We start from the raw sequence: 57460 nt of genomic DNA, 5'->3' as shown, positions 1-57460 counted from the left end.
GAGACGATTCCTACCCTCGCGGGTGGGGTTTCCTGCTTCACCACGGATCGCCCGGACCGAGAGGAGGACTCCCGTTGAGGTCTTGCATCCGCTCCACAGGCAGCAGCCGCCAGCCCGGCGGCCAGAAGATTCACTGCTGCGTTTCCATCCCGGTCATGGGTCGTCCCGCAACTCTCACACGTCCACTCACGGACGTCCAGGGGCATCGTGTCGGCGATGGACCCGCAGGTCGAGCACAGCTTCGAGCTGGGGAACCACCGGTCGACGGTGATCAGCTCGCGTCCGTACCAGCCCGCCTTGTACTCCAGCATCTCGCGCAGCTCGCGCCAGCCCGCATCGGAGATGGCGCGGGCCAGGCTGGGGTTCCCCAACATGTTGCGGACAGCCAGGTCTTCGATCACGAGCGTTTGGTTTTCACGCACGAGTCGAGTCGTCAGCTTGTGCAGATGATCCCGCCGTCGGTCGGCGATCCGAGCATGGATCCGGGCCACCCGGACCCGGGCCTTGGCCCGATTGCTGCCGCCCTTCTCCTTCCGCGACAAAGCCCGCTGCGCACGGGCGAGCCGCTCCCGGTCTCTGCGTTCGTGCTTCGGGTTGTCGATCTTCTCGCCGGTGGAGAGGGTGACCAGGGTCGTCAGCCCGACATCAATGCCGACTGCGTTTGTGGTAGTCGGCATGGGGGCGGGGGTGTCCTCACACAGCAGGGAGGCGAACCAGCGGCCGGCGCTATCACGGGACACGGTGACCGTCGACGGCTCCACACCATCCGGGATGGGGCGCGACCACACGATGTCAAGCGGTTCGGCCATCTTCGCGAGGGTGAGTCGCCCGGCGGTGTAGCGAAACGCGCTGCGTGTGTACTCGGCGCTGGCGCGGGATTTCCTCTTCGACTTGAAGCGAGGGTGCTGCACCCGTTTCCCCAAGAATCCGACAAAAGCTGTCTGCAGATGCCGCAGCGCCTGCTGGAGCGGAACCGAGGATACCTCGGCCAGATAGGCCAGCTCCTCGGTCTTCTTCCACGCAGTGAGCATCGCCGAGGTCTGCGGGTAGGTCACCCGCTCCCCGCGAACCGTCCACGCGTCGGTGCGGGCGGCAAGGGCGAGGTTGTAGACCTTCCGCACGCATCCGAAAGTCCGCGACAGCTCTACCGCCTGAGTGTCGGTCGGATAGAAGCGTTACTTGAATGCCCGCTTCGCGGAGGAAGTCCACATGCCTGGACGGTAGAGGTGGTCAGGATCCGAACACAAGCCCAGGTCACAGCGTCACACAACGGCACTCCAAGGCTGTGCTGCTCCGGGCCGAAGTTGCCTTCCCCGGTCAACACCGGGGGTTTCCACGCAAGGAGAGTGGGATGAGCGCGATCGATTCACGAACGATCCTCACCAAGTACTACGAATACGCCAACGCCGGTGACTGGGACAGCTGGTGCGACCTGTTCGCCGACGACCAGGTCATGGACGAGCAGCTCGCCGGCCACATCGAGGGCCTTGAGGTCCTGCGGTCGATGATGAAGGGCATGGGCACCATGTACCGGGTCTTCCGGAACGAGCCCGTGCACTTCATCGTCGACGCGGACGGGGAGAAGGCCGCCGCCGTCTCGCACCTGACCGCGGTCAGCGCCTCGGGCGAGGCCATCGAGGCCCGCGTCATGAACTTCTTCCGGATCGTGGACGGAAAGATCGCCTACATGGCGAACCACCACGACACCGTCCCCTTCCAGGTGCTGAGCCAGGGCTGAGGGGGACCGATGAGCGTGGAAGAGTACGACTACATCGTGGTGGGATCCGGTACCGCGGGCAGCGTCCTGGCCAACCGGCTCTCGGAGGACCCGGACGTCTCCGTCCTCGTCCTGGAGGCGGGCGGCTCCCGGATCCCGCCCGAGGTGGACGACCCGTCCTCCTGGTACAAGCTGCTCGGCGGGCCCGTGGACTGGGGCTACACCAGCACCCCGCAGCCCGGCCTGGACGGCCGCCGCACCTACGAACCGCGCGGCAAGGCCCCCGGCGGCAGCAGCAACCTCTACATCATGATGCACATCCGGGGCCACGCCTCGGACTTCGACAACTGGGCCTACCAGGGCGCCGCCGGCTGGGCGTACGAGGACGTGCTCCCGTACTTCGCCCTGCTGGAGGGCCAGGAGGACGCCACCGCCGCCACCACCGGCACCCGCGGTCCGCAGCGGATCACCAACGCCGGACGGCACGGCCCCAACCCGGTCTCGCGCGCCTTCATCGACGCCGCGGTCGAGCTGGGCCACGAGGAGATCGCCGACTTCAACACCGACGGTCCCCGGCGCGGCCTCTTCGGCACCGGCTGGCACCACATCGACGTGGCCGACGGCCGCCGCCAGGGGGTGCTCGCCGCCTACCTCGAGCCCGCCCTGGACCGCGCCAACCTGACGCTGCGCACCAACGCGCAGTCCACCCGGCTGCTCTTCGACGGAGACACCTGCACGGGCGTCGAGTACGCCCAGCTCCAGGCCCCCGCCACGCTTTCGGGCAGCGACGTCCCGGGCCGGACGGTGCGCGACGGGCACAGCTCCGCCGCGGCCCCCGGGACGCACACCGTACGGGCCCGCCGGGAGGTGATCGTGGCGGCCGGGGCCATCGAGTCCCCGAAGCTGCTGCTGCTCTCCGGCATCGGCAACCCCGAGCAGCTGCGCGAGCACGGCATCGGGGTCACCGCGGCCCTGCCCGGGGTCGGCGAGAACTTCCACAACCACGTGCTCACCGGGCTGATGGCCGAGGTGACCCAGGAGCTCCCGCCGCCGGCGCAGAACCTGTCGGAGAGCGCTCTGTTCCTGTCCTCGCAGCCCGGACTGCCCGCGCCGGACCTCCAGATCGCCTTCGTCCACGTGCCCTTCGACGTGATCGTCGGCCAGGACCACCCCAACACGGTGTCCATCCTGCCCGGCGTGGTGCGCCCGGCCTCGCGCGGCTGGATCAGGCTCGCGAGCGCCGACCCGCTGGCCCACCCGCTGATCAACCCGAACTACCTGGGCGACCGGTGGGACCTCGAGCGCATGGTCCAGGGCATCAAGATCGCCCGGGAGATCTTCGCGACCTCGGCCTTCTCGCCCTGGTACAAGCAGGAGCTCCAGCCCGGACCCGGCTACGTCTCCGACGAGGACCTGCGGACCTTCGCGAAGCAGAAGTCGGAGAGCTACCACCACCAGGCCGGCTCCTGCCGCATGGGCATCGACGACCTCTCCGTAGTCGACCCCGAACTGCGCGTGCACGGCGTACGGAACCTGCGCGTCGTCGACGCCAGCGTGATGCCCGCCGTCCCGTCGGGCAACTGCCACACCGCCATCGCGATGATCGCCGAGCGCGCGGCGGACTTCCTGAAGGGGGCCTCCCGTGCCTGACGCCGTGCTGCGCGAGGGCGCGCTGAGCGGGACCCGGATCGCGGTGCTCGTCGAGAGCGACTTCTACGAGCCCGAGATCTTCTACTACCAGCACCGGTTCGCGGAGGAGGGCGCCGGGGTCGACTTCCTGACCCGGCTGTGGGGCAACGACTCCATCACCTTCTCCGGCCACGAGTACCGGGCGCCCTTCACCGCCACCCGGTCCTTGGAGGGGCTGAGCGACGAGGACCTGCGCCGGTACGCGGCGATCATCGTGCCCTCCGGCATGGTGGCCGACCGGCTGCGCTACACCGAGGACGTGGACGTCCTCGCCCCGGCGACCGAGCTGCTGCGCCGGGCCTTCGAGGAGCCGACGGTCCTCAAGGGGATCATCTGCCACGGCATGTGGCTGGCCTCCTCGATCCCCGGAAAGATCCGCGGCCGCAAGGTCGTCTGCCACAACAACCTCATCGGCGACGTCCGCAACATGGGCGGGGAGTACGTCGACGAGGACGTGGTGGTCGACGGGGACCTGGTCACCGGCCGCACCGGCGCCCACCACCACCTCTTCGCCCGCCGCATCATCGAGCTGGTCGCGGCCGGACGGGGCCGGGGGGCCGACGCCCGGCCGCCGCTGGGAGGTGCCCCCTGATGCCGGGCCCGATGGTCTGGTCGCACGTGGGCCTGAACTGCGCGGACCAGAAGACCACCGAGGACTTCTACACCCGGTACTTCGGCTTCACCCGGGCCCGGGTGGTCGACCTGGGCGAGGCCCGGATCGTGTTCCTGCGCAAGGGGGACGCGTACCTGGAGCTCTTCGCGGCCGGCGACGCCGAACCGGCCCGCCCGGCGAACGACGACGGGCCGCAGGCCCCGGGGCGGATGCGCCACCTGGCCTTCCAGACCGACAGCGTGGACGCGTTCCTGGCATCGCTGGGCGACGCGGCCGAAGTGACCCTGGGGCCGCTGGACTTCGACGACTTCATCTGCGGATGGCGGACCGTGTGGGTCCGCGATCCCGACGGGGTGATCGTCGAGGTCAGCCAGGGATTCGAGGACGACCGCACTCACGAGGGCTCTCACGACAAGGACGGTGCTTGACATGGCGGACGCCGTGAGCTTCTCCTTCTCCGACACGATCGCCGGCTACGTCGAACGCTTCGACTCCGCGTCGCGCCTGCTGCGCCTGAAGACCTCCGACGGCCGGGGCTTCGACGTCTCGCTCGCCGGCGGCCCCAGCGCCGAGCTGGTCCGCAACCTGGACGAGCCGTACATCGACGCCTCCGGGCACATCGACGAGATGCTGTCGCCGGGCCGGTTCCTCTTCGTCTACGGCGTCCACTACCCGGAGCAGGGCGGGCGCTACGACGCCAAGCGCCTGGTGTTCCTGGGCCGCGGCGCCGAGGACTACCGCTTCGAGGAGCCCAGCTGGTGGATCAAGCAGATCGAGTCGCTGGCCGACTTCTACAAGCGGGCGCAGTTCGGCGACGGGCCGGTGGACTTCACCGAGTACCGCACCGAGATCCGGCTCGGCGGTGACAAGACCGCGAGCCACGTCCAGGAGACCGACACGATCTCCCGCCTGGTCTACGGCATGGCCTCGGCCTACCTGCTGACCGGCAAGGACGAGTACCTGGAGGTCGCCGAGCGCGGCACCGAGTACCTGCGCAAGCACATGCGGGTCGTGGACAGCGAGGAGGACGTGGTCTTCTGGTACCACGGCATCAGCGTCGACGGGGACAGCGAGCGCAAGCTGTTCACCTCGGAGTTCTCCGACGACTACGACGCGATCCCGATGTACGAGCAGATCTACGCGCTGGCCGGCCCCATCCAGACGTACCGGGTCACCGGTGACGTCCGGATCAAGAACGACGCGGACGCCACCATCCGGCTGTTCGACAAGTTCTTCTTCGACCCGGAGCAGGGCGGCTACTACTCGCACATCGACCCGATCCTCTTCAGCGCCGACCACGAGTCCCTCGGGGAGAACGCCGAGCGCAAGAACTGGAACTCGGTCGGCGACCACGCGCCCGCGTACCTGATCAACTTGTACCTGGCGACCGGCGACCAGAAGTACGCCGACTTCCTCGAGTACACCTTCGACACCATCGCGGACAAGTTCCCGGACTACAAGAACAGCCCCTTCGTCCAGGAGCGCTTCATGCGCGACTGGTCCCACGACAAGGCGCACAGCTGGCAGCAGGACCGCGCCGTGGTCGGCCACAACCTCAAGATCGCCTGGAACCTGATGCGGATGAACTCGCTGAAGGCCAAGCCGGCGTACGAGGAGCTCGCCAAGAAGATCGGCGAGATCATGCCCCCGGTCGGCAGCGACGTGCAGCGCGGCGGCTGGTACGACGTCGTCGAGCGGACCAAGTCCGGCGACGAGGAGACGTATCGTTTCGCCTGGCACGACCGCAAGGCCTGGTGGCAGCAGGAGCAGGCGATCCTCGCCTACCTCATCCTGGGCGGCACCGTCGGCGGCGAGGCCAACGTGCGCGAGGCCCGGCAGGCGGAGGCCTTCTACAACACCTTCTTCCTCGACCACGACGAGGGAGCCGTCTACTTCAACGTGCTCGCCAGCGGCACCCCGTACCTCCTCGGCACCGAGCGGCTCAAGGGCAGCCACTCGATGTCCATGTACCACTCGGCGGAGCTGTGCTACCTCGCCGCCGTCTACAACAACCTGCTCATCAACGGCCGGGAGATGGACTTCCACTTCCAGCCCGACCCGACCGACCTGCCCGACCGCGTCCTGCGCGTCTCGCCCGACCTGCTCCCGGCGGGCTCGGTGCGGATCGCCTCCGTCGACATCGACGAGAAGCCGTACACGGACTTCGACGCGGACGCCCTGACCGTGCGGCTGCCCGACGTCCAGGGGCGGGTGAAGGTCAAGGTCCGGCTGCGTCCAGTGGCCAAGAAGTAGCGCTCAACGGGGGGCGCCCCAACCAGAGGGGAAAGCAATGACTCTCAACGTCAAGGAACGCCGGAACAAGACGGGCACCGTACTCGTCGCCACCGGTGAGATCAACAGCGAGACATCCGGAGCGCTGCTCCAGGCCCTGCTGCCGCTGGTCCGCGAGGGCAAGCCGCTCAAGATCGACCTCACGGCGGTCACCTATGTCTCCAGCGCGGGCCTGCGCACCCTGCTCGTCGTCTACCGCGAAGCGCAGCACGCCGGCGTCGCCGTCACCCTCTACGGGGTGAGCGAGGAAGTCCGGTTCGTCATGTCGGCGACCGGCTTCCTCGACTTCTTCGAGACCGGCGAGGCGGCCGCCGCGGCCGCCAAGACCAAGGCCAGGGCCGCGCGATGAGCGAGGCCCAGGCCGAGCAGGTCCTGCGGGTGGACGCGTACCCGACCCACGAGGTGGGCGGGTACCGCGTCCGCGCCGGCAAACCGTTCCCCTTCGGGGCCAATGTGGTCCCCGGCGGGGTCAGCTTCTCAGTCTTCTCCGACCAGGCCACCTCCATGACCCTGGTCATCTTCAAACGCGGAGAGCCCGAGCCGATGGCCGAGCTGGAGTTCCCCGAGGAATTCCGCACCGGCAGCGTCTTCGCCATGACGGTCTTCGGCCTCGACCACGAGAACATCGAGTACGGCTACCGCGCCGACGGCCCCTACGACCCGGCCAGCGGCCACCGCTTCGACGCCCGGCAGGTCCTGTCCGACCCGTACGCCCGGCTGATCGCCGGCCGCGACGTGTGGGGCGTGGAACCGGACTACAGCCGCGGCTACCAGTACCGCTCCCGCGTCTGCCTCCAGGACTTCGACTGGGGCGACGACACCCCGCTGGGCATCCCCGCCGAGGACCTCGTCGTCTACGAGACCCACGTGCGCGGCTTCACCCGGCACCCCTCCTCGCAGGTCACCGCCCCCGGCACCTTCGCGGGGCTGCGGGAGAAGATCCCGTACCTGAAGGAACTCGGGGTGAACTGCATCGAGCTGCTCCCCGTGTTCGAGTTCGACGAGAGCGACAACCCGCGCTCGAACCCGGAGACCGGCGAGAAGCTCTACGACTACTGGGGCTACAACACCGTCTCGTTCTTCGCCCCGAAGGCCGGCTACGCGGCCACCGGCCGGTACGGGATGCAGGGCGACGAGTTCCGCACCCTGATCAGGGACCTGCACGCGGCGGGCATCGAGGTCATCCTCGACGTCGTCTTCAACCACACCGCGGAGGGCAACGAGCAGGGGCCGACGATCTCCTTCAAGGGGCTCGACAACTCCACGTACTACATGCTCACGCCCGAGGGGTACTACTTCAACTTCAGCGGCACGGGCAACACCGTCAACTGCAACCACCCCGTCGTGCGCAACTACGTGCTCGACTGCCTGCGCCACTGGGTCGCCGACTACCACATCGACGGCTTCCGCTTCGACCTCGCGGCCATCCTCGGCCGGGCCCTGGACGGCACCCCGCTGCCCAACCCGCCGCTGCTGGAACTGCTCGCCTACGACCCCGTCCTGCGGCACACCAAGCTCATCGCCGAGGCCTGGGACGCGGGCGGCCTCTACGAGGTCGGCAACTTCCCGGCGTACGGCCGCTGGGCGGAGTGGAACGGCAAGTACCGCGACACCGTGCGCCGCTGGCTCAAGGGCGACTCCGGGGTCACCGGCGAGCTCGCCACGCGCATCGCCGGCTCGCCCGACCTCTACTCCAGCCGCGGCACCGCGGCCTCGGTCAACTTCCTGACCGCGCACGACGGCTTCAGCCTCGCCGACCTGGTCTCCTACAACGACAAGCACAACGAGGCCAACGGCGAGAACAACAACGACGGTGCCAACGACAACAACAGCTGGAACTGCGGAGCCGAGGGGCCTACCGACGATCCCGAGGTCAACCGGCTGCGGACCCGGCAGATGAAGAACGCCCTCGCCATCCTCTTCACCAGCCAGGGCATCCCGATGCTGCTGGCCGGGGACGAGGTCGCGCGGACGCAGGCGGGCAACAACAACACGTACTGCCAGGACAACGAGCTGTCCTGGTTCGACTGGGACCAGGTCGACCAGAACACCGAACTGCTCCGGTTCACGCGGGAGATGATCGAGTTCCGCAAGCACCACCGCGAGCTGCGCTCCACCGCCCACCCCACCGGACAGGTCCGCGAGAACCTCGGCCTGCCGGACATCAGCTGGCACGGCGAGCGGGCCTGGCAGCCCGACTGGTCCGACGAGAGCCGGCTGCTGGCGGTGGCCCGCTGCGGCACCGGGGACGACGACGTGGTGTACGTGGCCATGAACTCGCACTGGGAGTCGCACGACCTGGAACTCCCCGCCCTGCCCGGCGGCCGCAGCTGGCACCTGTTCGCCGACACGAGCGCCGAGGCACCGCACGACATCCGCACCCCGGGCACCGAGCAGGAGCTGGACAACGCCGGGAAGTACCTGATCGGCCCGCGTTCGGTCGTGATCCTGGTGGGCCGGACCAACGACCCCGAGCGTTTCGACACGCCCTGACCGAAGGAGACCTGACATGCCGCTTTCCGTGTCCCTGAGCATCGAGGGCGACACCACCGTCATCGAGCTGACGGGCGAACTGGACGCCAAGACCGCGCCGGAGTTCCACCAGACCATCGAGAAGGCCGCCGGCCACGGCACCACCACCGTCGAGATCAGGATGGCGGGCGTCGGCTACATGGCTAGCGCCGGACTGCGCTCCCTGGTCTTCGCCCAGCAGAAGGTCGCGAACAACGTCACCATCAAGGTGGTCGGTGCCATCGAGCCCGTCTCCCGGACCATCCGGACGGCCGGACTCGACCGCAGCATCGTCCTCTCCGATGAGTGAACACCGTGACTGACATGGTCGAACTGGCGAGGACGTCCTCCGTACTGGAGGTGCCCGCGACGGTCGGGGCACTGGGCGACATCGCCTCGTTCGTCCTGCGGCTGGCCGGACGGGCGGGCCTGGACAAGGGCTCCGCCTACCGGCTCCGGCTGGCCGTGGACGAACTGGCCACGAACATCGTGATGCACGGGTACCGGGGCGGCGACGGACGGATCACCGTCCGCGGCCGTTCCGGCCCGGGCGGGGTCCGGATCACGATCGAGGACACCGCACCCGCCTTCGACCCCGTCGAAGGCCGCCTTCCGCCGGTCCCCGGGGTTCCGCCCGAGGACCGGCGGATCGGCGGCCTCGGCATCCACCTGGCGCTGACCAGCGTGGACGAGTTCAGCTACGTGCACAGGGACGGCCGCAACATCAGCGCACTGACTGTGAAGGCTGAGGGGACGGACCCATGCCCTCCACGACCGTGATCATCCTCGACGAGTACCCGCCCCCGCCGCCCGAGCTGCTGGCGGCGCTGCGGAGCATGGACGCGGCACTCGTCACCAGAACGCTGGCGGAACTCCGGGACGGCCCGCAGGACCTGCTGCCCGTCGCGGACGTACTGCTCGCCCCCGCCGAAACCGACGGGGAGGCCGTACGGATGGCCGTGCGCCGGCTGCGCCGCTGGGCCGGTGCGCCCATCGTCGTCGTCTGGACGGTGGCCGAGTTCGCCGCCCTGGAGGAACACGTCCGGATCGGGCACGACTACCTCGTACCGCCCTTCCTGCCCGCCCTCGTCGGGGCCCGGCTGCACAGCTGCTCGGAGCGCGCCGGACTCGGCCGCACCCTGCGCGAAGCCGACGCCCGCGCCGAACTCATGGGGTACGAGAAGGAACTGGAGATCGGCCGCGAGATCCAGGCGGGCTTCCTGCCCGAATCGCTGCCCGTCCCCGAAGGCTGGGAGATCGACGTCCGGTTCCGGCCGGCCCGGCAGGTCGCCGGGGACTTCTACGACGTCTTCGAGATCTCCCGCGGCCGCCGGCTCGCCCTCGTCGTCGCCGACGTCTGCGACAAGGGCGTGGGCGCGGCGCTCTTCATGGCCCTCATCCGCTCGCTGCTGCGGCACACCGCCGAGAACAGCGGCCTCCAGCACCTGGTCGCCGCCGGGCGCACCGGCGGCAGCAGACGCATCCCGGTGGTCGGCGCCACCCCGCTGCTCAACGCGGTCACCGCCACCAACGGCTACCTCACCCGCAACCACCTGCGACAGGGCTACTTCGCCACCCTCTTCTTCGGGGTGCTGGACCCGGTCACCGGCAGCCTCGTCTACATCAACGGCGGCCACAACCCGCCCCTCCTGCTGCCCGCCGACGGCAGCCCGCCCGTCGCCCTCGAGGTCACCGGGCCCGCCGTCGGGGTGCTGCCCGACTGCGTCTACACCCTCGGCTACGCCCAGCTGAACCCCGGGGACACACTGTTCGTGTTCACCGACGGGGTCCCCGAGGCCCGCTGTCCGAACGGCAGCTTCCTCGGTGACGAACGGATGCTGGAACTGCTCGCCGGCACCCAGGTGAGCGGCAAGTCCGTGGTCGACCGGATGGACCTGGCGGTGCGCGAGCACACCGGCACCGCCGAACAGCACGACGACGTCACCATGCTGGCCCTGCACCGGCCACGCGCGGCGCGGGGGCCGCACGCGGACGGCGCCGGTCACCGGGTGGTGGCCTAGATGACCCGCACCATCGTGGTGCACTCGCACCGCGGCGGCACCGGGAAGTCCTCCGTACTGGCGAACCTCGCGCTGCTCCTGGCGGCCGAGGGGCGCCGGGTGGGGCTGGTGGACACCGACATCCAGTCACCCACCCTGGACCTGCTGTTCCGGCTCCGGCCGGGCCTCTCGCTGGCCGACTACCTGCTCGGCCGCTGCGAGATCGAGACCGCCGCCCAGCAGGTGGGCGACCGCTCCGCTCCGGCAGGCCGGCTGTACGTGGTACCGGCCCGGACCGGGACCGCCGCCCTGCGGGAGATCATGGCCGGCGGGTACGACGTGGGGCTGCTTCCGGAGGGCTTCGACCGGCTGTCGGGGCACTACGCCCTCGACGTCCTGCTGCTCGACACCCACGCCGGGCTCAACAACGAGTCGGTGACCGCCATGGCGAGCGCCGACGTACTGATGATCATGGCCCGGGCCGACCGGATCGACCTCTCCGGGGTCGAGGAGACCATCGCCCTCGCCGGGCGGCTGGCCTGCCGGCGGACCCTCGTACTGAGCATGGCCCCCGAAGGGATCGACCGGGAGAAGGCCCGGCGGCGCGCCGAGGAGGTCTATGGCACCCCCCTGGCCGGAATCCTTCCCTACTCGCCGGAAATGGCGGCGCTGTACGGAGAGCACATATTCGCAGAAGCCCATCCCGACCACCCCCTGGTCGGTGAATTCCGCACCATCATCTCGGCGTTGGACGCACGTGACGAAGTATCACGTGCCTGACGCCGCCCCCTTACGCCCCCCAGTAGGGGCCGTGTTGAATCGGCAGCGAATCCAGAACAAGGAGAGAATCATGAAGATTCTCGTCGTCATGACGGCCAAGGCCACGCTCCATCTGCTGGACGGCGAACAGCACCCCTCGGGATTCTGGGCCGAGGAATTCGTCGTTCCTTATCAGCTCTTCAAGGCAGCCGGCCACACCGTGGACGTCGCGACGATCGGGGGCCGGGCGCCGACCGTCGACCAGACGAGCATCGACCCCCAGTTCCTCCAGTGGGTCCGCCCGCAGGGCTCCCCGGACGAGGACGCGGCCAACGCGTCCGAGTACGTCCGGGTCATCGAGAACACCCCGCAGCTCGCCACCCCCCTCGCGCTGGAGTCCCTGACCGAGAAGGACATCGCCGACTACGACGGCGTGTACGTCAGCGGCGGCCACGGCGCGATCGGCGACCTGCCCAAGTCGGACGAGCTCGCGCAGATCCTGCGCTGGGTCATCGCCCAGGACAAGCCGCTCGCCACCGTGTGCCACGGCCACACCTCGCTCCTCGCGCTGCGCGACGGCGAAGGCCGCTGGCCCTTCGAGGGCTACCGGATGACGGCCTTCTCGCACGCCGAGGAGCTCGTCACGAACATGGCCGGCCGGCTCCCGCTGATCCTCGAGTCCGAGCTCACCCGGCTCGGCGCCCGCTACGAGAAGGCCGAAGCGATCTGGGACTCGCACGTGGTCGTCGACCGCAAGCTGACCACCGGCCAGAACCCGTACTCCTCCAAGGCCCTCGCGGACACGTTCTTAACCCAGCTCGCGAAGGGCTAGCACAGCCCCCGCATCCGACACCGGAAGGCAGCCATGACCAAGCGCGCGCTCAGCGACCAGCCCTTGGCCAACCCCGGGAAACTGTTCATCGGCGGCAAATGGGTCCCCGCCCAGGACGGCCGTACCGAACCGGACATCAGCCCCGTCGACGGCCAGGAGATCGTGCCGGTGGCCCAGGCCACCGCCGCCGACGCGGACGCGGCCGTCGCCGCGGCCCGCACGGCGTACGAAGAAGGTCCGTGGAGCAGACTCTCCGCGCAGGAACGTGCGCTGCGGCTGAACCGGGTCGGTGAGCTCATCGAGCGCGACCTGGAGGAGATCGCCCTGCTGGAGACCGTGGACATGGGCAAGCCGTTCGCCTTCTCCAGCACGGTCGACGCCCCCATGGCCGCCCAGCTCATGCACTACTACGCCGGTGCGGTGACCCGTGTCGACGGCTCCTCGCGGGCCCCGGCCGGCGGCCAGCTGGCCTACACCCTGCGCGAACCGCTGGGCGTGGTCTGCGCCATCACCCCGTTCAACTTCCCGCTGCTGCTGTCGATGACGAAGATCGCACCGGCGCTCGCGGCGGGCAACACGGTGGTCCACAAGCCCTCCCCGGCCACCCCGCTCACCGCCCTGAAGATCGCCGAGCTCTTCCAGGAGGCGGAGATCCCCGACGGCGTGCTGAACGTCGTCACCGGTCCCGGCGTGGAACTGGGGGAGACCCTCACCGACCACCCGGACATCGACAAGATCGCCTTCACCGGCTCCACCGCCGTCGGCCAGTCCATCATCCGCAAGGCGGCCGGCACCCTGAAGAAGGTGACGATGGAGCTCGGCGGCAAGTCCGCCAACATCATCTTCGCCGACGCCGACCTCGACGCCGCCGAGGAGCTCGCCTTCTTCGGCATCTACTACAACAAGGGCGAGATCTGCACCGCAGGCTCCCGCCTCCTCCTGCACCGGCCCATCCACGACGAGATGGTCGAACGCCTCGTGCGCCGGGCCGCCGCCCTCAAGCCCGGCGACCCGCGCGACCCGGCCACCCTCTTCGGGCCGCTGGCCCACCGCGGCCAGTTCGACAAGGTCAGCTCCTACATCGAGGTGGGCGAGAAGGAAGGCGCCGTCCTGCGCACCGGCGGCACCGGCTGGACGCCCGAGGGCGCCTCCAGCGAAGGCCTGTACTTCCTCCCGACCATCTTCACCGGCGTCGACAACGGGATGCGCATCGCCCAGGAGGAGATCTTCGGACCCGTCCTGTCGATCATCCCCTTCGACACGGAGGAGGACGCCGTGCGCATCGCCAACGACAGCGCGTACGGCCTCGCCGCCGGAGTCCACACCAAGGACCTGCGCCGCGCCCACCGGGTCGCCTCGCAGATCAAGGCCGGCACGGTCTGGGTCAACTGCTACAACCAGTACGACCCCTCGGTGCCCTACGGCGGCTACAAGGCCTCCGGGTTCGGGCGCGAGTGCGGGCCCGAATCCCTCGAGAGCTACACCCAGACCAAGTCGGTCTGGATCGGCATGGACTGACCCCTGCTCGGACCCGAGACCGGAAACTGAGGAGCGTCAATGCGGACAGGCATCATCGGCACCGGGCGGATCGGCACGGTCCTCGCACGGATCCTCGTGGCGGCAGGCCACGAGGTCGTGCTCGCGGGCGCCCGGGGCCCGCAGACCCTCGGCCCGCTCGTGGCCGAACTGGGACCGGCGGCCTCCGCGGCGCACCCCGCCAAGGCCGCCGGGCAGGCCGAACTCCTGGTGCTGATGGTGCCGTTCGACAGCGTGCGCGGGCTCCTCTCCCCGCACGTGGTGCAGGACAAGGTGCTGGTGGACGCCACCAACGCGTTCACCGGCCCCGGTGACCCCGCAGACCTCGGCGGGCGCGGCTCCAGCGACCTGGTCGCCGAGTGGTATCCCGGCGCCCAGGTCGTGAAATCCCTGAACACCATGCACTTCGAGACCCTCGCCGTCGCTGGGGGCACCTCCCGGACGAAGTCCAGGGGGAGCACAGCGTCCGGTGAGCGCCTGGCGCATTACACGGCGGGCGACGACGGGAAAGCGAAGGAAATCGTCGCGGGAATCATCACGGATCTGGGATTCGCGCCCGTAGACACCGGCCCGCTGCACTCCGGGGGAATTCTCCAGCAGCCCGGCGGGCCCCTCTTCAACCGGCCGCTCACGGAAGCGCAGGCGCTGGCATGGATATCACACTGAACGTGAACGGAAGACCCGAGCAGTTCTCGGCGCAGCCGAACGAACTGCTCGTGGAACGGCTCCGCGACGGCCTCGGACTCACCGGCACCAAGGTCGGCTGCGACACCGGCCAGTGCGGCTCCTGCGTCGTCCGGCTCGACGGCCGGTCCGTCAAGAGCTGCCTGATCCTCACGGCCTCCGCCGCCGGATCCGAGGTCGCCACCATCGAGGGCGTCACCACCCCCGGCGGGGAGCTGACCGGCCTCCAGGAGGCGCTGCGCCAGGAGCACGGCACCCAGTGCGGCTTCTGCACCCCGGGCATGGTCATGGCCCTCGGGGAGCTCGTCGACAACACCGCCGGCGGCGACGCCCCCACCGAACCCGAGATCCGCGAGTGGCTCACCGGCAACCTCTGCCGCTGCACCGGCTACCACAGCGTCGTACGCGGCGTGCAGCGCGCCTGCGCCGCCGCCCGCGCCGAGGCGCCCGCCGGCTCCTCCGCATCCACCGCTGCCGGACAGGAGGCGTGAGGGACATGACCACAATGACGGGGGAGGCCTCCCTCCCCGCCAACGGCATCCTCGGCCGGCCGCTCGACAGCCGGGAGGACCCGCAGCTGCTGCGCGGCGAGGCCACGTACGTCGCGGACATCGACCTGCCCGGCACCGCCCACATGGCGATCCTCGGCAGCCCGGTGGCCCACGCGAAGATCCTCTCCATCGAGACCAAGGCCGCCGAGCAGCTGCCCGGCGTCCTCAAGGTGGCCACCGCGGCCGACTTCACCGACGTCATGCCGCTGCCCTGCATCTGGATACCCGGCGGGGTCGAGAGCCACTTCCCGCCCCACCCCTACGGACTTCCCGGCGCCCGCCCGGTCCTCACCGGCGACACCGTCCGCCACGTCGGCGACCCCATCGCCGTGGTCGTCGCCGAGACCCCCCGCCAGGCCGCCGCCGCGCTGGCCGCCATCTCCGTCGAGTACGAGCCGCTGCCCGTGGTCACCCGGGCCGACGCGGCGCTCGCCGACGGCGCGCCCCAGCTGCACGAGGCCGTCCCGGGCAACCTGAACGCGTACTGGACCTGCGGCGACAAGGACCGCACCGACGCGGCCATCGCCGAGGCCGAGGTCACCGTCGAGCTCGACCTCGTCAACCAGCGCACCATCAACAGCCCCATCGAGCCCCGCGGCGCGGTCGGCGACTACAACGCCGCCACCGGCGAGTACACGCTCTACGCCTCCACCCAGGGCCCGCACAACCACCGCTTCCTGCTCTCCGCGCTGGTCCTCGGCATCCCCTTCAACAAGCTCCGGGTGATCGCCCCGACCGTCGGCGGCAGCTTCGGCACCAAGGGGTACCTGTACCCCGACATGGCGCTGGTCCTGCTGCTGTCCAAGGCCCTCGGCCGGCCCGTGAAGTGGGTGGACACCCGCACCGGGCTGATGAACTCCACCGTCCAGGGCCGCGACCACCGCCAGCACGTCACCCTCGCCGGGACCCGCGACGGCCGCATCACCGCCGTGCGCTGCACCAGCTACGCCAACCTCGGCGCCTACCCGTCGACGATCGGCCCCGGTGTGGCCACCGCCCTCATGGGCCGCTCCATCAGCGGGATGTACGACATCGACGCCGCGTTCTGCGAGGTCTACGCCGCCTTCACCAACACCGTCTCGCTCGGCGCCCAGCGCGGCAGCGGGCGCGCCGAGGCCGCGTTCCTGATGGAGCGCCTCGTCGACCGCTACGCCTCCGAGATCGGCATGGACCCGGCGGCCGTACGGCGCAAGAACCTGGTGCCGAAGGAGAAGTTCCCGTACGACAACGGCCTCGGCTGGACCTACGACTCCGGCAACTACCAGCTGAACTTCGACCGGGCGATCGAACGGTCGGGCTACGCCGACATGCCCGCCCGCAAGGCCGAGGCCCGCACCCGCGGCAAGCGGCTCGGCGTCGGACTCGCCACCTACGTGGCGATCTGCGGAGTCGGCCCCTCCACCCGGATGTCCAAGGAGGGCATGCTGGGCGGCACCTGGGAGAGCGCGAACATCCGCGTCCACCCGACCGGCGAGGTCACCGTCACCGTCGGCTCCGCCTCCACCGGCCAGAGCCACGGCACCGTCTTCGCCCAGGTCGCCGCCGAGGAGCTCGGCATCGACCCGGCCCAGGTCCAGGTCTACGAGGGGGACACGCTCAAGGCCCCGTACGGCCAGGGCACCTACGGCTCCCGCTCCTACAGCATGGCCGCGCCCGCCGTGGCGCTCACCGCCCGGAAGATCAAGAGCAAGCTGGTCAAGGCCGGCGCCGTCTTCCTGGACATCCCCGAGGACAAGGTCGTCTACGCCGGCGGCAAGGTCTACGAGGAGGGCAACGAGGCCAACACCAAGACCTTCGCCGAGCTGGCGATGGCCATGTGGTACGGCTGGGGCCTGCCCCCGGAGATCGAGCCCGCCCTCGACGAGACCACCCACTTCGACCCGCCGGACTTCAACTACCCCTTCGGGACGCACGTCGCCGTCGTCGAGATCGACGAACTGACCGGCGAGACCGAGGTGGTGGCCTACACCGCCGTCGACGACGCAGGCAACATCGGCAACCCGAAGGTGGTCCTCGGCCAGATCGAGGGCAGCATCGTGCACGGCCTCGGCCAGGCCCTCATGGAGGCCGCCGAATACGACGAGAACGGGCTGCTCATCAGCTCCGACCTCAACCACTACGCCCTGCCGCGCGCCGCCGACGTGCCGTTCTTCGACCTCGACAAGACCGTCACGCCCAGCCCGCACAACCCGCTCGGCGCCAAGGGCGCCGGCGAGATCGCCACCGTCCCGCCCGCCGCGGCCGTGGTCAACGCCGTCGTCGACGCCCTCTCCGACCTGGGCGTCCGGCACATCGACATGCCGCTCACCCCCGAGAAGGTCTGGCGCCGCCTGAGAGGGGAAGCCCAGTGATCCTCACCGAGTTCGACTACGTCCGGCCCGTGGGCCTCGAAGAGGCGCTGACCCTGCTGGCCGGAACGCCCGGCGCCCGGGTGCTGGCCGGGGGGCAGAGCCTGCTGCCCGACCTGCGCACGGGGGCCGGCCGGGCCCGGCTGCTGGTCGACATCCGCCGGCTCGAGGAGCTGCGGGGCATCGGCGCCGGCCCCGAAGGCCTGCGGATCGGAGCCCTCACCACCCTGGCCGAGCTCTCCGCGGACCCGCTGGTCCGCGCCGGGGCACCGGAGCTGGTCGCCGCGGCCCGCGCCAACGGCGACCCCCAGGTCCGCAACCTCGGCACCGTCGGCGGCAACCTGGCCGCCGACGGCCGGGCCACCGACCTGCCGGTGGCGGCCATCGCGGCCGGCGCCCTGGTCGAACTGGCCGGCCCCGGCGGGCTGTCGACCGTACCGGCCGAGGAGTTCGCGGCCTCGGCCCCCTCCGCGGGCACGGTCGTCACCGCCCTGCTGGTGCCCGAGACGGGCCGGGCCGGCGCCTTCGAGAAGACCGCCGACCGGGCCACCCGCTACCCGGTGTGCGCCACCGCCGTACGGGTCACACCCGGCGGGCCGCGCATCGCCGTCACCGGAGCCACCGCACGCCCGCTGCGCCTGCGCGGGGTCGAAGACCGGCTGCGCGCAGGCCCGTACACCACGGACGCCGTCCTCGCCGCCTTCCGCGCCGAGCCCCGGGAGCTGTTCGTCCCCGGGCGCGGCACCTCGGCCGAGTACCTCGGCCACCTCGCGGGGGTCCTCACGGCCCGCGCACTGGCCAGGGCGCAGGCCCTCGCCTGACCGCACACCGCGGGCCCTCCCGGGGGCCCATCACGGGGGAGTTGAACGAGCAGTGGCCGACACATCGAACACGACCGCGGGGGTCAGCGTGCACCCAGCCGCACCGGCAGCGGCCGGCGCACCCAGAGGCTCCGGCTTCTGGCTGGTGGGCGCGGTCCTCGTCCTGCTCATGCTCTCCTCCTCCGTGCCCTCCGCCCTCTACGTCCTCTACCAGGAGCAGTGGGCGCTGTCCTCCGGCACCATCACGGTGGTCTTCGCCCTGTACGCGGTCACCGTGCTCGCCGGACTCCTGCTGTTCGGGTCGCTGTCCGACACCCTCGGCCGGCGCCCCGTCCTGGCCGCCGGGCTGGTCCTGGCGATCGTCTCGATGGCACTGTTCGCCGGGGCCCAGGGGCTGGGGCTGCTGCTCGCCGCCCGCGCGGTACAGGGGCTCGCCGTGGGCCTGGCCACCGGGGCGATGGGCGCGGCCCTGCTGGAGCTCAGCCCCGCGTCCCGGCCCGCGCTCGGCGCCCAGGTCAACAGTGCCGGGCCGACCGTGGGGATCGGGCTCGGCGGGATCGGGGCCGGACTCCTCGTCCAGTTCGCGCCCGCGCCGACCGCCCTGAGCTACCTGCTGCTGATCGGCGCCTTCACCGTGACCCTGGTGGGCGTGGCGCGCATGCGCGAGAGCGCTCCCGGCGCGGGCGGCCGCTTCCGGGTGGTCCCGCACCGGATCCACGTGCCCGCCGGCTCCCGCCGCACCTTCGCCGTCCTGATCCTGACCATCGTCGCGGTCTGGTCGGTGGGCGGCTTCTACCTCTCGCTCGGCCCGCACCTGGCGCTCTCGCTCCTGGAGTCCACCAACTACCTGGTCGGCGGCGCAACGGTCGCACTGCTCGCGGGCGCGGCCACCGCGGCCCAGCTGACGCTGGGCCGCACCGAGGCCCTGCGCACCGCCGTGCTCGGGCTGTGCGGGCTGCTCGCCGGACTCGGGCTGGTGCTGCTCTCGCTGGGCCTGGGCTCGGCCGCCGTGTTCCTGGTGGCCACCGCCGTGCTGGGCAGCGGCTGGGGCGCCGCCTTCCTCGGCTCCTTCCGGGCGCTGAGCGGGCTGGCCGACCCGGCGCACCGGGGCGAACTGACCGCGGCCGTCTACGTGTTCGCGTACCTCGCGATGAGCGTGCCGGCGGTCCTCGCCGGGATGCTCACCAACATCCACGGACTGCACCGCACCTCGGTCGGCTTCATGGCCGCCGTCGCCGCGGTGTGCGCGCTGGCCCTGGTGGTCACCTTGCGGCTGTCCGCCCGTACCCGGACCGGGGGGAGGGCCGCGTGAGCGCCGCCGGTACGGACCGGGGGGAGCTGCGGTCCGCCCTGCGCGGGCTGGAGATCTTCGCCGGGATCACCGAGGAGCAGCTGGACTGGCTGGTGTCGGTCTCCGAGCCGCGGGTCCTCGCCGACGGGGAGGTCCTCTTCCGCGACGGCGAGGAGGTGACCGGCTTCCACGTCCTGCTCTCGGGCGGGCTGGTCGTCACGAAGGTCGTCGACGGACGGGAGGAGGTGCTCACCCGGCACTCCACCGAGGAGGAGAGCGCCGCGGCCGAGGACCACGACGGCAAACCGTCGGCCGCCCACCGGTTCACCGGTGAACTGCCCCTGCTCACCGAGGGCGCCTACGTGGCCACCGCGGCCGCGAGCGGGCCCGCGACCACCGTCGTGGCCTACCCGAAGCCGGTCTTCTTCGAGATGCTGACCCGCTGCCACGGGGTGGCCGCCGTACTGATCCCCGTGCTGGCCTGGCGGATCAAGTCCTCCGAGGTGCAGGCCCGCAAACGGGCCACCGTGGAGGCGCTCGGCACCCTGGCCGCCGGCCTCGCCCACGAGCTGAACAACCCGGCCGCGGCGGTGGCCAGGGCCGCGCAGGAACTGGCCCCCGCCCTGGACCGGCTCACCCGCACCGCCCAGGCCTGGGGCGCGGCCGCCACCGGGGCGGAGCGCTCCGTCCTCGACCGGCTGGCGGAGGAACTGGACAAGCTCCCGCCACCGGTGACCACCGACCCGCTCGCCCAGGCCGACGCCGAGGAGGAGATCGCCGACTGGGCGGAGGAGGCGGGCACCGAGCGGCCCGGTCTGCTCGGCTCGGGGGTCTCGGACCTCGGGCTGGAGCTCGGCTGGCTGCTGGAGCGGCTGGAGGGCGTCGGCGAGCCGTCCCTGCCGGCCGCCCTCGACCACCTGGCGGCCCTCCTGGAGATCCGCTCGCTGGCCGCGGAGCTCCGGGCGGCCGGTCCGCGGATCTCCCAACTCGTCTCGGCGACCCGGGATTACGCCAATCTCGACCGCGCACCCGAGCAGCGCTTCCGGGTCACCGACGGACTGGAGAACACGCTGGTCGTACTGCGTTCCAAGCTCTCCGGGATCAGTATCGTGCGGGAGTACGAACCGGGCCTGCCCGAACTGACGGGCTATCCGAGCGAGTTGAACCAGGTGTGGACCAACCTGGTCGACAACGCGGCCGAGGCCATGGAGGGCTCCGGCGTGCTCACCCTGCGCGCCCGCGCCGAGGGCGTCTGCATGGTCGTGGAGATCACCGACACCGGCCGCGGCATCCCCGCGCCATCGCTGCCGCGGATCTTCGAACCCTTCTACACCACCAAGGACGTGGGCAAGGGCACGGGCCTGGGGCTGCACCTCAGCTACCGCATCGTGACCCAGCGCCACCACGGGTCCATCACGGCCCGCTCGCGTCCCGGCGAGACCCGGATGGTGGTCCGGCTGCCCTTCGCCGGCAGCACCGAGTCCTGCGCCCCACCAGCCGCAACACCCGAAGTACCCACCTCCACCAGTTGAACGAACGGAGTCGACATGGCCAAGTACGACATCTCCAAGCTGCACCCGGTGTTCGTGCGCCAGATGGACGCGCTGGCCGCCCTGGACATCGAGGCGGTCATGAAGAACTACACCGACGACGCGGTGCTGTTGCGCTTCGAGGGCGTCTCGGTCGGCATCGAGGCCGTCCGCGAGACCTTCACCGGCTACCTCACGGTGAAGCCCACCCTGGTGGAACTCCAGGAGTACATCGAGACGGACGACACCATCTTCTACCGGGCGATCATGAACCTGAACGGCGAACCGGAGCACGCGTTCGGGACACTTGTGGTCCGCGATGGCCGAATCTGGCGGCAGACGGCCGGTTTCGGAGGCTGAGCGCGGAAATCTGGGTAGCGTGTGCGGGGAGGGCGTTACCGGTACGCCCTCCCCGTATGTGTGGCACGCCGTAGATATATGCAAGTAGATATATGCAAGCAGTGGCGAAGGGGAGGCCATGGAGCGCGAAACTGGACGGATCGAGGCATTCAGTGACGGCGTATTCGCCATCATCATTACGATCCTCGTCTTGGAATTGAAAGTTCCGGAAGAAACGGGATCCGAGTTCTGGCACGGCGTTCGGGAACAGTGGCCGCATTACGCCGCCTATGTGGTGAGCTTCCTCATCATCGGCGTGATGTGGGTGAATCACCACACCATCTTCAGTCACCTCAGGAGGGTCGACCGACCGCTGTTGTTCCTGAATCTCCTGGTGCTCATGGTGGTCTCGGTGATTCCCTACACCACCAACGTCCTCGCCGAGCACCTCATGGCGGACGGCTCCGCCAGCCCCGCCGCCGTGCTCTACAGCCTCGTCACCGTGGCCTACGCCTTGGCGTTCCTGGCGTTCTGGTGGTACGTCACCCGCGTCGGGCACCTCTTCCACGAGCACGTCGACAGGGAAGGCGCCCGGGCGACCCGGGTGCGCTTCGGGCTCGGAGCCATCGCCTACCCGCTGACGGTCCTCCTGGCGTTCTTCTCCGCACCGCTCACGCTTGTCGCGCACTTTCTCATCGCGATCTACTATGCGGCGAACCAGATCCCCATCCCCCTCGTCGTAGAGGAAGAGCGGCTCGATTCTGCCAGCGACCTCAGGAAGTAGCCGCGGGGGCCTACGGCCGTTCTCCGCGGTCAAGTAGGGTATTGGATCTAGCTGGTCGCGGGGGAGGCCCAGATGGCTCGCGTAGTCCTGCCGGAGGAATCCACGAAGGAAATCTCCGAACTGATCGACGTCCTGATCTCTCTTCTCTTCGAATCCTTACCCCGGCGGGACCAGCGAAACTGGGCCCGCGTTTATCTGAACGGCCTCGTGCGGACCAAAGGGAAGAAAACAATCCGCAACATCGCCGGAACCGGAGCCAGTTCCGTAGAGCAGAGCCTTCAGCAGTTCATCAGCAAGTCCCCCTGGGACTGGACCCCGGTCCGCCGCTCCCTCGCGCAGCACCTCGAGCGCACCGCACAGCGCCCGCTGGCCTGGGTGCTCCAGCCCATGGTCATAGAGAAGGCCGGCGACCGCTCGGTCGGCGTCGGCCGGCAGTTCGTCCCGCAGCTCGGCCGCACCGCCAACTGCCAGCAGGCCAGCGGGATCTGGCTCGCCTCCAGCGAGGCCAGCTTCCCGGTCGAGTGGACCCTCACCCTCCCCGGTCCCTGGACCAACGAACTCCTGCGCCGCCGAAGGGCCGGAATCCCCGACACGGCCCGCTCGCTCACCCCCGCCCAGGACGCCGTACACGCCGTCCAGCGGATGGCCGCCACCTGGCAGCTCCAGCGCCGGCCCGTCGTGATGGAGGTCGCCAACAGCGATCTCCCGCAGAGCATCGAGTCCTTCGCCCTCCAGGACATCCCGTTCGTATTCAAAGTCGACGGCTCCCTGCCCGTCTCCTTCGGCGGCGCCGGCCGGCACAAACCCGGCCCGCACACCGCACCCGCCCGCGAGCTCATCGACTCGCTGCGCTCCCAGCGCCGCGTCGTCGAATGGACCCGGCACGGCCGGGCCGAGGGCGCGGTGACCCTGCTGACCTCGGCCTCCATCTTCGCCACCCCCAGCGAGGACCGGCCCGCACCCGCGCCCACCACCCCGCTGCTGCTGCTCGGCGCCTGGACCGAAGCCGCCCTGCTGCCCTCGGAGTTCTGGATCACCAACATCGGCGACCGGCCCCTCGCCCAGCTGTTCCTGCTCGCCAAGCTCACCGACCGCGTCTCCCTCGACTTCGCCGAGACCTGCGAACCCGTCGGCATCCGCGACTTCGAGGGCCGCTCCTTCCGGGGCTGGCACCACCACGCCACCCTGGCGAGCGTGGCCCACGCGGCCAGGCTCCTCGGCGCCTCGCGCGACCGCCCGTCCGCCGGGGGCCCCGCCGGCCGGAGCCTCGGCGACTTCGCCGGACCCGCCCGCACCGCCGCCACCCGGTCCGCGGCCCGGCCACCCGCCGTCCTGCCGCCGCGACCGCTCATCCCCGGGCAGACCCCCAGACGCGAATACATCCGCTGATGCTCGACATAGCCGACGGGCTACGCGCGTGGTGTGCCGCGCGCCGGGAATTCGCCCTGGCCACCGTGGTGGCCGTCAGCGGGAGCGCACCGCGCGGACCGGGCGCCTCGCTCGCCGTCGACGACCGGGGCACCGCCCTCGGCTCGATCTCCGGCGGCTGCGTGGAATCCGCCGTGCACGAACTGTGCCTCGGCGCCATCGAGTCCGGCGAAGGCGGCCTGCACCGCTTCGGATACAGCGACGACGACGCCTTCGCCGTCGGCCTCACCTGCGGGGGAGTCCTCGACGTCCTCGTCACCCCGGTCCGCGGCGGCGACCCCGTCCGACCCGTCCTCGGCTCGGTGCTCGACGCCGCCGCCGACGGGACGCGGGCCGCACTGGCCCGGGTGGTCTCCGGCCCGCCGCCGCAGCTCGGCCGGGCCCTCGCCGTCCACGCCGACGGATCGTACGAGGGCGGGCTGGGCGGCGGCGCGGCCCTGGACCGGGCGGCGGCCGACCGGGTGCGCGCCCTGCTGCTGGCCGGACGCACCGGCACCGCCGAACTGGGCACGGCGGGCGGACTGTGCGGGGAGCCGCTGACCCTGCTGGTCGAATCGGCCGCCGAACCGCCCCGGCTGATCGTCTACGGGGCCATCGACTTCGCCGCCGCCCTCGCCCGGATGGGGGCCTTCCTCGGACACCGCGTCACCGTCTGCGACGCCCGGCCCGTCTTCGCCACCCCCGCCCGCTTCCCCGGAGCCGACGAGGTGATCGTCGACTGGCCGCACCGGCACCTGGCCGCCGAATGGGACGCGGGCCGGCTGGACTCCCGTACCGCCGTCTGCGTCCTCACCCACGACGCCAAATTCGACGTACCGCTGCTCTCCCTCGCCCTGCGGCTGCCGCTCACCTACGTCGGAGCCATGGGATCGCGGCGCACCCACGCCGAACGGGTGGAGCGGCTGCGCGCCGAAGGGGTGCCGCCGCAAGCGCTGGCCCGGCTGCGCTCCCCGATCGGCCTCGACCTGGGCGGAGCGACCCCCGAGGAGACCGCCCTGGCCATCGCCGCCGAGTTCACGGCCGTCCGGCACGGCGGCTCGGCCCTCCCCCTGGTGGCCGGCCGCCGGCCGATCCACCACCGCAGGACCAAGGTCCCGTAGGAAACGACCAGAGGGCCCGGAATGTCCTGGACGATCGGCCCGGGCGGTGTAAACCCCAGGTCATGGGAGAATGAAGTACGTGCGTTTCCTCGGCTGCCCTGTCGAGGCCATAGAAGGATCCTTCGATCGACTGGGATGTTCAGCACGTGCGTTTCCTCAATGACCAGAAGCCGCCGTACGACCTGACGTACGACGATGTGTTCATGGTGCCGAGCCGCTCCGCGGTCGGTTCCCGTCAGGGCGTCGACCTCTCCGCCCCCGACGGCACCGGCACCACCATTCCGCTCGTCGTGGCGAACATGACCGCCATTGCCGGCCGCCGGATGGCCGAGACGGTCGCCCGCCGCGGCGGCATCGTCGTCATCCCGCAGGACATCCCGATCGAGGTCGTCACCGACGTCATCTCCTGGGTCAAGACCCGCCACCTCGTGCTCGACACCCCGATCACGCTGGCGCCCACCCAGACCGTCGCCGACGCGCTGTCCCTGCTGCCCAAGCGCGCCCACGGCGCCGGCGTCGTCGTCGACGCCGAGGGCCGCCCGGTCGGCGTCGTCACCGACCACGACCTCACCGGCGTGGACCGCTTCACCCAGCTCTCCGAGGTCATGTCGAAGGAGCTGCTGCTCATCGACGCCGACATCGACCCCCGCGAGGCCTTCAACAAGCTCGACGCGGGCCACCGCAAGCTGGCCCCGGCCGTCGACAAGAACGGCAAGCTCGTCGGCATCCTCACCCGCAAGGGCGCGCTCCGCGCGACCCTGTACACGCCGGCCACCGACGCGGGCGGCAAGCTGCGCATCGCGGCCGCCGTCGGCATCAACGGCGACTTCGCGGCCAAGGCCAAGCAGCTGCTCGACGCGGGCGTGGACACGCTCGTCATCGACACGGCGCACGGCCACCAGGAGTCGATGATCAACGCGATCAAGGCCGTCCGCGCGCTGGACCCGCAGGTCCCGATCGTGGCCGGCAACATCGTCGCCGCCGAGGGCGTCAAGGACCTCATCGAGGCCGGCGCGGACATCATCAAGGTCGGTGTGGGCCCCGGCGCCATGTGCACCACCCGCATGATGACCGGCGTGGGCCGCCCGCAGTTCTCCGCGGTGCTGGAGTGCGCGGCGGAGGCCAAGAAGTACGGCAAGCACGTGTGGGCCGACGGCGGCGTCCGTCACCCGCGCGACGTGGCGATGGCCCTCGCGGCCGGTGCGTCGAACGTCATGATCGGCTCCTGGTTCGCCGGTACGTACGAGTCCCCGGGCGACCTGCAGCAGTCCGCCGACGGGCGCTTCTACAAGGAGTCCTTCGGCATGGCGTCCGCCCGTGCGGTGCAGAACCGCACGAGCGAGGAGTCGGCGTACGACCGTGCGCGCAAGGGCCTCTTCGAGGAGGGCATCTCCACCTCGCGGATGTTCCTGGACCCGGCGCGGCCGGGCGTCGAGGACCTGATCGACTCGATCATCGCCGGTGTGCGGTCCTCGTGCACGTACGCCGGGGCCGGGTCCCTCGCGGAGTTCGAGGAGAAGGCCGTGATCGGCGTCCAGTCGGCGGCGGGCTACGCGGAGGGCAAGCCCCTCCACGCCAGCTGGAGTTAAACCCGTCCGTTCCGCAGCCCCCGGCCGTGCCAACGACCGGGGGCTGCGGCACACCCAGAGCCCGCCCCCGCCCTGGGGCTCCGCCCCAGACCCCGCGCCTCAAACGCCGGCGAGGCTGGATATGCCTCCGGCGGCGCCTCAAACGCCGACGGGGCTGGTTGTTCCTGCCGGACCATGCCTGGCCTGCGGGGCTGGTTGTTCCTGCCGGACCGCGCCTGGCCGGCGGGGCTGGTTGTTCCTGCCGGACTGCCACGCGGCGCGTCCGTCAGTAACGGGGAGGATGCGGGCCCGGCGGTGAACTGTGCACGCCCGCACGGTACTTGGGGATCCGTACGGTGACCTTCAGGCCGGCGCCGACACCCGTCTCGATCACCGGACCGTACTCGTCCCCGTACACCTGCCGGATCCGCTCGTCGATATTGGGCAGCCCGATGCCGGAGGAGGATCCGGCGTGCTCCCCGGCCAGGATCCGGCGCAGCAGGGCCGGGTCCATCCCGATCCCGTTGTCCTCGACGGTGATCACGGCCTCGGCGCCCGCGTCCCGCGCGGTGATGGTGATCCGGCACTCCTCGGGGGAGTCCTCCAGCCCGTGCTTCACGGCGTTCTCCACCAGCGGCTGGAGGCACAGGAACGGCAGCGCCACCGGCAGTACCTCCGGCGCCACCTGCAAGGTCACCTTCAGCCGGTCCCCGAACCGGGCCCCGGCCAGCGCCAGGTACTGCTCGATGGAACGCAGCTCCTCGGCGAGCGTGGTGAACTCCCCGTGCCGCCGGAAGGAGTACCGGGTGAAGTCGGCGAACTCCAGCAGCAGGTCCCGGGCCCGCTCCGGGTCCGTCCGCACGAACGAGGCGATCGCGGCCAGCGAGTTGAAGATGAAGTGCGGGGAGATCTGCGCCCGCAGCGCCTTGATCTCCGCCTCCATCAGCCGGGTCCGCGACCGGTCCAGCTCCGACAGCTCCAGCTGTACGGACACCCACCGCGCGACCTCCGTCGCGGCCCGCACCAGCACCGCCGACTCCCGCGACCCGTAGGCCACCAGCGCCCCCAGCATCCCGTCCTCGCCCGTCAGCGGGGCCACCACCGCCCACTTCAGCGGACAGTCCGGCCGCCGGCACTCGGTCCGCACGCTCTGGCTGCGCCCCGACTCCAGCATCACCGCGACCCGGGCCATCGCACGCCGCTGGTGGTGATCGGCGCCCGGGCCGTCCCAGGCCAGCACCGACTCCCGGTCGGTCAGGCACAGCGCCTCCGTCCCCAGCAGCGACCGCAGCCGCCGGGCGGCCTTGCGGGCCGCGTCCTCGGTCAGCCCGGCCCGCAGCGGGGGAGCGGCCAGCGAAGCCGTGTGCAGGGTGTGGAAGGTGGCCCGCTGCACCGGCGTCCCCAGGTCCAGCCCGGCCGCCCGCTCCCCGCGCCGGGCCTGCCACCGGCCCGCCAGCCAGCCCGCGGCCACCAGCAGGGCCGCGCCCGCGACCGCCAGCACCACCAGGGCCGTCCCGCTCACCGCGCACCTCCCGCGGCCCGGTCACCGGCCACCACGTCCTCCGGCAGGTGCAGCCGCGCCAGGGTGGCGGCCGTCCCGGCCGGGACCTTCGACCGGGTGGCCAGCGACACCAGCACCATCGTCAGGAACCCGAGCGGCACCGACCAGGCCGCCGGCCACGCCAGCAGGGTGTGCACCCAGCCCGCCGGGGCCAGCCCGCCGCGGGTCGCCAGCACCGCGCTGAGCGCCGCCCCGCCGCCCGTGACCAGCCCGGCCACCGCCCCCGGCGGGGTCAGCCGCGGCCACCAGATGCCCAGCACCAGCAGCGGACAGAACGACGAGGCCGACACGGCGAAGGCCAGCCCCACCGCGTCCGCCACCGGCACGTCCCGGGCCGCCACGCTCCCGGCCAGCGGCACCAGCATCGCCAGCGGCACCGCGAAGCGGAAACTGCGCACCCCGCGCGTCGGCAGCAGGTCCTGGTGCAGCACCCCCGCCACCGCCATGGTCAGCCCCGAAGCCGTCGACAGGAACGCCGCGAAGGCCCCGCCGGCCAGCAGCGCCCCCAGCAGCTCCCCGAGCAGCCCGCCCAGCATCCGCTCGGGCAGCACCAGCACCGCCGCGTCCGCGTCGCCGGTGAGGGCCAGCTCGGGCGCGTAGATCCGGCCCAGCGCCCCGTACACCGGCGGCAGCAGGTAGAACACCCCGACCAGGCCCAGCACGACCAGCGTGGTGCGCCGGGCCGCCCGCCCGTTGGGGCTGGTGTAGAAGCGCACCGCCACGTGCGGCAGGCCCATGGTTCCGAGGAAGGTGGCCAGGATCAGCCCGTACGTCGCGTACAGCCGGTACTGCCAGTGCTCCCCCGACAGCGGCTCCGACCAGCTGGACACGCCCAGGCCGGCCTCCGCCCGGGTGTCGGGCACGGGCGTGTCCGGGGCGAACTCCAGCCGCGCGTCGGCCCGTACGGAATGCTGCCCGGCCGCGAGGGTCAGCGGGACCGCGTCGTAGGTCCGCCCGTCCACCTGCCCGGTCACCGTCAGCGTGAGCGGCGCCTCCACCGACAGCCGGACGTCCTCGGCCACCGTCACCGAGGTGTGCTCGCGGAAGACGGCCGGAGCGTCGAAGGTGGCCCGGGGCGCGCCGTCCCCGGCCCAGGCGGCGACCAGGAAGAAGGCGGGGACCAGCAGCGCGGTGAGCTTGAGCCAGTACTGGAAGGCCTGCACGAAGGTGATGCTGCGCATCCCGCCGGCGGCCACGGCCGCGCTCACCACGAAGGCCACCACCACCCCGCCCACCCAGTGCGGGGCCCCGGTCAGGATCTCCAGGGTCAGGCCGGCGCCCTGCAACTGCGGCAGCAGGTACAGCCAGCCGACCCCGACCACGAACAGCACCGCGATCCGGCGCACCGCCTGCGACTCCAGCCGGGCCTCGGCGAAGTCCGGCAGCGTGTACGCGCCCGAGCGGCGCAGCGGGGCCGCCACCAGCACGAGCAGCACCAGGTACCCGGCGGTGTACCCGACCGGGTACCAGAGCATCTCGGGCCCCTGGAGCAGCACCAGCCCGGCCACCCCGAGGAAGGACGCGGCGGACAGGTACTCCCCGCTGATCGCGGCCGCGTTGAGGCGGGGGCCGACGGTCCGGGAGGCGACGTAGAAGTCGGAGGTGGTCCGCGATATGCGCAGGCCGAGCGCGCCGACGAGGACGGTGGCCAGGACGACGACGGCGACGGCGGTCAGCGCGTACGTCTGGTTCACCGGGGGTCCTTCGGCCGGGGGAGGGTGACGGGAGTCTATGCACGGCCCGGGCCGCGCAACAGGCACGATCCGGCCCGTGCACCGCGCGAACCCCGCGGCAGCGGCCGCGCGAACCCCGCGGCAGCGGCCGCGCGGGGCCTTCCCCCGCCGCGCGGCGGTCAGACGGCCGGGTCGCGGTGTTCCGCGCAGTCGCGCAGGGCGATCTCCAGCTCCACGTACGACTCCTCCGCCCGCCGGAAGGCCAGCGTCAACGCGGCCTCGGCCCGCGGCGGCACCTGCCCCCGCACCCCTTCGCCCGCCTCGTAGAGGAGATCGGCCCAGCGTGCGGCGGCACTGCGCAGGCGGGCCAGCAGCGCCTCCGCCTCGGCCGGTCCGGCCGGCGCCGTGCGCGGCAGCGCGGTCAGCGTGTCGAGCAGAGCCTGGATTTCGGACATCACGCTCCTCCCGCGCCGGAAGATCCACGATACGCGGGCGCGCAGCCGTCGGCGGCCGACGGCCCCACCGGATCGCCGTACGCCACTCGCCGTGCGACGAACGGCGTCCCACCGCCGCCGGACGGTCACCCGACCGCCGGGCGACGGCCCGGACCCCCGCCCCGGCCCCGCCCCGGGCTCAGCCGGTCGCGTGCCGCATCAGCAGGTCCCGCAGCTCCCGCGCATGGCGACGGCTCACCTGGAGCTCCGCCGAGCCCACCCGGACGCTCGTCGTGCCCGCGTCCAGCCGGAGTTCGTCGATCCGGGCCAGGGCCACGAGATGGCGGCGGTGGATCCGTACGAACCCGCGCGCCGCCCACCGCTCCTCCAGCGTGGACAGCGGGATGCGGACCAGGTGGCTGCCCTCGTCGGTGTGCAGGCGGGCGTAGTCGCCCTGGGCCTCGACGTACGCGATGTCCGCGATCGCCACGAACCGGGTGACACCGCCCAGTTCGACGGCTATCTGCTCCGGCGCGCGCTCGGCGACGGTGACCTCGGCCGCCTGCCGGGGCGGCGCCGGCACCGCGGCGTGCACCGGCACCGGCACCGGTACCGCGGGCGGTACGGAGGGAGCGGCCGCGGCGGGCACGCCCTCGGGGGCCGCCGGCACCTCCCCGGACTGCCCCAGCTGCGCGCAGGCCCGCCGCACGGCCTCGGCCAGCCGCTCCGGCCGTACGGGCTTGAGCACGTAGTCCACGGCCTTGAGGTCGAAGGCCTGTACGGCGAACCCCTCGTGGGCGGTGACGAACACGATCAGCGGCGGCCGTGCGAACCCGGCCAGCAGCCGGGCGATGTCCAGCCCGGTCAGCCCGGCCATGTGGATGTCGAGGAAGACCACGTCGATGCCGTCCGCGCCGTCCGGCCCGGCCTCCAGCGCCACCGTGATCCGGCGCAGCGCCCCGGTGGCGTCCGAGGCGCCCTCGGCGCTGCGGATCCGCGGATCGGAGCGCAGCAGGTAGAGGAGCTCCTCCAGGAGCGGCATCTCGTCGTCGACGGCCAGTACGCGCAGCATGCGGGGAGTGTAGGAGGTGTCCCGCCCGGGCGGAACGGTGCGCGGCCCCGCCCCGGGGGATGAGGGCGGGGCCGCGCGGTCGGAAGGCGGGGGGCGGGAGGCGGCGGTTACTGGACGGTGATCAGCTTGCCGTCGGGGGCGACCGCGTACCAGGTGCCGCCGACGCCCTGGCCGTTGATGTCGCCCGGCTTCTTGTCACCGGCGAAGGTGTACACCGGCCAGCAGTCGACGGTCTGCTGCTTCTTGCCGTCGGGCCGGTCCAGCACCAGGTAGTTGCGCTCGGTGATGCCCTTGGCGTCGGCCTTGTCCACCGGCGGCACGACCGGCCACTTGGCCAGGCAGTCGCCGACGCACTTGGAGACCATCGGCCAGGCGGTGTCCGGCTTGAAGCGGTAGACGGTCATGCCCTTGGCGTCGACGATGTGGTCGCCCAGCTTGGGGTCCTTCGCGACGGACAGGCCCGCGCCCGCCTCGGCCGCACCGGCCGGAGCCGGGGCCGCCGCCTTCTCCGCCTTCTTGCCGTCGGGGGCGAAGGCGAACCACACGCCGCCGACGCCCTGGCCGTTGAAGTCGCCCGCCTTGGTGTCCTTGTTGAAGCGGTACGCGGGCCAGCCCGCCACCGTCAGCTGCTTCGTGTCGTCGCTGCGCACGACCTCGCCGAGCAGCGCCGGGTCCATGCCCGCGGCGGCGGTGGCGTCGCCGGCCGCGACCACCGGCCAGGTCTTGGCGCAGTCCCCGTCGCAGTTGGACTTCGGCGGCTTGGCGGTGTCCTTGTCGAAGCGGTACAGGGTGAGGCCGCCGCTGTCGGTGAGGACGGAGCCGAGCTGCTCGCCGGTGGCTATCGCGAGCCGGCCGCCGGGCTTGGCCGCGCCGTCCGCGGCGGGCTGGGAGGAGGCCTGGGCGGCGGCTCCGGCCGGCTTGGCCGTGTCGGCGGCCTTGTCTTGCGACGGGCCGCAGGCGGTCGCCGCCAGGATGACGGCGATGGCGGTCGCGGCGATGGTGGTTCCGCGCTTCATGCCCATGTTGATCTCTCCCACGTGTGTGTCTGTTCCGCGCCGTCGTCCCAGCGGCGGCAACTGTGCACAGGACACGCCCCGGTGGGTTCGCTCTGTTCACGCGGACCCGTGTGGGCTGCTTCACTCAGCCGGCGCCGAACCCGGCCCGCCGCAGGGCCGTGGCCACAGCGAGGCCGAGCACCTGGTGTCCGGCGTCGTTGGGGTGCAGCCCGTCCTCCAGGTGCTCGGGACCGAGCAGGTCACGGCCCGGGAGCACGGCGAGGTGCTCGTCCCCGGCGGCGATCCGGTCGCGGGTGGCGCGCTCCATGGCGTCGCGCAGGGCTCCCAGGGTGGCGCCGAGCCGGTTCGGGGTGCGCTCGGCGTCGGGCCGCAGGACGGGGGAGACCAGCAGGAGCGGGGTCCTCGGGTGCCCCTGGCGGACCAGTTCGAGGAAGGCGCGGGTGGTCTCGTAGAGCAGGGGCGCGGAGAAGGGCACCCGGGACCAGCAGTTGGTGCCGAATGCGAGGGTGAGGACGTCGGCGGGCAGGGCGGCGAGCTGTTCGGCGGTGGCGAGCTCGCCGCGGGCGGCGCCCGCGTAGCCGAGGTTGACCGTGTCCCAGCCCAGGGCCCGGCCGGCCACGGCGGGCCAGCCGTGGGCGGGCCGGGTGGACCACCAGCCCTCGGTGATGGAGTCCCCGTGCACCACCCAGCGCGGGGCGGGCGGCGGCGGGGCGAGCGGGCCGCCTATCCCGCGCAGGCCGAGGACCAGCGGGGACTGGGTCTCGGGCGGGTGGATGGTGAACGGGCCCGGCCCGCCGCCCAGTTCGATGCGTACGACGGCCTCCGCGGCCGGTTCGGTGAACACCTCGCGGACCACCCCGTGCCGGTCCCACAGCGCGAAGCCGTGCGCGAGGTCGTGCAGGGAGTCGGTGGGGCCGGGCACGGTGGCCCGGTAGCGGATCTCCACCGCCCGCGCGGTCCCGGCGGTGAATTCGAGCCGCACCCCGATGGGCAGGGTGGCCCGCTCGCCGGTGTCCCAGGGCAGCCGCATGGTGTCGGCCGGGTCGGCCCGCACGGGCCGTCCCTTGTCCAGCCAGGCGACCCCGCGCAGGAAGGGCCCGGGGTCCTGCCACAGATCGAGGTCCATGGCGGCACGCTGCGGGAGATCTGATGAGCTGTCAAGAATGCCGGTCGAGGTCCGCTGTGCAGCGATCGATCATCCGCGCGCAACAAAGGACCATCTGGGACAGATCCGCGCAACGATCGTGCGGCAATGTGCAAGGATGGTGCATTACGGGCGGTATCACTCAGCTCGTAGGCTCACTCGCTGTACGTGGAGTGGCGCGGACCGCCTGCTCGGCGGTCCTCCCATGCCCAGGCAGGCTTCTCGCCCGCCTGCCCTGCTCCGGACCGCTGCGGTCGACGCCTGAATCCCCACCCGCAGCAAGAAGGAGTCACCCCGTGCTCGACCACGGCCAGGCGCCATCCGCCACGACCGAGGCCCGCAGGCCCGTCCACCCGTTGCTCCGCCGCAAGCCGGTCGAGCAGCTGGTCTCCGAGGGCGGCCAGGGCGAGGGCGGCTCGCTGCGCCGCTCGCTCACCATGTGGCAGCTGACGATGATCAGCATCGGCGCGACCCTGGGCACCGGCATCTTCGTCGTCCTCGGCGAAGCCGCCCCCAAGGCCGGCCCGGCCGTGACGATCTCGTTCATCATCGCGGGCCTGACCGCGCTGTTCTCGGCCCTGTCCTACGCCGAGCTCGCCGGATCCGTCCCCGTCTCCGGCTCCTCGTACTCCTACACCTACGCCACCATGGGCGAGCTCATCGCCTGGATCTGCGGCTGGTGCCTGGTCCTGGAGTACGCCGTGTCCGTCGCGGCCGTCGCCGTCGGCTGGGGCCAGTACCTCAACGAGCTCCTCGACGGGACCCTGGGCTTCACCATCCCCGAAGGCCTCTCGGCCCCGCTCGGCGAAGGCGGCTGGATCAACCTGCCCTCGCTGGTCGTCGTCCTGCTCGCGATGGTCTTCCTGATGCGCGGCGCCAAGGAGAGCGCCCGCATCAACACCGTCATGGTCGTGGTGAAGGTCATCACGCTGCTGCTCTTCATCGGCATCGGCTTCCTGGGCATCAAGGCCGGCAACTACGCCCCCCTCGCCCCGCTCGGCATCACCGGCATCAGCGCCGCCGCCGCCACGCTCTTCTTCTCGTACATCGGCTTCGACGCCGCCTCCACCGCCGGTGAGGAAGCCAAGAACCCGAAGAAGGACCTGCCCCGCGCGATCATGCTCTCGCTGGGCATCGTCACCGTCCTGTACTGCCTCGTCGCGCTCGTCGCCGTCGGCGCCATGCCGTGGCAGGACTTCGAGGGCACCGAGGCCGCGCTCGCCCAGATCATGACCGACGTCACCGGCCACAGCTTCTGGGGCGTCGTCCTCGCGGCCGGCGCGGTCGTCGCCATCGCCTCCGTCGTCTTCGCCGTGCTGTACGGACAGACCCGCATCCTCTTCGCGATGTCCCGCGACGGCCTCGTCCCCAAGGCCTTCGCCAAGGTCGACGCGAAGACCGGCGTGCCGCGCGTCAACGTGCTGATCGTCTCGCTCTTCTGCGGCGCGCTCGCCGCGTTCATCCCGCTGGGTGAGCTGGCCAACGCGACCAGCATCGGCACGCTCTTCGCCTTCGCCCTCGTCAACGTCGCCGTCGTGATCCTGCGCCGCACCAAGCCCGACCTGCCGCGCACCTTCAAGGTGGCGCTCTTCCCGGTCACCCCGATCCTCGGCTTCATCGCCTGCGGCTACATGATGTACAGCCTGCCGGTCGCCACGTGGGTCGCTTTCGGTGGCTGGATGGCCGTCGGCCTCGTGGTCTACTTCGTGTACGGCATGCGCCGCTCCTCACTGGCCACAGCAGAAAAGTGATCCACCCGCAGTGCGACTGAACGATCTCGACGAACGCATCGTGCACGCCCTCGCCGAGGACGCCCGACGCTCCTACGCGGACATCGGCTCCGAGGTCGGGCTCTCCGCCCCCGCCGTCAAGCGGCGCGTGGACCGGCTGCGCGCCGAGGGGGCCATCACCGGCTTCACCGTCCGCGTGGACCCCGCCGCGATGGGCTGGGAGACCGAGGGCTTCATCGAGATCTACTGCCGCCACAACACCTCGCCGGACGACATCCGGCGAGGGCTGGAGCGGTACCCCGAGGTGGTGTCCGCGTCGACCGTCACCGGCGACGCGGACGCCCTCGTCCAGGTCTTCGCCTCCGACATGCGCCACTTCGAGCGGGTGCTGGAGCGCATCGCGGGCGAGCCCTTCGTGGAGCGCACCAAGTCCGTCCTGGTGCTCTCCCCGCTGCTGCGCCGCTTCACCTCCGGCGCCCCCGCGTAGCACCCGCGCCCGCACCCGCGCCCGCGAGCTCACGGCCGCGCAGGGAACGGCGCTCCTCCTCCGTCAGCCCGCCCCAGACCCCGAACGGCTCACGGGTCCGCAGCGCGTGGTCCAGGCAGGCGGCGCGCACCGGGCACACCGCGCAGACCCGCTTCGCGGCGGCGTCCCGCTCCTCCCGGTCCTCGCCCCGCTCACCGGCGGGATGGAAGAACCGGGCCGACCCCAGGTCCCGGCAGGCGGCCCCGGTCTGCCACTCCCAGAAGTGGTGGGTGGCCCCGGGCAGGCGGTCGACGTCCGTCATGGCAGTTCCTTTCCGTGGGTTGTCCCCGCGTCTGACCGGTGCACGTCCACCGAAACCCCGCGGCGCCCGCCCGGACACCCCCGCGGACCCCGACGATCTCCGTATTCCTGCCGGTCACCGCGGATTCACACCCCCGCGCAACGAATCTCCGCAGGCGCCTCGGAACGCGCAACGAATCGATGCGCGGAGCGCAACGGTCACGGCTTGTCCCGGTCGAACGCGCGAACGTACCGTTTTACGACCCCACCCCTCCTGCCACAGAGGTAGTCCATGCCCCCGCTGCGCACCGCCCTCCTCCAGAGCTCCGGACGTCTCGGCGACACCGCCGGGAACCTCAAGGCGCTCGACGAGGCCGCGGCGCGCGCCGCACAGGGCGGGGCCGGGCTCCTCGTGACCTCGGAGATGTTCCTCACGGGCTACGCCCTGGAGATCGAGGACATCGCCGCGCTCGCCGAACCGGCCGACGGCCCGTCCGCCGCCGCTATCGGCGAGATCGCCCGCCGCCACGGGGTCGCCGTCCTGTACGGCTACCCCGAGCGCGGCGGCGAGGCCGTGTTCAACGCGGCGCAGCTCATCGGCCCCGACGGGGTCCGGCTCGCGAACTACCGCAAGACGCACCTCTTCGGCTGCTTCGAGCAGGACGCCTTCACCCCCGGCGACACCCCCGTCGTCCAGGCCGACCTCGGCGGCCTGCGCATCGGCATCATGATCTGCTACGACGTGGAGTTCCCCGAGAACGTCCGGGCGCACGCGCTCGCCGGCACCGACCTCCTCCTGGTGCCGACCGCGCAGATGCACCCCTTCCAGTTCGTCGCCGAACAGCTCGTCCCCGTACGGGCCTTCGAGAACCAGATGTACATCGCGTACGTCAACCGCACCGGCCCGGAAGGCGAGTTCGAGTTCGTCGGACTCAGCTGCCTGGCGAGCCCCGACGGGGTCACCCGCACCCGGGCCGGACGCGGCGAGGAGCTGGTGTTCGGCGAGGCCGACCCCGAGCTGCTGAGCGCGTCCCGCACGAACAACCCGTACCTGCGCGACCGCCGCCCCGGGCTCTACGCCTCCCTCATCTAAGCCCTCCGCTCCTCCGCTACCCCCAGCCCTGCCGCAAGGAGACGTACCCCCATGACGTCCACGGTGCCCACCACCGCCGTCCCGCACAGCGACGGACAGCCGCCGATCACCATGTTCGGCCCGGACTTCCCGTACGCGTACGACGACTTCCTCGCCCACCCGGCGGGGCTGGGCCAGATACCCGCGACCGAGCACGGCACCGAGGTCGCCGTCATCGGCGGCGGGCTGTCCGGCATCATCTCGGCCTACGAGCTGATGAAGATGGGCCTCAAGCCCGTCGTCTACGAGGCCGACCAGATCGGCGGCCGGCTGCGCACCGTGGGCTTCGAGGGCGCGGGCACCGAGGAGCTGACCGCGGAGATGGGCGCGATGCGCTTCCCGCCGTCCTCCACGGCGCTCCAGCACTACATCGACCTCGTCGGCCTGGTCACCGAGCCCTTCCCGAACCCGCTCGCCGAGGCCACCCCCTCGACGGTCGTCGACCTCAAGGGCGAGACCCACTACGCCGAGACCATCGCCGACCTCCCGCAGGTCTACCGCGACGTCGCCGACGCGTGGAACGCCTGCCTGGACGAGGGCGCCGACTTCTCGGACATGAACACCGCGATGCGCGAGCGCGACGTCCCGCGGATCCGCGAGATCTGGGCGAAGCTCGTCGAGAAGCTCGACGACGAGACCTTCTACGGCTTCCTCTGCAAGTCCGAGGCCTTCCAGTCCTTCCGCAAGCGCGAGATCTTCGGCCAGGTCGGCTTCGGCACGGGCGGCTGGGACACCGACTTCCCGAACTCCATCCTGGAGATCCTGCGCGTCGTCTACACCGAGGCCGACGACCACCACCGCGGCATCGTGGGCGGCTCCCAGCAGCTCCCGGTGCGCCTGTGGGAGCGCGAGCCCCAGAAGATCATCCACTGGGCGCAGGGCACCTCGCTGTCCTCCCTGCACGAGGGCACCCCGCGCCCGGCGGTGACCCGTCTGCACCGCACGGCGGGCAACCGCATCACGGTGACCGACGCGTCCGGGGACATCCGCACCTACCGTGCCGCGATCTTCACCGCCCAGTCCTGGATGCTCCTGTCCAAGATCGAGTGCGATGACACGCTGTTCCCGATCGACCACTGGACGGCGATCGAGCGCACCCACTACATGGAGTCGTCCAAGCTCTTCGTGCCTGTCGACCGGCCGTTCTGGCTGGACAAGGATGAGGAGACGGGCCGCGACGTCATGTCGATGACCCTGACCGACCGCATGACCCGCGGCACCTACCTGCTGGACAACGGCCCGGACAAGCCCGCCGTCATCTGCCTCTCGTACACCTGGTGCGACGACAGCCTCAAGTGGCTGCCGCTGTCCGCGAACGAGCGGATGGAGGTCATGCTGAAGTCCCTCGGCGAGATCTACCCGAAGGTCGACATCCGCCGCCACGTCATCGGCAACCCGGTCACCGTCTCCTGGGAGAACGAGCCCTACTTCATGGGCGCGTTCAAGGCCAACCTGCCGGGCCACTACCGCTACCAGCGCCGCCTGTTCACGCACTTCATGCAGGACCGCCTCCCCGAGGACAAGCGCGGCATCTTCCTCGCGGGCGACGACATCTCCTGGACGGCCGGCTGGGCCGAGGGCGCCGTCCAGACCGCCCTGAACGCGGTCTGGGGCGTCATGCACCACCTCGGCGGCTCCACGGACGCCACCAACCCGGGCCCGGGCGACGTCTACGAGGACATCGCCCCGGTCGAACTCCCGGAGGACTGACCTCCCCTCCCGGACTCCGCGGGCACCACCCCCGCCCCGGACCCCGTGACCACGGGCCGCCCCCGCGCACACATCGCGGCGGCGGCCCGTATTCATCTCCCGGCCGCACCCACACCCACGGCCGCCGCTCGCCGCCCCCGACCAGCGAAAAGCAGGTGCGGGGCGCGGCCCGGCGGGGCAGGGTGGGATCATGAGCGACCCGTACGACCACACCGCCCCCGCCCCGTGGATCACCACCCCCGTCGAAGCCCACCTGCTGCGCGGCGCCCTCGACGTGGAACGCACCGCGCACGGCGTGCTCCCGCACCGGCTGCCCGCCCGCGCGCGCGAGCAGTTCCGCGACGCGAACCTCGCCGCGATCGAGGCCCAGCCCTCCGGCGTGCGCCTCGCCTTCCGGACCGCGGCCACCGCCGTCGAACTGGACGCGCTCCCCACGAAGGCGGCCTACGAGGGATTCCCGGCCCGCCCGGACGGCGTGTACGAACTGCTCGTCGACGGACGGCCGGCCGGCCGCGGCAGCGTGACGGGCGGCAACCTCCGCATCGTCGACATGGCCACCGGCTCCGAGGTCCTGCGCCCCGGCCCGCCCGGCACCGTCCGGTTCACCGGGCTCCCCGCCGGGACGAAGGACGTCGAGATCTGGCTGCCCCATTCCGAGATCACCGAGCTCATCGCGCTGCGCACCGACGCCCCCGTCGAGGCCCTCCCGGACCGCGGCCGCAGGGTGTGGCTGCACCACGGCAGCTCCATCAGCCACGGCTCCTTCGCCGCCGCCCCGACCGGCACCTGGCCGGCCCTGGCGGCCGCCCTGGGCGGGGTGGAGCTGGTCAATCTGGGCTTCGGCGGCAACGCCCTGCTCGACCCGTTCACCGCGCGCGCCATCCGTGACACCCCCGCCGACCTGATCAGCCTCAAGATCGGCATCAATCTGGTCAACCACGACGTGATGCGCCTGCGCGCCTTCGTCCCGGCCGTGCACGGATTCCTCGACACCGTCCGCGAGGGGCACCCCACCACCCCGCTGCTGGTCGTCTCTCCCGTCCTGTGCCCCATCCACGAGGACACCCCGGGCCCCACCGGCCCGGACTTCGAGGACGGGGAGCTGCGCTGGAAGGCCACGGGCGACCCCGCCGACCGCGCGGCCGGGCGGCTGACGCTCGGCGTCATCCGCGACGAGCTCGCCCGCATCACCGGGCAGCGGGCGGCCGAGGACCCGAACCTGTACCACCTCGACGGCCGCGCCCTCTACGGCGAGGCGGACTTCGCCGAACTGCCCCTGCCCGACCGGCTCCACCCGGACCCGGCCGGCCACCGCCGCATCGGCGAGCGCTTCGCGGAGCTGGCCTTCGGCGGGAGCGGCCCGTTCGCCGTCACACGCGGCTGAGCCGGGCGGGGGTCAGCAGGCAGCGGCCGACGAGGCCGACGCCCGCGTCGAGGGATTCGCGGAACTCCTCGGCCAGTTCGGGGGAGCGGCGCAGGGTCCACAGCAGCCGCGCCGACGCCCAGGCGCCGGCGCGGGCGCGCTCCAGGCTCCACGAGCCGAGCAGGTGGGTCAGCGGGTCGGCGATCTCCAGCAGGTCCGGGCCCGGCATCAGGTCCTCGCGGATGTGCTCCTCGAGGGCGACCAGGGTGTCGCCGACCCGGTCGAAATCGGCCTCCAGGGCTCCCGGTTCGCAGTCCAGGGCCCGGCACGTGGACACCACCGCCACCGCCAGGTCGTGGCCGATGTGCGCGTTGATCCCGGCCAGCGCGTGCTGGAGCGGGCGGATCCCGGGATGGCGGCGGTACTGGAACAGGGGGCGCCAGCAGGCCGGGGCCCGGTCCGCGTCCACCGCCGCCAGGTACCGCTCCGCGAACCGCACGCTGAGGGCCTGGGCCCGCCGCGGCGCCGGGAACCCGCCGTGTTCGATCCGCCGGTGCAGGGTCTCCGTCACCGTCAGGTAGACCCGGTTGAAGACGGCGACACCGTCCTGCGGCGGGAGCCGCTCGTCCAGGGCGCGCATCCGCGCCAGCACCGCTTCCATGTCAGGCAGGGTCGCAGGCACCGGTGCGGATGCGGGGAACTTGGCCGTACGCTTCGCCGGTTCGGGCGAAACCCCGTCAACGCGGCGTGTCCCGGCCGTCCTGATCATCGTAGGCGGAGGTGCCCGCGTCGAGCAGGGGCCGCTGCTCCTTCAGGTGCGCCGGGGCGAAGTACCGCAGCGCGTGGTAGCCCGTGATCACCACGATCGTGCCCAGCGCGATGCCGCCCAGCTCGAAGCTGTCGGTGATCTGCAGCTTCACCCCGCCGACGCCGATGATGATGCCCGCCGCGGCCGGCACCAGGTTCAGCGGATTGCGCAGGTCCACCCGGCCGTTGATCCAGATCTGGGCGCCGAGCAGGCCGATCATGCCGTACAGGATGACGGTGATGCCGCCGAGCACCCCGCCCGGGATCGCCGCGACGACCGCGCCGAACTTGGGGCACAGCCCGAACAGCAGCGCGAAGCCGGCCGCCGCCCAATACGCCGCCGTGGAGTAGACCCGGGTCGCGGCCATGACGCCGATGTTCTCGGAGTACGTGGTGTTCGGCGGGCCGCCGACCGCCGTGGACAGCATGGACGCGGCGCCGTCGGCGGCGATGGCGGTGCCGAGCTTGTCGTCCAGCGGGTCGCCGGTCATCTCGCCGACGGCCTTGATGTGCCCGGCGTTCTCGGCGATCAGCGCGATCACCACGGGCAGGGCGATCAGGATCGCCGACCACTCGAAGGCCGGCGCGTGGAAGGTCGGCAGCCCGATCCAGTCGGCCTTGCCGACCCCGGACAGGTCCAGGCGCCAGTGGTCCACGGCCTCGGGCCCGCCCACCGTGGAGTGGATCTTCCCGAAGACCAGGTCGAGGACCCAGGAGAGCGCGTACCCGAAGACCAGCCCCAGGAAGATCGCGATCCGCGACCAGAAGCCGCGCAGGCAGACCACGGCCATCCCCGTGAACACCATCGTCAGCAGGGCCGTCCACTGGTCCTGCGGCCAGTACGTCGAGGCCGTCACCGGCGCCAGGTTGAAGCCGATCAGCATCACGACCGCGCCCGTCACCACCGGCGGCATCGCCGCGTGGATGATCCGCGCCCCGAAGCGCTGCACGGCGAGCCCGGACAGGAACAGCGCCGCGCCGACGACGAAGACGGCGCCGGTGACGACCGCGCTGTCCCCGCCCGAGGCCCGGATCGCCGCGGCCACGCCGACGAACGAGAGTGAACAGCCCAGGTACGAGGGGACCCGGCCGCGCGTCGCCAGCAGGAAGATCACCGTCGCGACACCGGACATCATGATGGCGAGGTTCGGGTCCAGGCCCATCAGGACCGGCGCGACGAAGCTCGCGCCGAACATCGCCACGACGTGCTGGGCGCCGAGCCCCGCGGTCCGCGGCCACGACAGCCGCTCGTCCGGCCGCACCACCGCGCCCGGGGCGGGAGTCCGCCCGTCGCCGTGCAGGGTCCAGCGCACGCCGAGGCCCATGTTCCACCACTTCCGTTCCGCCACTGATCGAGCATCAAGGCCGCTGGGGCCCGCTCTTTTCGATCAGGCCGGGCCCCCGATATGTTACGGGCGGATTCCGGCGGTTTCGTCCCGATGGGCCTCGGAGGCCCCGGGAGCGGCCGGCTTCTGCCGCAGTACGGCGGCCCCCACCACCAGCGCGAACGCCAGCAGGGTGACCAGCCCGAAGGAGACCACGAGCGAGGTCGCGTCCGCTACCGCGCCGATCGCCGACGGGGCGATCAGCCCCGACGTGTAGGTGATCGTCGCGACGCCCGCGATCGCCTGCGCCGGGGCCGGCCCGCTGCGCGCCGCGGCCGCGAAGGCCAGCGGAACCACCACGGCGATGCCCAGCCCGATCAGCCCGAACCCGGCCATCGCCGCCGCCGGCTCGCGGACCGAGACCACGACCAGCCCGCCCGCGGTGGCCAGTACGCCGCCCGCCCGGACGGTCCGCACCGCCCCGAACCGGTCCACCACCCGGTCCCCGGCCAGCCGTGCGACGGCCATCGTGAGCGCGAAGGCGGTGGTCGAGGCCGCCGCCAGACCGGCGTCCGTGTCCAGGACGTCCCGCAGGTAGACCGCCGACCAGTCCAGGCTCGCCCCCTCGGCGAACACCGCGCAGAAGCCGATGGCGCCGATGAGCAGCGCGGACCTCGGCGGCAGCGCGAAGTGCGGCGGAGCCGCCTCCTCCTGATCGCTCCTCAGGTCCAGCACCCCCTGTACGGCGACCAGCCCGGCCGCGGTGAGGACCAGCGCGGCGACCAGGTGGTGCACCCGGGCGTCGGCCCCGGTGTGCGCGGCGACCGTACCGGCGGCCGAGCCGAGCAGCGCGCCCACGCTCCACATGCCGTGCAGCGAGGACATCACCGAGCGGCCCAGCCGGTTCTCCGTCTCCACGCCGAGCGCGTTCATCGCCACGTCCGACATGCCGGAGGTGGCCCCGTAGACGAAGAGCGCGAAGCAGAGCGCCGGCAGGTTCGGGGCGAGGCTCGGCAGGATCAGGGAGAGGGTCCACAGCGCCAGCAGCCCGCGCAGCGCGGTACGGGCGCCGAAGCGGTGGTTGATCCGCCCCGCCAGCGGCATCGCGAGCGCGGCGCCCAGGGCGGGGAAGGCGAGGGCCAGGCCCAGGGTGCCGGGGCTGAGCTGGGCGTTCTCCTGGATCCAGGGGATGCGGGTGGCGAAGGAGCCGGTCACGGCGCCGTGGGCGCAGAAGACGGCGGCGATCGCGAAACGGGCATGGCGCAGCCGCGCCGGGCTGAGGTCGGTTTCCCCGGTCATGGGAGTTAAACTATCAGGGACCCTGCCTGATAGTTAGTGGCCGTGACTGCCTAGGATGGGCGCCGTGACCCCTGCCCTCACCTCGACACCGGTACCGTTCCCCGCCTCACCGAGCACGGCGCGCGCCATCAACGACCGGCTCGCCCTGCAACTCCTCCAGGAGGCGGGGCCGCTGACGGCCACCCAGCTCAAGGCCAGGACCGGCCTGTCCCGCCCCTCGGTCGCCGACCTCGTCGAGCGGCTCACCGAAGCCGGGCTGATCGAGGTCGTCGGGGAATCCGGCGAACAGCGCCGCGGCCCCAACGCCAAGCTCTACGGGATCGTCGCCCGGCGCGCCCACCTGGCCGCCCTGGACGTACGGACCGACAGCGTCACCGCCGTCGTCACCGACCTCCTCGGCCACCCGCTGGCCGAGGCCGCCCTGCCCGTCGGGGCCCCCGAGGACGCGGTCGCGGCCCTGCTGCGCACCGCCCGCGAGGCCGGGGCCGGCGAACTGCACACCGTCGTCGTGGGAGCCCCCGGCCTGGTCGGCCCCGGCACCGGCGAACTCCGCGACACCGAAGGCCTGCCCGCGTGGCACCGGGACCTGGTGGCGGCCCTCCAGCGCACCCTGCCCGCCGCGGTGGCCGTCGAGAACGAGACCAACCTGGCGGCCCTCGCCGAACAGCGCCTGGGCGTCGCCCGCGACGTGGACTCCTTCGTCCTGCTGTGGCTGGGCGCGGGGGTCGGCGCGGCCGTGGTCCTGGACGGCCGGCTGCGCCGGGGCGCGTCCGGCGGGGCCGGCGAGATCGGCTTCCTGCCCGTTCCCGGCACCGGCGGGCTGCCCTCGGCCACCGACTGCGGGGGCGGCTTCCACGCCCTGGCGGGCCGCGAGGCCGTGACGGCGCTGGCCCGGGCGCACGGCTTCGCCGGTCCCGCGGAGGAGGCCGTGGCCGGGGCCGCCGGGGAGGAGTTCCTCGAAGCCCTGGCCGGGCGGCTGGCCCTGGGCGCGGCGGCGGTCACCGCCGTGCTCGACCCGGGCTGCGTGGTCCTGGCGGGCGAACTGGGCCGGGCGGGCGGCCCGGCCCTGGCCGCCCGGGTCGCCCGCCGCCTGGCGGCGCTGACCCCCGTACCCACCGAGGTCCGCGCCACCACCCTGGGCGGCCCTGCGGTCCTCGCGGGGGCGAAGCTCGCGGCGCGGGAGGCGGCCCAGGAGGTCTTGTTCGGCGGCTAGCCGCGCCCCGCGCGGGCCCCGGACGCGCGCTCGGACGCGTACTGCGCGAACGTCCCGCGGCCCGCCGCGTGCGACGGTGTCAGGTTGCCGCCCCGCCTGAAGCCCGCGTATGCCTTGCCCCACAGCCGCAGCGGCACCACCCGGCGGCGGTGGCGGCCCGTCGCCGCGAGGTAGGCGCGGCCGAGGTCCGGCAGGGTGGCGATCTCCGGGCCGCCCATGTCCGTGACGCGGCCCGACGGGGTCGGGACGGCCAGTTCCGCCAGCCGGTCCGCGACCTCCTCGACCGCGATCGGCTGCACCCGGACCCCGGCCGGCAGCGGCACGACCGGCAGCTTCGCCGCCATGTCGACCACCTGCGCCACCAGATCGTGGAACTGCGTCGTGCGCAGGATCGTCACGCCCAGCCCGGAGCCCTCCAGCAGCCGTTCCACCCGCAGCTTCGACTTGTAGTAGCCGAGGGGGACCACGTCCACCCCGACGATCGAGATGTAGACGAGGTTGCGTACGGTCCCCGCCCGCCGGGCCGCGTCGATCAGGTGCCGGGCGGCCTCCTCGTCGCCCCCGCGCGGGGAGCTCGCGCAGTGCACGACCACCTCCACCCCGGCCATCGCCGCGTCCAGACCGCTGCCGTCCCGCAGGTCCACCGGGTGCTCGGCCGAGTGCCGGCTCAGGACGCGTACCTCACGGCCCGCCGCCCGCAGCCGCGCCGTGACGAGCGAGCCGAGGTTTCCGGTGCCTCCGGTGACGAGGATGGTGCTCTTGCCCATGACGGGGTCCGTCCTTCCCGATTCCGAATCGATGTCCGCACCAGTCAGACAGGACGGGCCCCGGGAATGTGACACCCGGCTCCGACGGAGTGCGCGTGTCACGCGGCACGGGTGAGGACCCGGTGGCCGCCGGGCCACCGGGTCCTCACGTCTTCCGTTCACCCCTCAGGGGGCGGGGGTGTCAGCAGGCGCCCTGGTCCTTCCAGACGCCCCATTCGCCCGTGCTGCCCGGCTCCTCGTGCTGCGTCCACCACTGGGCCTTCCAGGTGCGGCCCTTGTGCGAGACGAGGCTGCCGCCGGTGTAGACCTGGCCCGCGACGTACGCCGGGCTGGTGCAGGCACCGCCCGTCGGCGGAGGCGTGGTGGGCGGGGGAGTGGTCGGCGGGGTCGTGGTCGGCGGCGGCGAGGTGGGCGGCGTGGTCGGCGGGGTGGTGGCGCCGGGCTGGACCACCGTGACGCCGCGCGCCAGGTCACCGGCGAGCGCGTACGTCGTGCCCGAGATGTTCACCGTCCAGTTGGAGGGCGTGGAGACCGGCAGGTAGTAGTTGAACGCCAGGTCCACCGAGGCGCCCGGGGCCAGCGTCTGCCAGGCCGGGAGCTTCAGGGAGACCCGGTGGAAGTCGCCCTTCAGACCGCCCACGTTGCTGCCCGTGTGGTCGCTGCGGATCACCTTGGTGCCGAAGCCGGACTGGTCGGAGGCGTTGCTGGGGGCCGCGGTCGCGTAGTCGAACTGGAACTCGGTGCCGCCCGGCAGGGTGGCGTTGGTGTTGTTGGTGATCTTGAGCTTCGGGGTGATCGGATAGTTGGAGTCGCCGAGCTTGAATTCGGTGAACTCCGTCTTGATGTCCACGGCCTGGGCCGGCAGCACGGTGTTCGACTTCTTCGCGCCGTACGGGGCCGCCGCCTTGAACTTGTCGTACATCAGCGAGGTGAGCGTGTCGCCCATCTCGTACTGGCCCTTGGCGGCGTTCCAGGCGTAGTCGCCGGCCATCTCCCAGACCATGGTGCCGCCGATGCCGCGGTCGACCACGTAGTCGGCCTTGGCCGCCACCGACTGCTCGTCCTCGGTGGACAGGAAGACCTTCTTCTGCGCGTTCCACAGCCACGGCGCGACCAGCGTCGCGTCGTACTTGCGGGCGTAGGTGCCGGTCAGCGTGGTGTTCGCGGGGAAGCCGTACTTGGTGACGTAGTCGCCGACGATCCCCTTCTCCAGGTTCTTCGCGTGCCACATCGGGTTGGAACCGGCGGGCGACTCGGCGCCGTTGGTGTCCTTGTCGTGCCACAGGTTGTCGATGCCGACGGCGCCGTCACCGCACTTGGTCAGGCCCGCACCGGCCGGGCAGGTGGTCGCGGGGGCCTTGCCCCACAGGCCGTCGGTGCCGCCCTGCACGTTCTTGTGGCCGCGGGTGTAGTACGGCAGGCCGATGTTGATGCGGCCGGCCGGCATGGAGCCGCGGAAGTAGTGGTACGCCCAGTCGGTGTTGAGGTAGCCGATGTTCCCGTACTGGGAGCTGCCGTAGACGTTCGCGGCGGCTAGCTCGGCGTCCTTGCCGTCGTCGAAGAGCGAGGCGTTCGGCCCGACGAACTCGTTCCAGGCCCCGTGCAGGTCGTAGGACATGATGTTGACGTAGTCCAGATACTTCTGCATCTGGAAGGTCTCCATGCCGCGCAGCAGGTAGCCGGAGGAGGGCGCGGCGACGGTGAGCAGGTAGTGCTTCCCGTCGGCGGCGCCGGCCCGGTCGAGCTTCTCGCGCAGGGTCTTCATCAGGACGTCGTAGCCCTTGACGAGTCCGGCGCGGCGGGCGTTGGACAGCTGCCAGTCCAGCGGGTTGCCGGCGTCCTTCATCGTGGTCGGGTACTCGTAGTCGATGTCGACGCCGTTGAACCCGTACTTGCGGATGAACTCGACCGAGGAGTTCGCGAAGGTGTCGATGCCCGCCTCGTTGACCGATCCGTCGGCGTTGGTGGCCATCGAGTAGAAGCCGCCCGAGGCGACCCGGTTGCCGTCGTCCCCGAAGTAGCCGCCGGTCTCGGCCCAGCCGCCGACGGAGATCAGGGTCTTGACGTCCGGGTACTGCTTCTTGAATTTGGTGAGCTGGTTGAAGTGGCCCTTGTACGGGAGGGCCGGGTCCATCTCGGCGCCCGCCACGCCCGGCCAGGTCATCCCGGTGGCGGCGTTGTTCGCGTTGTCCGCGCCGACGGAGATCTTGTTGTCGGCGCCCACGTGGGCGAAGGCGTAGTTCAGGTGGGTGACCTTGGACCACGGGATGTTGTTGGCCAGGTACGCCGGCTCGCCGTTCTTGCCGGTGCGCCAGCCGGTGAAGTAGCCGATGACCCGGCGCTGGTGGTCGGCGCCCATCTTCTCGCGGCCTTCGGAGTCGTACACCGAGCAGTACGGGACGTCGACGCCGGCCGTCTTGTACAGGCCGTCGGGCCGACAGCTCTCGTTGTCGGCGGCGTGCGAGACGCCCGTCGAGAGTCCGGCCACCAGCAGGCCGGCGATTGCGGCGCCGGATGCCAGCAGCATCGCTCTCGTACGTGTGGGGGACAGCATCGTGCCTCCTGGGGAGGGGAGGAAGGCGGGACTGGGCAGGACACAACATGCGGAAACGTGAAGCGTGTTGGCCCGCGACGTGCGCACATCTGACGGGCTGCTCCCGGGGAAGATGAAGGGAACGTTAAGAGGACTAGACCACCCCGTCAATAGGTCTGGACCAACCCCGCGTCCACTTGTCCAGGTCCGCCCCCCGGCCGCCCCCGCGGCCCCTCCCGTGTGAGCCGGGCCACATCCGCATGTGAGCCAGGCCACACGCCCTCACTCGCATGGCCGCCGATCACCCGTGGCAAACTGGCTGGAGTACCAGTAAGCAGCGCACTCCGGGGTCGGTGTAATTCCGAACCGGCGGTTATAGTCCGCGACCCGTCCGCAGCCAGCGGCCGGTTGACCAGGTGAGATTCCTGGACCGACGGTTAAAGTCCGGATGGGAGGCAGTGCGCGGCGGGCCAGTGACCGGTACGCCGCCGTCGGCGGTTCCTCGGCACATCCGTGTGGATGTGGCGCTGCGGACCGTTTTTCCGGCATCGGCGTCCCCGTGTGCGCTGTACCGCTCCATCTGTCGTATCCCGACAGGCCCCGGAGTCCGTGCCCCTTGAGGCAGGAGGACCCGGTGGCGACACACGCCGCGCACGCAGCACCCGACGCGGACAGCCGCGCCATGCGCCGAGCCGTCGAGCTCGCCGCCCGCGGCCTCGGCTCCACCAGCCCCAATCCCGTCGTCGGCTGCGTCATCACCGACGCCTCGGGAACCGTCGTCGGCGAAGGCTGGCACGAGCGGGCCGGCGGCCCGCACGCCGAGGTCCACGCCCTGCGCGCGGCCGGCGACGCGGCCCGCGGCGGCACCGCCTACGTCACCCTGGAGCCCTGCAACCACACCGGTCGCACGGGCCCCTGCGCCCGCGCCCTCGTCGAGGCCGGGATCACCCGCGTGGTCCACGCCGTCTCCGACCCGGACCCGCAGGCCCGCGGCGGCGCCGAGACCCTGCGCGAGGCCGGGATCACCGTGGAGGCCGGACTGCTCGCGGACGAGGCCGAGGCGGGCAACGCCGCCTGGCTGACCTCCGTACGGCTCGGACGCCCGTACGTCCTGTGGAAGTACGCCGCCACCCTCGACGGCCGCATCGCCGCGGCCGACGGCACCAGCCGCTGGATCAGCTCCCCGGAGTCCCGCGCCGACGTCCACCGGCTGCGCGCCGAGTCCGACGCCGTCGTCGTCGGCTCCGGCACCCTGCGCGCCGACGACCCGCACCTCGCCGTCCGCGGCATCGCAGGGGCCGTCCAGCCCCTGCGCGTCGTCCTCGACACCCGCGCCACCGTCCGGCCCGGCGCCCGCGTCCTCGACGGGGCCGCGCCCACCCTGATCGCCGTCGCCGAGGACGCCGACACCCGCCACCTCGCGGACGTGGAGCTGACCCGGCTCCCCGCCGGCAAGGACGGCATCCGCGTGGACGCCCTCCTCGGCGAGCTGTACCGGCGCGGCGTCCGCTCCGTCCTCCTCGAAGGCGGCCCGACCCTGGCCGGCGCCTTCGTCGCCGCGGGCGCCGTCGACAAGGTCGTCGGCTACCTCGCCCCCGTCCTCCTCGGCGCGGGCCCCGCCGCCCTCGCCGACGCCGGCATCGGCACCCTCACCGACGCGCTCCGGCTCCGCATCACCGAGACCGTCCGCATCGGCACCGACATCCGCATCACCGCCGTCCCCACGGCGCCCTCCGTCCCCACAGCCCTCAAGGAGCGCTGAATGTTCACCGGAATCGTCGAAGAACTGGGCGAGGTCGCCGCGGTCGAGCCGCTCGAGGAAGCCTCCCGCTTCCGCCTGCGCGGCCCCCTCGTCACCGAGGGCGCCAAGCACGGTGACTCCATCGCCGTCAACGGCGTCTGCCTGACCGTCGTGGACACCGCCGACGGCGAGTTCACCGCCGACGTCATGCAGGAGACCCTCAACCGCTCCAGCCTCGGCGCCCTGGCCGTCGGCTCCCGCGTCAACCTGGAGCGCCCGATGGCCCTCGGCGGGCGGCTCGGCGGCCACCTCGTCCAGGGCCACGTGGACGGCACCGGCGAGATCCTCTCCCGCACCCCCTCGGAGCACTGGGAGATCGTCAAGGTCGCCCTCCCGGACCACCTCGCCCGCTACGTCGTCGAGAAGGGCTCCATCACGGTCGACGGCGTCAGCCTCACCGTGGTCGAGGCCGCCGCCGACTGGTTCACCATCAGCCTCATCCCGACCACCCTCGCGCTGACCACCCTGGGCATCAAGAAGACCGGCGACCCGGTCAACCTCGAGGTCGACGTCCTCGCCAAGTACGTCGAGCGCCTGCTCGCCGCCGGCGTGAACCCGCTGCACGCGACGGGAGACGCGCAGTGAGCGCCCTGACCTGGCTCAACGCAGAGGCCTTCACCGTCTTCGGCCAGAAGGTCATCTGGTCCGACATGATCGGCAACCTGATGGGCCTCGCCGCCCTCGCCCTCGGCTGGCGGCGCTCCATATGGACCTGGCCCGCCCAGCTCCTCTCCGGCCTGATCCTCATCGCCGCCTACGCCTCCGCCCACCTCGCCGGCGGTGTCGGCAAGCAGCTGCTCGTCATCGGCGTGGCCGTATGGGGCTGGCGCGCCTGGCAGCGCGGCCGGCAGCAGGCCCAGGACGGCTCCATCGCCGTCCGCACCGCCACCTGGAAGGAGCGCGGACTGCTCCTCGCCGGCGCGGCGCTGGGCACCCTCGCCGTCGGCAGCCTCTTCACGGCCTTCCCGCAGCTGTCCTGGAGCCCGTGGGCCGACGCCTACATCTTCGTGGGCACCATCGTCGCGATGGTCGCCCAGGCCCGCGGCCTCGTCGAGTTCTGGTTCGCCTGGCTCCTCGTCGACCTCGTCGGCGTCCCCCTCGCCTTCAACAACGGCCTGGCCTTCTCCGGCCTCGTCTACGTCGTGTACTTCGCCCTCGTGCTGTGGGGCGCCTACGACTGGTACCAGCGCTCCCGCACCACCCCCGCCCCGGCCCTGGAAGGAGCAACGGCATGACCAGCCTCAAGCCCGTGCCCGCCGTCCCCGAGAGCTTCGACGAGCCCTTCCGCCTCGACCCCGTCGAGCAGGCCATCCGCGACATCGCCGCGGGCCGCCCGATCGTCGTCGTCGACGACGAGGACCGCGAGAACGAGGGCGACCTCGTCATCGCAGCCGAGAAGGCCACCCCCGAGATCATCGCCTTCATGATGAGCGAGTGCCGCGGCCTGATCTGCGCCCCCATGGAGGGCACCGAGCTGGACCGGCTCCAGCTCCCCCAGATGGTGCAGAACAACACCGAGTCGATGCAGACCGCCTTCACCGTCTCCGTCGACGCGAGCGCCGCCCACGGCGTCAGCACCGGCATCTCCGCCGCCGACCGCGCCACCACCCTGCGGCTCCTCGCCGACGGAACCTCCGAGCCCGCCGACTTCGTCCGCCCCGGCCACATCTTCCCGCTGCGCGCCAAGCCCGGCGGCGTCCTGGTCCGCAACGGCCACACCGAGGCCGCCGTCGACCTCGCCCGCCTCGCGGGCCTGCGCCCGGCCGGCGCCATCGTGGAGATCGCCGGCGAGGACGGCGTCATGCTGCGCCTGCCCGAGCTGATCCCCTTCGCCCGCAAGCACGGCCTGACGATCATCTCCATCGAGGACCTGATCGCCTACCGCCGCTCCGCCGAGCCCACCGTGCGCCGCGAGGCCGAGGTCAGCCTGCCGACCGCCTTCGGCGCGTTCACCGCGTACGGCTTCCGCTCCACGGTCGACGGGGTCGAGCACGTCGCCCTCGTCCACGGCGAGATCGGGGACGGCACCGACGTCCTGGTCCGGATGCACTCCGAATGCCTGACCGGCGACATCTTCGCCTCCCAGCGCTGCGACTGCGGCCCCCAGCTGCACGCCTCCATGGAGCGCATCCAGACCGAGGGTCGCGGGATCGTCGTCTACCTGCGCGGCCACGAGGGCCGCGGCATCGGACTGCTGTCCAAGCTGCGCGCGTACGAACTCCAGGAGCGCGGCCGCGACACCCTCGACGCCAACCTGGAACTGGGCCTGCCCGCCGACGCCCGCGACTACGGGGCCGGCGCCCAGATCCTCGCCGACCTCGCCGTGCGCAGCGTCCGGCTGCTGACCAACAACCCGGACAAGGCCGCCGCCCTCGTACGACACGGCATCGAGGTCTCGGGCCGGGAGGCCATGCCGGTGGAGGCGGGCGAGCACAATCTGCGGTACCTGCGCACCAAGCGGGACCGGATGGGCCACGACCTCCCCTGGCTGGACGGGGCCGTGTCCGCGTCCTCCACCTGCGCCAACCAGTAACACCGGCAACTCAGAAACACCGGCAACCCAGATACCACCCGCACCACCCACCCGAACACGAACCACCGAGGAGCAGAGCTGTGAGCGGCAAGGGCGCACCCGAACTGAGCGTGAAGAACTGCGGAGACCTGCGCGTCGCGGTGATCGCCGCGCAGTGGCACGAGAAGGTCATGGACGGACTGGTCGACGGCGCCCTGCGGGCCCTGCACGAACTGGGCATCGACGAGCCGACCCTGCTCCGCGTCCCCGGCAGCTTCGAGCTCCCGGTCGTGGCGAAGGTACTCGCCGGTCGCGGTTACGATGCCATCGTCGCCCTCGGAGTGGTCATCCGCGGCGGCACCCCGCACTTCGACTACGTCTGCCAGGGCGTCACCCAGGGCCTGGTGCAGGTGTCGATCGACACCGGAGTCCCCGTCGGCTTCGGCGTCCTGACCTGTGACAACGACGAGCAGGCGCTGGACCGCGCCGGCCTCGAAGGGTCGAATGAGGACAAGGGGCACGAAGCGGTCACCGCCGCGGTCTCCACCGCCATGACCCTGCGGACCGTCAGCGAACCCTGGCGCTGAGTGGCGTGGGGGAACCCCGTATTCTGAGGACCATCATGGCGAACGAATCCTCCAAGACCTTCGAAGAGCTCTTCACCGAGCTCCAGGCCAAGGCGACCGGCGACCCCAGCACCTCCCGCACCGCCGAGCTCGTCGGCAAGGGCGTCCATGCCATCGGCAAGAAGGTCGTCGAGGAGGCCGCCGAGGTCTGGATGGCCGCCGAGTACGAGGGCAAGGAAGCCGCCGCAGAGGAGATCTCCCAGCTGCTGTACCACGTCCAGGTGATGATGGTGGCGCGCGGGATCTCCCTCGACGACGTCTACGCCCACCTCTGACCTCCGGCACCGACACCCCGCCCCGCCCGCACCACCGCCCGTGTATCCGCGTACCCCACGCACAGAAGGAAGCCCCATGCTGCGCATCGCCGTCCCCAACAAGGGTTCACTCTCCGGACCGGCGTCGGCGATGCTCCATGAGGCCGGCTACCGGATGCGCAAGGAGTCCAAGGAGCTCGTGGTCGTCGACCCCGAGAACGAGGTGGAGTTCTTCTACCTCCGCCCCAAGGACATCGCGATCTACGTCTCCTCGGGCCGCCTCGACATCGGCATCACCGGCCGCGACCTGCTCCTCGACTCCGGCGCCAGCGCCGAGGAGATCCTGGCGCTGAACTTCGGCCGCTCCACCTTCCGCTACGCCACCACCCCCGGCGTCGCGAAGGGGCCCGAGGACTTCCACGGGATGACCATCGCGACCTCGTACGAGGGAATCGTGGCCAAGCACCTCGCCGAGAAGGGCATCGACGCCTCCGTCGTCCACCTCGACGGCGCGGTCGAGACCGCCATCCAGCTCGGCGTCGCCCAGATCATCGCCGACGTCGTCGAGACCGGCACCAGCCTGCGCAACGCCGGCCTCGAGGTCATCGGCGAGCCGATCCTCACCTCCGAGGCCATCGTCATCCGCGGCAGCCAGACCGACGCCGAGGACCCGCGCGCCCAGCAGTTCCTGCGCCGCCTCCAGGGCGTCCTGGTGGCCCGCAGCTACGTGATGATGGACTACGACTGCCGCGCCGAGCACCTGGAGCGCGCCGTCGCCCTCACCCCGGGCCTGGAGTCGCCGACCGTCTCCCCGCTGCACAACGAGGGCTGGGTCGCGGTCCGTGCCATGGTCCCGGCCAAGGAGGCCCAGCGGATCATGGACGACCTGTACGAGCTCGGCGCGCGCGCGATCCTCACCACCTCGATCCACGCCTGCCGTCTCTGATCCACCTCCTGCGCAACCATCGACGGACCCCCCGCAGAAGCCCTCGCACCACCTCTCGCAGAACCGAGCGCACACACCATGACCGAGCCCGCCGCCCAGCCCGCACCGCCCGCCCTGCCGGTCACCTTCCGGCCGACCCGCACCCGGGCCGTCCTGCTGAGCGTCGGGCTCGCCATGTTCGCCACCATCACGGCGATCGCCCTCCTGCTGGAGACCCTCACCGCGGGGGAGCGGATCAGCTTCGTCTTCATCGCGGTCCTGCTGACCTCCGTCCTCCTCCTGCTCAGCCGCCCCAAGGTGGTCGCGGACGAGGCCGGGGTCACCGTCGTCAACCTCACCAACACCCGCCGCCTGGAGTGGGCGCAGATCCTGCGCGTCAACCTCCGCCCGGGCGACCCCTGGGTCTTCCTCGACCTCAGCGACGGCACCAGCCTGCCCGCCCTCGGCATCCAGCCCGGCGTCGCCAGGGCCCAGGCCATCGGCGACGCCCGCGCCCTGCGCGCCCTCGCCGAGAGCCGGGGCACCGGAGCAAAGGACCACTGAGCCCGGCGACCCTCGTGGCTGCGTACCGTTGCGGCCGCGATCTCAATGACTACCCTGGTGGCGGGGCGCAGCAGTGCGCCCTCCCGCCTGCCCCGGGACCCCCGGGGCCCGTGGGCACCCTGCGACTTGAGGAGTGACTCCCTCCAGCAATGGACGGATCGTCCGGTAATACCCGCGCCGCCCTCCCCACGGAGGCGGCGGCATGACCATCCCGCTACTCCTGCTCGGCGCGGCTTTCGTCCTGATCCTCGCCAACGGTTTCTTCGTGGCAGCCGAATTCGGCCTCGTCACCGTGGAGAAGCCCGAGGCCGAGCGCGCCGCAGCCGAGGGTGACCGCCGTGCCCGCACGGTGGTCAAGGCCCTGAGGGAGCTGTCCTTCCAGCTCTCCGGCACCCAGCTCGGCATCACCATCACCTCCCTCGTGGTCGGCATGCTCGCCGAACCGGCCCTGGCCGTACTGCTGGCCGGGCCGCTCACCGCGACCGGCCTCTCCGGGGGCGCCGCCTCCGGCGTCGCCGTGGTCATAGGCATGCTGCTCGCCTCCGCCGTCCAGATGGTCGTCGGCGAGCTCGTCCCGAAGAACTGGGCGATCTCGCGGCCGCTCCAGGTCGCCCGCTTCGTGGCCGGCCCCCAGCACGCCTTCTCCCGCGTCTTCCGGCCGGTCATCGCCGGCCTCAACGCCGTCGCCAACCGGCTCGTCCGGGCGCTCGGCGTGGAGCCGACCGAGGAGATGGCCTCCGCCCGCACCCCCGGAGAACTGGTCTCCCTGGTCCGCCATTCGGCCCAGGCCGGCGCCCTCGAACAGGACACCGCCGACCTCTTCGTACGGACCCTCTCGCTGGGCGAGCTCACGGCCCAGCACGTCATGACCCCCCGGGTGAAGGTCAGCGCCCTGATGCACACGGCCACCGCGGCCGACGTGCTCAACCTGACCCGCGCCACCGGCCTGTCCCGCTTCCCCGTCTACCGCGACCGCATCGACGAGATCACCGGCGTGGTCCACCTCAAGGACGCCCTCGCCGTGCCCGAGCCGGAGCGCGGCCGCACCACCGTGGGCCGGATCAGCGTCGCCCCGCTGCTGGTGCCCGGCTCCCTGCCGGTGCAGCCGCTGCTGGAGCGGCTGCGCAGCGAACAGCCGATGGCCGTGGTCGTCGACGAGTACGGCGGCACGGCCGGTGTCGTCACCCTGGAGGACATCGTCGAGGAACTCGTCGGCGAGGTCCGCGACGAGCACGACCTCGCGGAGGACGAGGGCCCCGAGCTGGCCGCCGTGCCCGCCGAGGACGGCCGCCCCTCCTGGGAGGCCGACGGCAGCTGCCGGGTGCAGACCCTGCGCCGGATAGGCCTGGAGGTCCCCGAGGGCCCGTACGAGACCGTCGCCGGCCTCGTCGCGGACCTCCTCGGCCGGATCCCCGCCCCCGGGGACCGCGCGGAGCTTCCCGGCTGGCGGCTGTCCGTCCGCCAGGTCGGCCGCAACCGGGCCGAGCGGGTCCGGCTGGTCCGGCTCGCGGCGGTACCCGCGGCGGGCGCGTACGGGCCGGCCCCCACGGCCGTGCGCGCTACGGCCGGCCACGGCACCCACGGCACCCACGGCACCCACGCCGCCGCCGGCGACCCGGCCCCGCTGCCGGCCGAGCTGGAGGGCGCCGCCCGATGAACGCCCTCCAACTCCTGTTCGCCCTCCTCCTCGTCCTCGCCAACGGCTTCTTCGTCGGCGCCGAGTTCGCCCTCGTCTCCGTACGGCGCAGCCAGATCGAGCCGCTCGCGGCGACCTCCAAACGGGCCCGCCAGGTTCTCCACGGCCTGGAGAACCTGCCCCGCATGATGGCCGCCGCGCAGTTCGGCATCACCGTCTGCTCGCTCACCCTCGGCGCGGTCGCCGAACCCACCGTGGCCCGGCTCCTGGAGCCCGTCTTCCACGCCGTCCACGTACCGCAGGGCCTGATCCACCCCCTCGGCTACGCCGTCGCGCTCGCCGCCGTGATCTTCCTGCACCTGGTCATCGGCGAGATGGTCCCCAAGAACCTCGCCATGGCCGCCCCCGAGAAGACCGCCCTGTGGTTCAGCCCCGGCCTGGTCGCCTTCGCCCGCGTGTGCGGGCCGGTCACCACCGCGCTCGGCGCCTGCGCCGAGCTCGTCCTGAAGGCCTTCAAGGTCGAACCCAAGGACGAGGTCGAGGCCGTCTACACCTCCGCCCAGCTCGGCCGCCTCCTCAAGGACTCCCGGCAGGCCGGGCTCCTGGAGCCGGTCGAGCAGGAGCGGCTGGAAGACGCCCTGGAACTGGGCAGCCGCCCCGTCACCGACGTCCTCCTCGACCGTGACCGCCTGGTCACGGTCGGCCCCGACGTGACCCCGCGCCAGATCGAGCAGCTGACCGTGCGCACCGGCTACTCCCGGTTCCCCGTCCGCGCGGCCAGCGGCGCCTTCATGGGCTACCTGCACGTCAAGGACGTACTCGACCTGGAGGACCGGGAACGGGCCGTGCCCCAGCGGGTCTGGCGCCGGATGACCACCCTGTCGGCCACCCTGCCGCTGGACGACGCCCTCAGCGTCATGCGGCGCGACGCCACCCACCTGGCGCAGGTCGCCGACCCGGCGGGCCGGGTGCTGGGCCTGGTCGCGCTGGAGGACGTCCTGGAAATGCTGGTCGGCGAGGTCCGCGACCCGTCGCACCGGTCGTACGTCCGGGGCGCCTAGGCCGTCTCTTTCGGATCTAGCTCCCCCAGCTACCGCTGGGAGGTGCCCCCAGACCCGCGCCGCCTGGCACCGCGCCTCGCCGCGTTGTCGGGGCGCCCCACTAACTCACCTACACGGGCGCCCCCCCCCCCTGCCAGTGACTTA

Annotated in this window: 52 protein-coding genes, 1 pseudogene and 1 riboswitch (1 of these 54 cut by a window edge); of the genes and pseudogenes, 40 read left to right on the top strand and 13 right to left on the bottom strand. The window is 71.8% G+C overall.

The genetic code is table 11. The annotated features are described in order from the left end of the window. Positions 1-1211: pseudogene (locus ACFWP3_RS19590) on the bottom strand (RNA-guided endonuclease InsQ/TnpB family protein); it reaches 7 nt to the left of the window's first position. Between the two features lie 140 nt (positions 1212-1351). On the opposite strand from ACFWP3_RS19590, the gene ACFWP3_RS19585 reads away from it, so the two are divergent. The 24 genes from ACFWP3_RS19585 to ACFWP3_RS19470 all read left to right on the top strand — a co-directional run bounded on the left by ACFWP3_RS19585 (position 1352) and on the right by ACFWP3_RS19470 (position 26413). Beyond that, positions 1352-1738: a nuclear transport factor 2 family protein gene (locus ACFWP3_RS19585; RefSeq protein ID WP_384222512.1), complete on the top strand. Its 387-nt coding sequence runs from the start codon at positions 1352-1354 to the stop codon at positions 1736-1738. Positions 1739-1747: 9 nt separating this feature from the next. After that, positions 1748-3367: a GMC family oxidoreductase gene (locus ACFWP3_RS19580; protein WP_384222510.1), complete on the top strand. Its 1620-nt coding sequence runs from the start codon at positions 1748-1750 to the stop codon at positions 3365-3367. After that, on the top strand, positions 3360-3998 hold the full coding sequence (locus tag ACFWP3_RS19575; RefSeq protein WP_384222508.1) for a DJ-1/PfpI family protein: 639 nt from the start codon (positions 3360-3362) through the stop codon (positions 3996-3998). The genes ACFWP3_RS19580 and ACFWP3_RS19575 overlap by 8 nt, the downstream gene beginning before the upstream one ends. Beyond that, entirely contained in the window at positions 3998-4447 is a 450-nt protein-coding gene (locus ACFWP3_RS19570; RefSeq protein ID WP_384222506.1) for a VOC family protein, read from the top strand. Before ACFWP3_RS19575 ends, ACFWP3_RS19570 begins: the two co-directional genes overlap by 1 nt. Before the next feature lies 1 nt (position 4448). Next, positions 4449-6272: an AGE family epimerase/isomerase gene (locus ACFWP3_RS19565; protein WP_384222504.1), complete on the top strand. Its 1824-nt coding sequence runs from the start codon at positions 4449-4451 to the stop codon at positions 6270-6272. Positions 6273-6309: 37 nt separating this feature from the next. Then, positions 6310-6660, top strand: coding sequence for an STAS domain-containing protein (locus ACFWP3_RS19560; protein ID WP_384222501.1), 351 nt, complete (start codon positions 6310-6312; stop codon positions 6658-6660). After that, a complete protein-coding gene (gene glgX, locus ACFWP3_RS19555; RefSeq protein ID WP_384222499.1) occupies positions 6657-8804 on the top strand; it encodes a glycogen debranching protein GlgX in 2148 nt (715 codons plus the stop codon). Before ACFWP3_RS19560 ends, glgX begins: the two co-directional genes overlap by 4 nt. 16 nt (positions 8805-8820) lie before the next feature. Further along, positions 8821-9132: an STAS domain-containing protein gene (locus ACFWP3_RS19550; protein WP_384222497.1), complete on the top strand. Its 312-nt coding sequence runs from the start codon at positions 8821-8823 to the stop codon at positions 9130-9132. 14 nt (positions 9133-9146) lie between these two features. After that, positions 9147-9602 (top strand): ATP-binding protein, encoded by a 456-nt coding sequence (locus ACFWP3_RS19545; protein WP_384222555.1) that lies wholly within the window; start codon positions 9147-9149, stop codon positions 9600-9602. Next, entirely contained in the window at positions 9584-10843 is a 1260-nt protein-coding gene (locus ACFWP3_RS19540) for a PP2C family protein-serine/threonine phosphatase (protein WP_384222494.1), read from the top strand. Before ACFWP3_RS19545 ends, ACFWP3_RS19540 begins: the two co-directional genes overlap by 19 nt. Beyond that, on the top strand, positions 10844-11602 hold the full coding sequence (locus ACFWP3_RS19535) for a P-loop NTPase (RefSeq protein ID WP_384222492.1): 759 nt from the start codon (positions 10844-10846) through the stop codon (positions 11600-11602). A 70-nt stretch (positions 11603-11672) separates the two neighbouring features. Continuing rightward, complete coding sequence (locus ACFWP3_RS19530; protein ID WP_384222491.1) at positions 11673-12413, top strand: type 1 glutamine amidotransferase domain-containing protein; 741 nt, start codon at positions 11673-11675, stop codon at positions 12411-12413. Between the two features lie 33 nt (positions 12414-12446). Next, entirely contained in the window at positions 12447-13931 is a 1485-nt protein-coding gene (locus tag ACFWP3_RS19525; protein ID WP_384222489.1) for an aldehyde dehydrogenase family protein, read from the top strand. Positions 13932-13970: 39 nt separating this feature from the next. Beyond that, entirely contained in the window at positions 13971-14615 is a 645-nt protein-coding gene (locus ACFWP3_RS19520) for an NADPH-dependent F420 reductase (RefSeq protein WP_384222487.1), read from the top strand. Further along, positions 14612-15124, top strand: a complete 513-nt coding sequence (locus tag ACFWP3_RS19515; protein ID WP_384222553.1) for a (2Fe-2S)-binding protein — start codon at positions 14612-14614, stop codon at positions 15122-15124. Before ACFWP3_RS19520 ends, ACFWP3_RS19515 begins: the two co-directional genes overlap by 4 nt. Positions 15125-15129: 5 nt before the next feature. After that, a complete protein-coding gene (locus ACFWP3_RS19510) occupies positions 15130-17535 on the top strand; it encodes a xanthine dehydrogenase family protein molybdopterin-binding subunit (RefSeq protein WP_384222485.1) in 2406 nt (801 codons plus the stop codon). Next, positions 17532-18353, top strand: coding sequence for an FAD binding domain-containing protein (locus ACFWP3_RS19505; protein WP_384222483.1), 822 nt, complete (start codon positions 17532-17534; stop codon positions 18351-18353). Before ACFWP3_RS19510 ends, ACFWP3_RS19505 begins: the two co-directional genes overlap by 4 nt. 52 nt (positions 18354-18405) lie before the next feature. After that, on the top strand, positions 18406-19665 hold the full coding sequence (locus ACFWP3_RS19500; RefSeq protein ID WP_384222481.1) for an MFS transporter: 1260 nt from the start codon (positions 18406-18408) through the stop codon (positions 19663-19665). Continuing rightward, positions 19662-21176: an ATP-binding protein gene (locus tag ACFWP3_RS19495; protein ID WP_384222478.1), complete on the top strand. Its 1515-nt coding sequence runs from the start codon at positions 19662-19664 to the stop codon at positions 21174-21176. Before ACFWP3_RS19500 ends, ACFWP3_RS19495 begins: the two co-directional genes overlap by 4 nt. A gap of 15 nt (positions 21177-21191) precedes the next feature. Further along, positions 21192-21533: a nuclear transport factor 2 family protein gene (locus ACFWP3_RS19490; protein ID WP_384222476.1), complete on the top strand. Its 342-nt coding sequence runs from the start codon at positions 21192-21194 to the stop codon at positions 21531-21533. 118 nt (positions 21534-21651) lie between these two features. Next, on the top strand, positions 21652-22296 hold the full coding sequence (locus ACFWP3_RS19485; protein ID WP_384222474.1) for a TMEM175 family protein: 645 nt from the start codon (positions 21652-21654) through the stop codon (positions 22294-22296). Positions 22297-22368: 72 nt separating this feature from the next. Further along, positions 22369-23685 (top strand): IS701 family transposase, encoded by a 1317-nt coding sequence (locus tag ACFWP3_RS19480; RefSeq protein WP_384222471.1) that lies wholly within the window; start codon positions 22369-22371, stop codon positions 23683-23685. Then, complete coding sequence (locus ACFWP3_RS19475) at positions 23685-24824, top strand: XdhC family protein (RefSeq protein WP_384222469.1); 1140 nt, start codon at positions 23685-23687, stop codon at positions 24822-24824. Before ACFWP3_RS19480 ends, ACFWP3_RS19475 begins: the two co-directional genes overlap by 1 nt. A gap of 146 nt (positions 24825-24970) precedes the next feature. Further along, complete coding sequence (locus ACFWP3_RS19470; RefSeq protein ID WP_384222467.1) at positions 24971-26413, top strand: GuaB1 family IMP dehydrogenase-related protein; 1443 nt, start codon at positions 24971-24973, stop codon at positions 26411-26413. A gap of 265 nt (positions 26414-26678) precedes the next feature. On the opposite strand, the gene ACFWP3_RS19465 is transcribed toward ACFWP3_RS19470, so the two are convergent. The 6 genes from ACFWP3_RS19465 to ACFWP3_RS19440 all read right to left on the bottom strand — a co-directional run bounded on the left by ACFWP3_RS19465 (position 26679) and on the right by ACFWP3_RS19440 (position 33274). Beyond that, on the bottom strand, positions 26679-27914 hold the full coding sequence (locus ACFWP3_RS19465; RefSeq protein ID WP_384222465.1) for a sensor histidine kinase: 1236 nt from the start codon (positions 27912-27914) through the stop codon (positions 26679-26681). Next, positions 27911-29647, bottom strand: a complete 1737-nt coding sequence (locus ACFWP3_RS19460) for a cation acetate symporter (RefSeq protein WP_384222462.1) — start codon at positions 29645-29647, stop codon at positions 27911-27913. The genes ACFWP3_RS19465 and ACFWP3_RS19460 overlap by 4 nt, the downstream gene beginning before the upstream one ends. A gap of 158 nt (positions 29648-29805) precedes the next feature. After that, the gene (locus ACFWP3_RS19455) at positions 29806-30081 is read right to left on the bottom strand and encodes a hypothetical protein (RefSeq protein ID WP_384222459.1); all 276 of its coding nucleotides are present in this window, start codon (positions 30079-30081) and stop codon (positions 29806-29808) included. 178 nt (positions 30082-30259) lie between these two features. Then, complete coding sequence (locus tag ACFWP3_RS19450) at positions 30260-31132, bottom strand: LytR/AlgR family response regulator transcription factor (RefSeq protein WP_384222457.1); 873 nt, start codon at positions 31130-31132, stop codon at positions 30260-30262. Between the two features lie 107 nt (positions 31133-31239). Further along, a complete protein-coding gene (locus ACFWP3_RS19445) occupies positions 31240-32154 on the bottom strand; it encodes an SCO0930 family lipoprotein (RefSeq protein WP_384222550.1) in 915 nt (304 codons plus the stop codon). A 118-nt stretch (positions 32155-32272) separates the two neighbouring features. Beyond that, positions 32273-33274 carry a GDSL-type esterase/lipase family protein gene (locus ACFWP3_RS19440; RefSeq protein ID WP_384222454.1) on the bottom strand — a complete coding sequence of 334 codons (1002 nt, stop codon included), beginning with the start codon at positions 33272-33274 and terminating at the stop codon, positions 32273-32275. A gap of 314 nt (positions 33275-33588) precedes the next feature. Between ACFWP3_RS19440 and ACFWP3_RS19435 the strand changes: the two genes are divergently transcribed. Both ACFWP3_RS19435 and ACFWP3_RS19430 read left to right on the top strand, forming a co-directional pair. Next, the gene (locus ACFWP3_RS19435; RefSeq protein WP_384222452.1) at positions 33589-35043 is read left to right on the top strand and encodes an amino acid permease; all 1455 of its coding nucleotides are present in this window, start codon (positions 33589-33591) and stop codon (positions 35041-35043) included. Positions 35044-35053: 10 nt separating this feature from the next. Beyond that, positions 35054-35509, top strand: coding sequence for an Lrp/AsnC family transcriptional regulator (locus ACFWP3_RS19430; RefSeq protein ID WP_007262967.1), 456 nt, complete (start codon positions 35054-35056; stop codon positions 35507-35509). On the opposite strand, the gene ACFWP3_RS19425 is transcribed toward ACFWP3_RS19430, so the two are convergent. Then, entirely contained in the window at positions 35487-35810 is a 324-nt protein-coding gene (locus tag ACFWP3_RS19425; protein WP_384222449.1) for a WhiB family transcriptional regulator, read from the bottom strand. The genes ACFWP3_RS19430 and ACFWP3_RS19425 overlap by 23 nt on opposite strands. A gap of 270 nt (positions 35811-36080) precedes the next feature. Between ACFWP3_RS19425 and ACFWP3_RS19420 the strand changes: the two genes are divergently transcribed. The 3 genes from ACFWP3_RS19420 to ACFWP3_RS19410 all read left to right on the top strand — a co-directional run bounded on the left by ACFWP3_RS19420 (position 36081) and on the right by ACFWP3_RS19410 (position 40014). After that, positions 36081-36881 carry a carbon-nitrogen hydrolase family protein gene (locus ACFWP3_RS19420; RefSeq protein WP_384222447.1) on the top strand — a complete coding sequence of 267 codons (801 nt, stop codon included), beginning with the start codon at positions 36081-36083 and terminating at the stop codon, positions 36879-36881. Between the two features lie 51 nt (positions 36882-36932). Then, positions 36933-38630 (top strand): flavin monoamine oxidase family protein, encoded by a 1698-nt coding sequence (locus ACFWP3_RS19415; RefSeq protein ID WP_384222445.1) that lies wholly within the window; start codon positions 36933-36935, stop codon positions 38628-38630. 190 nt (positions 38631-38820) lie between these two features. Further along, entirely contained in the window at positions 38821-40014 is a 1194-nt protein-coding gene (locus ACFWP3_RS19410; RefSeq protein WP_384222443.1) for a GDSL-type esterase/lipase family protein, read from the top strand. Here the strand turns inward: ACFWP3_RS19410 and ACFWP3_RS19405 are convergent. The 3 genes from ACFWP3_RS19405 to ACFWP3_RS19395 form a co-directional block, all read right to left on the bottom strand. Then, complete coding sequence (locus ACFWP3_RS19405; RefSeq protein WP_384222441.1) at positions 40001-40654, bottom strand: DUF5995 family protein; 654 nt, start codon at positions 40652-40654, stop codon at positions 40001-40003. The two genes, ACFWP3_RS19410 and ACFWP3_RS19405, sit on opposite strands and share 14 nt — an antisense overlap. Before the next feature lie 76 nt (positions 40655-40730). After that, positions 40731-42125 carry a uracil-xanthine permease family protein gene (locus ACFWP3_RS19400; protein WP_384222548.1) on the bottom strand — a complete coding sequence of 465 codons (1395 nt, stop codon included), beginning with the start codon at positions 42123-42125 and terminating at the stop codon, positions 40731-40733. Positions 42126-42209: 84 nt separating this feature from the next. Further along, positions 42210-43424, bottom strand: coding sequence for an MFS transporter (locus ACFWP3_RS19395; protein ID WP_384222440.1), 1215 nt, complete (start codon positions 43422-43424; stop codon positions 42210-42212). A gap of 55 nt (positions 43425-43479) precedes the next feature. Between ACFWP3_RS19395 and ACFWP3_RS19390 the strand changes: the two genes are divergently transcribed. After that, entirely contained in the window at positions 43480-44637 is a 1158-nt protein-coding gene (locus tag ACFWP3_RS19390) for an ROK family protein (protein WP_384222438.1), read from the top strand. Here the strand turns inward: ACFWP3_RS19390 and ACFWP3_RS19385 are convergent. Then, a complete protein-coding gene (locus tag ACFWP3_RS19385) occupies positions 44634-45404 on the bottom strand; it encodes an SDR family oxidoreductase (RefSeq protein WP_384222436.1) in 771 nt (256 codons plus the stop codon). The two genes, ACFWP3_RS19390 and ACFWP3_RS19385, sit on opposite strands and share 4 nt — an antisense overlap. Positions 45405-45585: 181 nt before the next feature. After that, positions 45586-47958, bottom strand: a complete 2373-nt coding sequence (locus ACFWP3_RS19380) for a chitinase C-terminal domain-containing protein (protein ID WP_384222434.1) — start codon at positions 47956-47958, stop codon at positions 45586-45588. Between the two features lie 314 nt (positions 47959-48272). Continuing rightward, a riboswitch (FMN riboswitch) is annotated at positions 48273-48403 on the top strand. Between the two features lie 150 nt (positions 48404-48553). On the opposite strand from ACFWP3_RS19380, the gene ribD reads away from it, so the two are divergent. The 10 genes from ribD (at position 48554) to ACFWP3_RS19330 (ending at position 57316) form a co-directional block, all read left to right on the top strand. Continuing rightward, complete coding sequence (ribD, locus tag ACFWP3_RS19375) at positions 48554-49699, top strand: bifunctional diaminohydroxyphosphoribosylaminopyrimidine deaminase/5-amino-6-(5-phosphoribosylamino)uracil reductase RibD (RefSeq protein ID WP_384222433.1); 1146 nt, start codon at positions 48554-48556, stop codon at positions 49697-49699. Next, a complete protein-coding gene (locus tag ACFWP3_RS19370) occupies positions 49700-50323 on the top strand; it encodes a riboflavin synthase (protein WP_384222431.1) in 624 nt (207 codons plus the stop codon). Next, positions 50320-50973 carry a nicotinamide riboside transporter PnuC gene (locus ACFWP3_RS19365; RefSeq protein ID WP_384222428.1) on the top strand — a complete coding sequence of 218 codons (654 nt, stop codon included), beginning with the start codon at positions 50320-50322 and terminating at the stop codon, positions 50971-50973. The genes ACFWP3_RS19370 and ACFWP3_RS19365 overlap by 4 nt, the downstream gene beginning before the upstream one ends. Continuing rightward, positions 50970-52271 (top strand): bifunctional 3,4-dihydroxy-2-butanone-4-phosphate synthase/GTP cyclohydrolase II, encoded by a 1302-nt coding sequence (locus ACFWP3_RS19360; RefSeq protein WP_384222426.1) that lies wholly within the window; start codon positions 50970-50972, stop codon positions 52269-52271. Before ACFWP3_RS19365 ends, ACFWP3_RS19360 begins: the two co-directional genes overlap by 4 nt. Positions 52272-52351: 80 nt before the next feature. Continuing rightward, the gene (ribH, locus tag ACFWP3_RS19355; RefSeq protein ID WP_007262951.1) at positions 52352-52837 is read left to right on the top strand and encodes a 6,7-dimethyl-8-ribityllumazine synthase; all 486 of its coding nucleotides are present in this window, start codon (positions 52352-52354) and stop codon (positions 52835-52837) included. Positions 52838-52872: 35 nt separating this feature from the next. Beyond that, positions 52873-53151 (top strand): phosphoribosyl-ATP diphosphatase, encoded by a 279-nt coding sequence (locus ACFWP3_RS19350; RefSeq protein ID WP_384222424.1) that lies wholly within the window; start codon positions 52873-52875, stop codon positions 53149-53151. A gap of 76 nt (positions 53152-53227) precedes the next feature. Further along, on the top strand, positions 53228-54076 hold the full coding sequence (hisG, locus tag ACFWP3_RS19345; RefSeq protein ID WP_384222421.1) for an ATP phosphoribosyltransferase: 849 nt from the start codon (positions 53228-53230) through the stop codon (positions 54074-54076). A gap of 78 nt (positions 54077-54154) precedes the next feature. Then, a complete protein-coding gene (locus tag ACFWP3_RS19340; RefSeq protein WP_384222418.1) occupies positions 54155-54619 on the top strand; it encodes a PH domain-containing protein in 465 nt (154 codons plus the stop codon). Positions 54620-54821: 202 nt separating this feature from the next. After that, complete coding sequence (locus ACFWP3_RS19335; RefSeq protein WP_384222415.1) at positions 54822-56276, top strand: hemolysin family protein; 1455 nt, start codon at positions 54822-54824, stop codon at positions 56274-56276. Further along, entirely contained in the window at positions 56273-57316 is a 1044-nt protein-coding gene (locus ACFWP3_RS19330; RefSeq protein WP_384222412.1) for a hemolysin family protein, read from the top strand. Before ACFWP3_RS19335 ends, ACFWP3_RS19330 begins: the two co-directional genes overlap by 4 nt. Positions 57317-57460: the final 144 nt, after the last annotated feature.

Source organism: Streptomyces sp. NPDC058525 (assembly GCF_042719495.1).
Lineage (GTDB): Bacteria > Actinomycetota > Actinomycetes > Streptomycetales > Streptomycetaceae > Streptomyces.
Note: the sequence above shows the minus strand (reverse complement) of the source record. Positions and strands in the feature narration are given on the sequence as shown.

Coding starts and splice junctions, on each gene's coding strand:
- ACFWP3_RS19585 (WP_384222512.1), top strand. CDS start 1,352: ATGAGCGCGATCGATTCACGAACGATCCTCACCAAGTACTACGAATAC.
- ACFWP3_RS19580 (WP_384222510.1), top strand. CDS start 1,748: ATGAGCGTGGAAGAGTACGACTACATCGTGGTGGGATCCGGTACCGCG.
- ACFWP3_RS19570 (WP_384222506.1), top strand. CDS start 3,998: ATGCCGGGCCCGATGGTCTGGTCGCACGTGGGCCTGAACTGCGCGGAC.
- ACFWP3_RS19565 (WP_384222504.1), top strand. CDS start 4,449: ATGGCGGACGCCGTGAGCTTCTCCTTCTCCGACACGATCGCCGGCTAC.
- ACFWP3_RS19560 (WP_384222501.1), top strand. CDS start 6,310: ATGACTCTCAACGTCAAGGAACGCCGGAACAAGACGGGCACCGTACTC.
- glgX (WP_384222499.1), top strand. CDS start 6,657: ATGAGCGAGGCCCAGGCCGAGCAGGTCCTGCGGGTGGACGCGTACCCG.
- ACFWP3_RS19550 (WP_384222497.1), top strand. CDS start 8,821: ATGCCGCTTTCCGTGTCCCTGAGCATCGAGGGCGACACCACCGTCATC.
- ACFWP3_RS19545 (WP_384222555.1), top strand. CDS start 9,147: ATGGTCGAACTGGCGAGGACGTCCTCCGTACTGGAGGTGCCCGCGACG.
- ACFWP3_RS19540 (WP_384222494.1), top strand. CDS start 9,584: ATGCCCTCCACGACCGTGATCATCCTCGACGAGTACCCGCCCCCGCCG.
- ACFWP3_RS19535 (WP_384222492.1), top strand. CDS start 10,844: ATGACCCGCACCATCGTGGTGCACTCGCACCGCGGCGGCACCGGGAAG.
- ACFWP3_RS19530 (WP_384222491.1), top strand. CDS start 11,673: ATGAAGATTCTCGTCGTCATGACGGCCAAGGCCACGCTCCATCTGCTG.
- ACFWP3_RS19525 (WP_384222489.1), top strand. CDS start 12,447: ATGACCAAGCGCGCGCTCAGCGACCAGCCCTTGGCCAACCCCGGGAAA.
- ACFWP3_RS19520 (WP_384222487.1), top strand. CDS start 13,971: ATGCGGACAGGCATCATCGGCACCGGGCGGATCGGCACGGTCCTCGCA.
- ACFWP3_RS19510 (WP_384222485.1), top strand. CDS start 15,130: ATGACCACAATGACGGGGGAGGCCTCCCTCCCCGCCAACGGCATCCTC.
- ACFWP3_RS19490 (WP_384222476.1), top strand. CDS start 21,192: ATGGCCAAGTACGACATCTCCAAGCTGCACCCGGTGTTCGTGCGCCAG.
- ACFWP3_RS19485 (WP_384222474.1), top strand. CDS start 21,652: ATGGAGCGCGAAACTGGACGGATCGAGGCATTCAGTGACGGCGTATTC.
- ACFWP3_RS19480 (WP_384222471.1), top strand. CDS start 22,369: ATGGCTCGCGTAGTCCTGCCGGAGGAATCCACGAAGGAAATCTCCGAA.
- ACFWP3_RS19475 (WP_384222469.1), top strand. CDS start 23,685: ATGCTCGACATAGCCGACGGGCTACGCGCGTGGTGTGCCGCGCGCCGG.
- ACFWP3_RS19455 (WP_384222459.1), bottom strand. CDS start 30,081: ATGTCCGAAATCCAGGCTCTGCTCGACACGCTGACCGCGCTGCCGCGC.
- ACFWP3_RS19450 (WP_384222457.1), bottom strand. CDS start 31,132: ATGCTGCGCGTACTGGCCGTCGACGACGAGATGCCGCTCCTGGAGGAG.
- ACFWP3_RS19445 (WP_384222550.1), bottom strand. CDS start 32,154: ATGGGCATGAAGCGCGGAACCACCATCGCCGCGACCGCCATCGCCGTC.
- ACFWP3_RS19440 (WP_384222454.1), bottom strand. CDS start 33,274: ATGGACCTCGATCTGTGGCAGGACCCCGGGCCCTTCCTGCGCGGGGTC.
- ACFWP3_RS19425 (WP_384222449.1), bottom strand. CDS start 35,810: ATGACGGACGTCGACCGCCTGCCCGGGGCCACCCACCACTTCTGGGAG.
- ACFWP3_RS19420 (WP_384222447.1), top strand. CDS start 36,081: ATGCCCCCGCTGCGCACCGCCCTCCTCCAGAGCTCCGGACGTCTCGGC.
- ACFWP3_RS19415 (WP_384222445.1), top strand. CDS start 36,933: ATGACGTCCACGGTGCCCACCACCGCCGTCCCGCACAGCGACGGACAG.
- ACFWP3_RS19410 (WP_384222443.1), top strand. CDS start 38,821: ATGAGCGACCCGTACGACCACACCGCCCCCGCCCCGTGGATCACCACC.
- ACFWP3_RS19405 (WP_384222441.1), bottom strand. CDS start 40,654: ATGGAAGCGGTGCTGGCGCGGATGCGCGCCCTGGACGAGCGGCTCCCG.
- ACFWP3_RS19400 (WP_384222548.1), bottom strand. CDS start 42,125: ATGGGCCTCGGCGTGCGCTGGACCCTGCACGGCGACGGGCGGACTCCC.
- ACFWP3_RS19395 (WP_384222440.1), bottom strand. CDS start 43,424: ATGACCGGGGAAACCGACCTCAGCCCGGCGCGGCTGCGCCATGCCCGT.
- ACFWP3_RS19390 (WP_384222438.1), top strand. CDS start 43,480: ATGGGCGCCGTGACCCCTGCCCTCACCTCGACACCGGTACCGTTCCCC.
- ACFWP3_RS19385 (WP_384222436.1), bottom strand. CDS start 45,404: ATGGGCAAGAGCACCATCCTCGTCACCGGAGGCACCGGAAACCTCGGC.
- ACFWP3_RS19380 (WP_384222434.1), bottom strand. CDS start 47,958: ATGCTGTCCCCCACACGTACGAGAGCGATGCTGCTGGCATCCGGCGCC.
- ACFWP3_RS19370 (WP_384222431.1), top strand. CDS start 49,700: ATGTTCACCGGAATCGTCGAAGAACTGGGCGAGGTCGCCGCGGTCGAG.
- ACFWP3_RS19360 (WP_384222426.1), top strand. CDS start 50,970: ATGACCAGCCTCAAGCCCGTGCCCGCCGTCCCCGAGAGCTTCGACGAG.
- ACFWP3_RS19350 (WP_384222424.1), top strand. CDS start 52,873: ATGGCGAACGAATCCTCCAAGACCTTCGAAGAGCTCTTCACCGAGCTC.
- hisG (WP_384222421.1), top strand. CDS start 53,228: ATGCTGCGCATCGCCGTCCCCAACAAGGGTTCACTCTCCGGACCGGCG.
- ACFWP3_RS19340 (WP_384222418.1), top strand. CDS start 54,155: ATGACCGAGCCCGCCGCCCAGCCCGCACCGCCCGCCCTGCCGGTCACC.
- ACFWP3_RS19335 (WP_384222415.1), top strand. CDS start 54,822: ATGACCATCCCGCTACTCCTGCTCGGCGCGGCTTTCGTCCTGATCCTC.
- ACFWP3_RS19330 (WP_384222412.1), top strand. CDS start 56,273: ATGAACGCCCTCCAACTCCTGTTCGCCCTCCTCCTCGTCCTCGCCAAC.